This is a genomic window from Mesorhizobium sp. M0243, assembly GCF_040321775.1.
Taxonomy (GTDB): Bacteria; Pseudomonadota; Alphaproteobacteria; order Rhizobiales; family Rhizobiaceae; genus Mesorhizobium.
Map to the genome: position 1 here is coordinate 167,122 of NZ_JAMYSF010000008.1, position 55,108 is coordinate 222,229.

General features: G+C 63.3%; 56 protein-coding genes, 1 tRNA gene and 2 pseudogenes. 37 read left to right on the forward strand and 22 right to left on the reverse strand.

The window, feature by feature from the left end; translation table 11 throughout:
* Positions 1-14 precede the first annotated feature (14 nt).
* The 3 genes from NKJ11_RS13455 (at position 15) to NKJ11_RS13465 (ending at position 2,553) form a co-directional block, all read left to right on the forward strand.
* Complete coding sequence (locus NKJ11_RS13455) at positions 15-989, forward strand: adenosine deaminase (RefSeq protein WP_352793495.1); 975 nt, start codon at positions 15-17, stop codon at positions 987-989.
* 146 nt (positions 990-1,135) lie between these two features.
* Positions 1,136-1,765 (forward strand): uracil phosphoribosyltransferase, encoded by a 630-nt coding sequence (upp, locus tag NKJ11_RS13460; RefSeq protein WP_023812571.1) that lies wholly within the window; start codon positions 1,136-1,138, stop codon positions 1,763-1,765.
* 224 nt (positions 1,766-1,989) lie between these two features.
* Positions 1,990-2,553: a TIGR02281 family clan AA aspartic protease gene (locus tag NKJ11_RS13465; RefSeq protein WP_352793496.1), complete on the forward strand. Its 564-nt coding sequence runs from the start codon at positions 1,990-1,992 to the stop codon at positions 2,551-2,553.
* Between the two features lie 82 nt (positions 2,554-2,635).
* Here NKJ11_RS13465 and deoA read toward each other — a convergent pair whose 3' ends face one another.
* From deoA to NKJ11_RS13495, 6 genes are read right to left on the reverse strand one after another with little or no spacing between them, the layout of a single operon-like run.
* Complete coding sequence (deoA, locus tag NKJ11_RS13470) at positions 2,636-3,955, reverse strand: thymidine phosphorylase (protein WP_352610230.1); 1,320 nt, start codon at positions 3,953-3,955, stop codon at positions 2,636-2,638.
* Entirely contained in the window at positions 3,955-4,764 is an 810-nt protein-coding gene (locus NKJ11_RS13475; protein WP_352610232.1) for a purine-nucleoside phosphorylase, read from the reverse strand. The genes deoA and NKJ11_RS13475 overlap by 1 nt, the downstream gene beginning before the upstream one ends.
* 30 nt (positions 4,765-4,794) lie before the next feature.
* Entirely contained in the window at positions 4,795-5,187 is a 393-nt protein-coding gene (gene cdd, locus NKJ11_RS13480; protein WP_023812575.1) for a cytidine deaminase, read from the reverse strand.
* Positions 5,188-5,243: 56 nt separating this feature from the next.
* Positions 5,244-6,215: an ABC transporter permease gene (locus NKJ11_RS13485; protein WP_352610235.1), complete on the reverse strand. Its 972-nt coding sequence runs from the start codon at positions 6,213-6,215 to the stop codon at positions 5,244-5,246.
* A 1-nt stretch (position 6,216) separates the two neighbouring features.
* Positions 6,217-7,356, reverse strand: coding sequence for an ABC transporter permease (locus NKJ11_RS13490; RefSeq protein WP_352774413.1), 1,140 nt, complete (start codon positions 7,354-7,356; stop codon positions 6,217-6,219).
* The gene (locus NKJ11_RS13495; protein ID WP_352774414.1) at positions 7,353-8,885 is read right to left on the reverse strand and encodes an ABC transporter ATP-binding protein; all 1,533 of its coding nucleotides are present in this window, start codon (positions 8,883-8,885) and stop codon (positions 7,353-7,355) included. Before NKJ11_RS13495 ends, NKJ11_RS13490 begins: the two co-directional genes overlap by 4 nt.
* A gap of 229 nt (positions 8,886-9,114) precedes the next feature.
* On the opposite strand from NKJ11_RS13495, the gene NKJ11_RS13500 reads away from it, so the two are divergent.
* Both NKJ11_RS13500 and NKJ11_RS13505 read left to right on the forward strand, forming a co-directional pair.
* Positions 9,115-9,321 carry a SlyX family protein gene (locus NKJ11_RS13500; protein WP_206517192.1) on the forward strand — a complete coding sequence of 69 codons (207 nt, stop codon included), beginning with the start codon at positions 9,115-9,117 and terminating at the stop codon, positions 9,319-9,321.
* Between the two features lie 22 nt (positions 9,322-9,343).
* Positions 9,344-9,751, forward strand: a complete 408-nt coding sequence (locus NKJ11_RS13505) for a hypothetical protein (protein WP_352728355.1) — start codon at positions 9,344-9,346, stop codon at positions 9,749-9,751.
* Here NKJ11_RS13505 and NKJ11_RS13510 read toward each other — a convergent pair.
* The 5 genes from NKJ11_RS13510 to NKJ11_RS13530 form a co-directional block, all read right to left on the reverse strand.
* Positions 9,746-10,207 carry a GNAT family N-acetyltransferase gene (locus NKJ11_RS13510; protein WP_352760607.1) on the reverse strand — a complete coding sequence of 154 codons (462 nt, stop codon included), beginning with the start codon at positions 10,205-10,207 and terminating at the stop codon, positions 9,746-9,748. The genes NKJ11_RS13505 and NKJ11_RS13510 overlap by 6 nt on opposite strands.
* 115 nt (positions 10,208-10,322) lie before the next feature.
* Positions 10,323-11,312 carry a BMP family lipoprotein gene (locus tag NKJ11_RS13515; RefSeq protein WP_352774416.1) on the reverse strand — a complete coding sequence of 330 codons (990 nt, stop codon included), beginning with the start codon at positions 11,310-11,312 and terminating at the stop codon, positions 10,323-10,325.
* A 208-nt stretch (positions 11,313-11,520) separates the two neighbouring features.
* The gene (gene msrA, locus NKJ11_RS13520) at positions 11,521-12,186 is read right to left on the reverse strand and encodes a peptide-methionine (S)-S-oxide reductase MsrA (protein WP_352722317.1); all 666 of its coding nucleotides are present in this window, start codon (positions 12,184-12,186) and stop codon (positions 11,521-11,523) included.
* 101 nt (positions 12,187-12,287) lie between these two features.
* Positions 12,288-12,611: a hypothetical protein gene (locus tag NKJ11_RS13525; protein WP_127290698.1), complete on the reverse strand. Its 324-nt coding sequence runs from the start codon at positions 12,609-12,611 to the stop codon at positions 12,288-12,290.
* 309 nt (positions 12,612-12,920) lie between these two features.
* Positions 12,921-13,625 (reverse strand): hypothetical protein, encoded by a 705-nt coding sequence (locus NKJ11_RS13530; protein ID WP_352774418.1) that lies wholly within the window; start codon positions 13,623-13,625, stop codon positions 12,921-12,923.
* A 359-nt stretch (positions 13,626-13,984) separates the two neighbouring features.
* On the opposite strand from NKJ11_RS13530, the gene NKJ11_RS13535 reads away from it, so the two are divergent.
* Both NKJ11_RS13535 and NKJ11_RS13540 read left to right on the forward strand, forming a co-directional pair.
* A tRNA-Ser gene (locus NKJ11_RS13535) sits at positions 13,985-14,074 on the forward strand.
* A gap of 112 nt (positions 14,075-14,186) precedes the next feature.
* The gene (locus NKJ11_RS13540; RefSeq protein WP_352722296.1) at positions 14,187-14,471 is read left to right on the forward strand and encodes an alcohol dehydrogenase catalytic domain-containing protein; all 285 of its coding nucleotides are present in this window, start codon (positions 14,187-14,189) and stop codon (positions 14,469-14,471) included.
* 213 nt (positions 14,472-14,684) lie between these two features.
* Here the strand turns inward: NKJ11_RS13540 and NKJ11_RS13545 are convergent, their stop codons facing one another.
* Positions 14,685-15,575 (reverse strand): LysR family transcriptional regulator, encoded by an 891-nt coding sequence (locus NKJ11_RS13545; RefSeq protein WP_128303181.1) that lies wholly within the window; start codon positions 15,573-15,575, stop codon positions 14,685-14,687.
* Positions 15,576-15,723: 148 nt separating this feature from the next.
* On the opposite strand from NKJ11_RS13545, the gene NKJ11_RS13550 reads away from it, so the two are divergent.
* From NKJ11_RS13550 to NKJ11_RS13560, 3 genes and pseudogenes are all read left to right on the forward strand, one after another.
* Positions 15,724-16,107 carry a DUF1330 domain-containing protein gene (locus NKJ11_RS13550; protein ID WP_127290690.1) on the forward strand — a complete coding sequence of 128 codons (384 nt, stop codon included), beginning with the start codon at positions 15,724-15,726 and terminating at the stop codon, positions 16,105-16,107.
* A gap of 105 nt (positions 16,108-16,212) precedes the next feature.
* Positions 16,213-17,055, forward strand: coding sequence for an SDR family oxidoreductase (locus NKJ11_RS13555; protein ID WP_352793498.1), 843 nt, complete (start codon positions 16,213-16,215; stop codon positions 17,053-17,055).
* Positions 17,056-17,242: 187 nt separating this feature from the next.
* Positions 17,243-18,008, forward strand: a pseudogene (locus tag NKJ11_RS13560) (IS5 family transposase).
* On the opposite strand, the gene NKJ11_RS13565 reads toward NKJ11_RS13560, so the two are convergent.
* Complete coding sequence (locus NKJ11_RS13565) at positions 18,005-19,222, reverse strand: NAD(P)/FAD-dependent oxidoreductase (RefSeq protein WP_352793499.1); 1,218 nt, start codon at positions 19,220-19,222, stop codon at positions 18,005-18,007. The pseudogene NKJ11_RS13560 and the gene NKJ11_RS13565 overlap by 4 nt on opposite strands.
* 15 nt (positions 19,223-19,237) lie before the next feature.
* On the reverse strand, positions 19,238-20,002 hold the full coding sequence (locus tag NKJ11_RS13570) for an HpcH/HpaI aldolase family protein (protein WP_128303178.1): 765 nt from the start codon (positions 20,000-20,002) through the stop codon (positions 19,238-19,240).
* Between the two features lie 110 nt (positions 20,003-20,112).
* On the opposite strand from NKJ11_RS13570, the gene NKJ11_RS13575 reads away from it, so the two are divergent.
* The 5 genes from NKJ11_RS13575 to NKJ11_RS13595 are packed head-to-tail and all read left to right on the forward strand — an operon-like array spanning position 20,113 to position 23,838.
* Positions 20,113-21,003 carry a 2-hydroxy-3-oxopropionate reductase gene (locus NKJ11_RS13575; protein WP_352793500.1) on the forward strand — a complete coding sequence of 297 codons (891 nt, stop codon included), beginning with the start codon at positions 20,113-20,115 and terminating at the stop codon, positions 21,001-21,003.
* Between the two features lie 5 nt (positions 21,004-21,008).
* Positions 21,009-21,821: a shikimate dehydrogenase family protein gene (locus tag NKJ11_RS13580; RefSeq protein ID WP_352793501.1), complete on the forward strand. Its 813-nt coding sequence runs from the start codon at positions 21,009-21,011 to the stop codon at positions 21,819-21,821.
* On the forward strand, positions 21,814-22,620 hold the full coding sequence (locus tag NKJ11_RS13585) for an SDR family NAD(P)-dependent oxidoreductase (protein ID WP_128303177.1): 807 nt from the start codon (positions 21,814-21,816) through the stop codon (positions 22,618-22,620). Before NKJ11_RS13580 ends, NKJ11_RS13585 begins: the two co-directional genes overlap by 8 nt.
* A 13-nt stretch (positions 22,621-22,633) precedes the next feature.
* Positions 22,634-22,999 carry a RidA family protein gene (locus NKJ11_RS13590; protein ID WP_502905794.1) on the forward strand — a complete coding sequence of 122 codons (366 nt, stop codon included), beginning with the start codon at positions 22,634-22,636 and terminating at the stop codon, positions 22,997-22,999.
* Between the two features lie 50 nt (positions 23,000-23,049).
* Positions 23,050-23,838 carry a FadR/GntR family transcriptional regulator gene (locus NKJ11_RS13595; protein ID WP_032908872.1) on the forward strand — a complete coding sequence of 263 codons (789 nt, stop codon included), beginning with the start codon at positions 23,050-23,052 and terminating at the stop codon, positions 23,836-23,838.
* 43 nt (positions 23,839-23,881) lie between these two features.
* Here NKJ11_RS13595 and NKJ11_RS13600 read toward each other — a convergent pair whose 3' ends face one another.
* Positions 23,882-24,145, reverse strand: coding sequence for a hypothetical protein (locus NKJ11_RS13600; protein WP_128303176.1), 264 nt, complete (start codon positions 24,143-24,145; stop codon positions 23,882-23,884).
* Here NKJ11_RS13600 and NKJ11_RS13605 point away from each other — a divergent pair.
* From NKJ11_RS13605 to NKJ11_RS13710, 22 genes are all read left to right on the forward strand, one after another.
* The gene (locus NKJ11_RS13605) at positions 24,129-24,839 is read left to right on the forward strand and encodes an SDR family oxidoreductase (protein ID WP_352793502.1); all 711 of its coding nucleotides are present in this window, start codon (positions 24,129-24,131) and stop codon (positions 24,837-24,839) included. The two genes, NKJ11_RS13600 and NKJ11_RS13605, sit on opposite strands and share 17 nt — an antisense overlap.
* Before the next feature lie 11 nt (positions 24,840-24,850).
* A complete protein-coding gene (locus tag NKJ11_RS13610) occupies positions 24,851-25,600 on the forward strand; it encodes an SDR family NAD(P)-dependent oxidoreductase (RefSeq protein WP_127271850.1) in 750 nt (249 codons plus the stop codon).
* Between the two features lie 95 nt (positions 25,601-25,695).
* Complete coding sequence (locus NKJ11_RS13615; RefSeq protein ID WP_352793504.1) at positions 25,696-26,646, forward strand: LysR substrate-binding domain-containing protein; 951 nt, start codon at positions 25,696-25,698, stop codon at positions 26,644-26,646.
* Positions 26,647-26,732: 86 nt separating this feature from the next.
* Positions 26,733-27,767: an amino acid ABC transporter substrate-binding protein gene (locus NKJ11_RS13620; RefSeq protein ID WP_023810153.1), complete on the forward strand. Its 1,035-nt coding sequence runs from the start codon at positions 26,733-26,735 to the stop codon at positions 27,765-27,767.
* An 82-nt stretch (positions 27,768-27,849) separates the two neighbouring features.
* Entirely contained in the window at positions 27,850-29,013 is a 1,164-nt protein-coding gene (locus tag NKJ11_RS13625; RefSeq protein WP_352793505.1) for an ABC transporter permease subunit, read from the forward strand.
* 3 nt (positions 29,014-29,016) lie between these two features.
* Complete coding sequence (locus NKJ11_RS13630) at positions 29,017-30,096, forward strand: amino acid ABC transporter permease (protein WP_023810151.1); 1,080 nt, start codon at positions 29,017-29,019, stop codon at positions 30,094-30,096.
* An 11-nt stretch (positions 30,097-30,107) separates the two neighbouring features.
* On the forward strand, positions 30,108-30,872 hold the full coding sequence (locus NKJ11_RS13635; RefSeq protein ID WP_352793506.1) for an amino acid ABC transporter ATP-binding protein: 765 nt from the start codon (positions 30,108-30,110) through the stop codon (positions 30,870-30,872).
* 32 nt (positions 30,873-30,904) lie between these two features.
* The gene (locus NKJ11_RS13640) at positions 30,905-32,335 is read left to right on the forward strand and encodes an FAD-binding oxidoreductase (RefSeq protein ID WP_352793507.1); all 1,431 of its coding nucleotides are present in this window, start codon (positions 30,905-30,907) and stop codon (positions 32,333-32,335) included.
* A gap of 95 nt (positions 32,336-32,430) precedes the next feature.
* Positions 32,431-34,101: a thiamine pyrophosphate-binding protein gene (locus NKJ11_RS13645; RefSeq protein ID WP_128303173.1), complete on the forward strand. Its 1,671-nt coding sequence runs from the start codon at positions 32,431-32,433 to the stop codon at positions 34,099-34,101.
* Positions 34,098-36,191 carry a hydantoinase/oxoprolinase family protein gene (locus tag NKJ11_RS13650; protein WP_352793508.1) on the forward strand — a complete coding sequence of 698 codons (2,094 nt, stop codon included), beginning with the start codon at positions 34,098-34,100 and terminating at the stop codon, positions 36,189-36,191. The genes NKJ11_RS13645 and NKJ11_RS13650 overlap by 4 nt, the downstream gene beginning before the upstream one ends.
* Positions 36,188-37,807 (forward strand): hydantoinase B/oxoprolinase family protein, encoded by a 1,620-nt coding sequence (locus NKJ11_RS13655; RefSeq protein ID WP_352793510.1) that lies wholly within the window; start codon positions 36,188-36,190, stop codon positions 37,805-37,807. Before NKJ11_RS13650 ends, NKJ11_RS13655 begins: the two co-directional genes overlap by 4 nt.
* Positions 37,804-39,006 carry a pyridoxal phosphate-dependent aminotransferase gene (locus NKJ11_RS13660; protein WP_352793511.1) on the forward strand — a complete coding sequence of 401 codons (1,203 nt, stop codon included), beginning with the start codon at positions 37,804-37,806 and terminating at the stop codon, positions 39,004-39,006. Before NKJ11_RS13655 ends, NKJ11_RS13660 begins: the two co-directional genes overlap by 4 nt.
* 3 nt (positions 39,007-39,009) lie before the next feature.
* Positions 39,010-39,822 (forward strand): NAD-dependent epimerase/dehydratase family protein, encoded by an 813-nt coding sequence (locus NKJ11_RS13665; RefSeq protein WP_352793513.1) that lies wholly within the window; start codon positions 39,010-39,012, stop codon positions 39,820-39,822.
* A 163-nt stretch (positions 39,823-39,985) separates the two neighbouring features.
* Positions 39,986-40,210: an alkylphosphonate utilization protein gene (locus tag NKJ11_RS13670; protein ID WP_013529641.1), complete on the forward strand. Its 225-nt coding sequence runs from the start codon at positions 39,986-39,988 to the stop codon at positions 40,208-40,210.
* A gap of 257 nt (positions 40,211-40,467) precedes the next feature.
* Positions 40,468-40,770: a DUF982 domain-containing protein gene (locus tag NKJ11_RS13675; protein WP_023810142.1), complete on the forward strand. Its 303-nt coding sequence runs from the start codon at positions 40,468-40,470 to the stop codon at positions 40,768-40,770.
* Positions 40,771-41,221: 451 nt separating this feature from the next.
* Positions 41,222-41,311, forward strand: coding sequence for a K(+)-transporting ATPase subunit F (locus tag NKJ11_RS13680; protein ID WP_023810140.1), 90 nt, complete (start codon positions 41,222-41,224; stop codon positions 41,309-41,311).
* 21 nt (positions 41,312-41,332) lie between these two features.
* Positions 41,333-43,036, forward strand: a complete 1,704-nt coding sequence (gene kdpA, locus NKJ11_RS13685; protein ID WP_352629535.1) for a potassium-transporting ATPase subunit KdpA — start codon at positions 41,333-41,335, stop codon at positions 43,034-43,036.
* Between the two features lie 25 nt (positions 43,037-43,061).
* Positions 43,062-43,259 (forward strand): hypothetical protein, encoded by a 198-nt coding sequence (locus NKJ11_RS13690; RefSeq protein ID WP_352793514.1) that lies wholly within the window; start codon positions 43,062-43,064, stop codon positions 43,257-43,259.
* On the forward strand, positions 43,256-45,349 hold the full coding sequence (gene kdpB / locus NKJ11_RS13695; protein ID WP_352793516.1) for a potassium-transporting ATPase subunit KdpB: 2,094 nt from the start codon (positions 43,256-43,258) through the stop codon (positions 45,347-45,349). Before NKJ11_RS13690 ends, kdpB begins: the two co-directional genes overlap by 4 nt.
* Before the next feature lie 74 nt (positions 45,350-45,423).
* Entirely contained in the window at positions 45,424-45,990 is a 567-nt protein-coding gene (kdpC, locus tag NKJ11_RS13700; protein ID WP_352793518.1) for a potassium-transporting ATPase subunit KdpC, read from the forward strand.
* A 54-nt stretch (positions 45,991-46,044) separates the two neighbouring features.
* On the forward strand, positions 46,045-48,780 hold the full coding sequence (locus NKJ11_RS13705; protein ID WP_352554215.1) for a DUF4118 domain-containing protein: 2,736 nt from the start codon (positions 46,045-46,047) through the stop codon (positions 48,778-48,780).
* Positions 48,777-49,469, forward strand: coding sequence for a response regulator transcription factor (locus NKJ11_RS13710; RefSeq protein WP_023810134.1), 693 nt, complete (start codon positions 48,777-48,779; stop codon positions 49,467-49,469). The genes NKJ11_RS13705 and NKJ11_RS13710 overlap by 4 nt, the downstream gene beginning before the upstream one ends.
* 12 nt (positions 49,470-49,481) lie before the next feature.
* Here NKJ11_RS13710 and NKJ11_RS13715 read toward each other — a convergent pair whose 3' ends face one another.
* The 7 genes and pseudogenes from NKJ11_RS13715 to NKJ11_RS13745 form a co-directional block, all read right to left on the reverse strand.
* Positions 49,482-50,918, reverse strand: a complete 1,437-nt coding sequence (locus NKJ11_RS13715) for an MFS transporter (protein ID WP_023810133.1) — start codon at positions 50,916-50,918, stop codon at positions 49,482-49,484.
* Between the two features lie 210 nt (positions 50,919-51,128).
* Complete coding sequence (locus tag NKJ11_RS13720) at positions 51,129-51,608, reverse strand: DUF992 domain-containing protein (protein WP_023810132.1); 480 nt, start codon at positions 51,606-51,608, stop codon at positions 51,129-51,131.
* A 92-nt stretch (positions 51,609-51,700) separates the two neighbouring features.
* On the reverse strand, positions 51,701-52,177 hold the full coding sequence (locus NKJ11_RS13725) for a DUF992 domain-containing protein (RefSeq protein WP_027037654.1): 477 nt from the start codon (positions 52,175-52,177) through the stop codon (positions 51,701-51,703).
* A 202-nt stretch (positions 52,178-52,379) separates the two neighbouring features.
* A complete protein-coding gene (locus NKJ11_RS13730) occupies positions 52,380-53,222 on the reverse strand; it encodes a tetratricopeptide repeat protein (RefSeq protein WP_023810130.1) in 843 nt (280 codons plus the stop codon).
* A gap of 138 nt (positions 53,223-53,360) precedes the next feature.
* Entirely contained in the window at positions 53,361-53,639 is a 279-nt protein-coding gene (gene rpsU, locus NKJ11_RS13735; RefSeq protein WP_023810129.1) for a 30S ribosomal protein S21, read from the reverse strand.
* Positions 53,640-53,816: 177 nt separating this feature from the next.
* Positions 53,817-54,203 carry an SET domain-containing protein gene (locus NKJ11_RS13740; RefSeq protein WP_023810128.1) on the reverse strand — a complete coding sequence of 129 codons (387 nt, stop codon included), beginning with the start codon at positions 54,201-54,203 and terminating at the stop codon, positions 53,817-53,819.
* Between the two features lie 109 nt (positions 54,204-54,312).
* Positions 54,313-55,070, reverse strand: a pseudogene (locus tag NKJ11_RS13745) (SDR family oxidoreductase).
* Positions 55,071-55,108: the final 38 nt, after the last annotated feature.

Genomic DNA, 55,108 nt, shown 5'->3' on the forward strand with positions numbered 1-55,108 from the left:
GACGGGATGATTGAATGCCTTTGAAAGCGGAACTGCACTGCCACATCGAAGGGGCAGCGGCGCCCGAACTCGTCGTCCGCCAGGCGCAGAAATACGGCAAGGACACCTCGCCCTATATCCAGAACGGTTCCTTCGTCTGGCACGATTTCACCTCCTTCCTGGCGGCTTATGATTTTTCCGCCGATCTGTTCCGGACCGAGGAGGACTATGTGCGGCTGGCCGACCATTATCTGACCAGTCTCGCTCGCGATGGCGCCATCTATTCCGAAGTGTTCACCTCGCCGGACCACGCGAAAAAGGCCGGGCTGTCGCCGAAAGCCTATACCGATGCGCTCGGCGAAGGCATGGCCCGCGCCAAGGCCAAGACCGGCATCGAGGGCCGCATGATCGTTACCGGCGTGCGCCATGTCGGTGTCGAGTCGATCGAGCAGGCGGCGCGCTTCGCGGCGCGCTGCGGGCATCCGCTGGTCACCGGTTTCGGCGTTGCCGGCGATGAGCGCATCGGCGATATGGAGGACTATGTCAGGGCTTTCGAGATCGCCCGCGAAGCCGGGCTCGGCATCACCATCCATGCCGGCGAACTGACGGGCTGGGAGACCGTCCAGGCGGCGCTCGATCATATCCGTCCGTCCCGCATCGGCCATGGCGTGCGCGCCATCGAGAACCTGGACCTCGTCAGGCGCATCGCCGACGAGGGCGTCGTGCTGGAATGCTGCCCCGGTTCCAACATCGCGCTCAAGGTGTTCGACAGTTTTGCCGACCATCCGTTTCCGTCCCTGCAGGCGGCAGGCTGCAAGGTGACGCTCAATTCCGATGATCCGCCCTATTTCTGGACCTCGCTGAAGCGCGAATACGACATTGCCGCCGAGCATTTCTCGATGAACGAAAAGGCGCTGGCCGCCGTTACCCGTACAGCCATCGAAGCCGCTTTCGTCGACAGAAAGACAAAGACGGCACTTCTTGCCCGGTTGAGCAGCGCGGCACGCTGATTTCCGCCGACAAAGCTGTGGTCGGTGCGGGCCAAGCGGTTCCTTGGCCGGCGCATTGCCGCTAGGGTTCGCCCAGGCAGCTTGAAGCGCGGCGCGTCCGAAAGGGCCATGCGCGCATTTTCGGGCGCAGGCATCAGGAGAACACCATGAAGGGCGTCACCGTCGTCGACCACCCGCTTGTCCAGCACAAGCTGACCATCATGCGCAAGAAGGAAACCTCGACGGCCGGCTTTCGCCGGCTGCTGCGCGAAATCTCGCTGCTGCTCGGCTACGAGGTCACCCGCAACCTCGAACTGACGACGACGACCATCGAGACGCCGATGGAAACCATGGAAGCGCCGACGCTTGAGGGCAAGAAACTGGTCTTCGCCTCGGTGCTGCGCGCCGGCAACGGCTTGCTGGAAGGCCTGCTCGACCTGGTTCCGGCGGCCCGCGTCGCCCATGTCGGTCTCTACCGCGATCACGAAACGCTGGAAGCGGTCGAATATTTCTTCAAGGCGCCGAGCGACCTCGCCGACCGGCTGGTGATCGTCGTCGATCCGATGCTGGCGACCGCCAATTCGGCGATCGCGGCGATCGACAAGCTGAAAGAGCGTGGTGCCACCAACATCCGTTTCCTTTGCCTGCTGGCGGCGCCCGAAGGCATCGAGCGCTTCATCAAGGCGCATCCGGACGTTCCCGTCTTCACTGCTTCGATCGACCGCCAGCTCAACGAGAAGGGCTACATCATGCCCGGCCTTGGCGACGCCGGCGACCGCATGTACGGGACCAAGTAATATCAGGCGAAGTCGCCTGGTCCGATTTACCAAATATTTACGCAAAGGCGCGGTTTTGGCGCGCGTTAAAGCGTCAAACACCATCCGGGTCTAACGATCGGCTGTCACTACGGCGCCGCGCGTCCATTTCGGACGCGCAAAGGACGCTGTAGCACTTTGATTTTGCGCATGAGCCTTTCCGAAAATCGATCCCGATTTTCGGGGTCATGCGGCGAGGCCGATCCATGCTGCGCAAGCTTCTCATCCTTGCCGTTTTCGCCGGTTCATCGGCATCGATACCGATTGTGTATCAGTCCAATCCGCAACTCGTCGAAAACCCGCTGAGGTCGGCGGTGCCGGGCAAACAAGCGGTCGAAGCCCAACCAGACGTCAATCTGGCATCGGTGCCCAACAAGCCCGCGGTACCGCTGCCGATGGGCCGCAAGGTGGTCGTCGCGGCTGACGAGCGCGGACATTTCTCATCGGCTTTCAAGTTCAACGGACGCCAGGTCGACGGCATGATCGACACCGGTGCGACATTGGTCGCCATCAACATTTCGACGGCACGCAGGATCGGCTTGTCGCTGAATGCTTCGGACTTCAGCCACGAGGTCAACACGGCCAACGGCACCATCAAGGCGGCCGTGGCCATGATCGACCGCCTGCAGATCGGCAACATCACGGTCAATGACGTCCAGACCATTGTGCTCGACGACAGGGCGCTGCGCACCAATCTGATCGGCATGAGCTTTCTCAACCGGCTCGACAAATACCAGGTCGAGAACGGCACGCTGCTGCTCGTCCAGTAAGGCTGTTCGTTTCCGCAATTCCCAAGGGAAAGCGCTATGCGCTTTTCCCGGGAAGCCGTTTCACACTTTTCCTGAAATTGCTTTAGCCGCGCGGCAGAATCCGCCGGATGACCGACTTGTCGGCGGGCGGCTTCGAGGCGCCGACCGTATAGGCCGAAAGCACGGTTGCGGCAGCGCTCTCGGCATCGGCCGATGAGCGGGCATGGACCAGCGCCAGCGGCTCGCCGATCCCAACCTCCGCACCGACCGGCAACAGCCTGGTGATGCCGACCGCGGGGTCGATCTGGTCGTCCGGCCGCGTGCGCCCCCCTCCCAGGCCGACCACGGCGAGCCCGATATCGCGGGTGGCGATGCCGGTGACGAAGCCGTTTGCGGTTGCCTTGACGGCAAATTCGATCGCCGCCGCAGGCAGATATTTTTCCGGCTTCTCGATGAAATCGGCGGGGCCGCCAAGCGCGGCCACCATGCGTGCGAAAGTGGCGGCGGCGCGGCCGCCGGCGAGCGTTTCGGTGGCGCGCCGCATGCCATCCTGGTTGGACGACACCAGTCCCGCCGACTGCAGCATTTCGGCGGCCAGCGCCAGCGTCACATCCTCGAGCCGACGGTCACGATACCGGCCGGTGAGGAAATCAACGGCGTTGCGCACCTCGACGGCGTTGCCGGCGGCCGACGCCAGCGGCTCGTTCATGCCGGTGATCAACGCCGAAGCCTTCAGTCCGGCGCCGTTGGCGATCTCAACCAGGCTGTTGGCGAGTGCAGTGGCGTCGCGCGATTTTTCCATGAAGGCGCCGTTGCCGACCTTGACGTCGAGCACCAGCGATTGCAGCCCGGCCGCCAGCTTCTTCGACAGGATCGAAGCGGTGATCAGCGGCACTGATTCGACCGTGCCGGAGACGTCGCGGATCGCATAGAGCCGTCGATCGGCGGGCGCGAGGTCGGCGGTCTGGCCGATGATGGCACAGCCTGTTTCGAGCACCGCCTTGCGAAACAGCGCGACATCGGGCTGGCTGATGTAGCCGGGGATGGCATCCATCTTGTCCAGCGTGCCGCCGGTGTGGCCAAGGCCGCGCCCCGAGATCATCGGTACATAGGCGCCGCAGGCGGCGACGATCGGCGCCAGCATCAGCGAGACATTGTCGCCGACGCCGCCGGTCGAATGCTTGTCCGTGACCGGGCCGGGCAGGTCCGACCAGTCGAGCACATCGCCGGAATCGCGCATCGCCAGCGTGAGCGCCACGGCCTCGTCGCGGCTCATGCCGTTGAAGAACACCGCCATGGCGAAGGCGCCAGCCTGGCCATCGGTAACGGCGCCTGACGTCACGCCCTCGACGAAGCCGGCGATCTCCTCTTCCGACAGCCTGAGGCCATCGCGCTTGCGGCGGATGATTTCCTGGGGAAGCATCAGGTCTCCAGCAGTCCGTCGTGGAACACGCGCTGCAGGATCGTCGCCAGCCGCGCGCCGCCTACCGGCGCCATGTCCTTGGTCTCCTGGTGCGATAGCTCGGCCCCGGTCATGCCGGCCGCCAAATTGGTGATGACCGAACAGGCGGCGACGCGCAGTCCGAGGAAGCGGGCGAGAATGACCTCCGGTACGGTCGACATGCCGACCGCATTGGCGCCCATGATGCGCGCCATGCGGATCTCGGCCGGCGTTTCGAAGCATGGGCCGGAGAACCACATATAGACGCCCTTGTGCAGGGTGGTGCCGGTCGCATTTGCCGCCCGTTCGATGGCCTGGCGGATGCCGGCATCATAGGCTTCAGTCAGGCCGACGAAACGCCGGTCGCTTGGTTCGCCGATCAGCGGGTTGGTGCCCGAGAAATTGATATGGTCCGATATCAGCATCACCGAGCCCGGCGGCATGTCCGGATCGACCGAGCCGGCGGCATTGGTGAGGATCAGCTTCGTGATGCCGATGCCGGCAAGCACTTCCAGCACCGGCCGCATCGCCGCGGCAACGCCGTGCTCGTAGTAATGTGCGCGGCCCGACAGCATCAGCACCGGCACGCCGGCAAACAGCCCTGCCACCACTTCGCCGGCGTGCCCGGTGACACCGCTTCTGGGAAAACCCGGAAGGTCGGCATAGGAGACCCGGATCGGGTCCTCGATCTGGTCGACCAGACTGCCGAGGCCCGAACCGAGCACCAGTGCCGTGGCCGGCGCCAGGCCGTCCAGCCTTTCGACGAGATGATCCAGGGCTTTTTCCGTCATCGCTGCCAGCTGTTCATTTGAGCCCGTTGTTCACTTCAAAATATCGCCGCGGAAGCCGTAAGGCAGCATGTCGCCCATGGTCACGGTCTCGGCCACACCTGCATTGTCGCAGAGATAGAGCTTTGTTTCCGGCCGGCAGAATTCGGCCAGCCGCTGCCGGCAGCCGCCGCAAGGCGAGCATTTCGCCATGCGTTCGGCGATGACGGCGATCTCCACGATCTTGCCGCCGCCGCCCATGATGTAGTGGCCGAGCGCCGTGGTCTCGGCGCACCAGCCTTCCGGATAGGAGGCGACTTCGATGTTGGCGCCGGTAAAGACGCGCCCGTCTTCGGTTCGCAAGGCAGCGCCGACCGGAAACTTCGAATAGGGCGCGTAGGCCCTGGCCATGGCGGCCTTGGCGGCCTCGAACAGATCATGCGACATTCAGGTGTTCTCTCCGATGATCGTGTTCAAAACCCGGCGCAAAGCCGACCTGCCGCTCAACGTTCCTTGACATAAGGCACGCCGCCGGCGCGTGGCGGGATTGCCTTGCCGATGAAGCCGGCGAGCAGGATGACGGTGAGGATGTAGGGCAGCGCCTGCATGAACTGCGCCGGCACCTTGCCGATGATGGGCAGCGGTGATCCCTGCAGGCGGATCGACGCCGCGTCCAGAAAGCCGAACAGAAGGCAGGCGAACATGGCGTTGACCGGCTTCCACTTGGCGAAGATCAGGGCTGCCAGCGCGATGTAGCCCTTGCCGGCCGTCATGTCCTTCACGAAGCCGCCATTTTGCACCATCGACAGGTAGGCGCCGGCAATGCCGGTGAGGATGCCGGTGCAGATCAGCGCCCTGTAGCGCAGCCAGGCGACGGATATGCCGGCGGTGTCGACGGCGGCCGGGTTTTCGCCGACCGCGCGCAGGCGCAGGCCGAAGCGGGTGCGAAACAGCACCCACCAGGTGAACGGCACCATCAGGAAGGCAAGATAGACCAGGATCGAGTGGCCCGACAGCAGTTCGGCATAGATCGGTCCGATGATCGGCACGTCGCGGATGGCCTCGGCGCCCGGCAAGGTGATGGCCTCGAAGCGCTCGCCCGGTTGCAGCGCCGGCGTGCGCCCGCCCTGCTGGAACCAGGCCTGGCCGAGGATGATGGTCGAGCCGGCGGCGATGAAATTGATCGCCACGCCGGAGACGATCTGGTTGCCGCGATGGGTGATCGAGGCAAAGCCGTGGATCATGGCGAAGGCGACCGAGATCAGGATCGCCATGCCAAGGCCGACAAAGGCCGAATGGAACACGGAAGCGGCGGCCGCGCCGGCGAAGGCGCCGACCAGCATCTTGCCTTCGAGGCCGATGTCGAAGATGCCGGCGCGTTCCGAATAGAGCCCGGCGAGGCAGGCAAGCAGCAGCGGCACCGAGAGGCGGATGGTGGAGTCCAGTGTCTGGATGATCGCGTTGAACACATCCATCTCAGGCACCTTTCCCCTTGACCGCTTCCATGCCGACCGATCGCGGACTGAACGAGGCGAACAGCGCCTGGATGTAGGGCCGGAACATGTGCTCGAGAGCACCGGCAAACAGGATCACCAGGCCTTGAATGATGACGATCATGTCGCGGCTGATTGCCGGCATCTCGAAGGCGAGCTCGGCGCCGCCCTGGTAGAGCATGCCGAACAGGATCGCCGCCAGCACGATGCCAACAGGGTGCAGGCGGCCCATCAGCGCCACGGCGATGCCGACGAAGCCGGCGCCGGAAACGAAGTCGATGGCGACATTGTGCTGATCGCCCATCACCGGATTGAGCGCCATCATGCCGGCCAGCCCGCCCGAGATCATCATGGCGGTGATGATGATGCGGGTTTCGGAAATGCCGGCATAGCGTGCCGCTTTCGGGCTGTGACCGTAGGTGCGCATTTCATAGCCGAGCTTGGTGCGCCAGATCAGCAGCCAGACCAGGAAGGCCATGACCAGCGCCAGGAGGAAGGTGACGTTGAGCGGCGCCGAACGGATCTTGGCGCCGAACAGCTCGATGATCCAGTTGAGCTTGGGCAATTCCGCGCCGGCGAGGAAGTTACGCGTCTGCGGCGCTTGCGAGGCGGCTGGCTTCAACGGGCCGACCAGCACGTAAACCATGATCGAGGCGGCGATGAAGTTGAACATGATGGTGGTGATGACGATGTGCGAACCACGCTTGGCCTGCAGATAGGCCGGGATGAGCGCCCACAATGCGCCGACCGTCGCCGCAGCAATGATCGCCAGCGGGAAGGTCAGCCACCATGGCAGTGTGCTGTCGAAGCTCAGGCAGACGATGGCGATGCCGAGGCCGGCGATGTAGGCCTGCCCTTCAGTGCCGATGTTGAACAGGCCGCAATGCGCGGCCACCGCCACCGAAAGCCCGGTGAAGATGAAGGTGGTGGCATAAAAGAGGGTGAAGGCGATGCCGGTGCCTTTGCCGAAGGCGCCTTCGACCAGGATGACGGCTGCGCGCAACGGATTCTCGCCGACCAGAAGCACGACGAAGCCGGCGACGACGAAGGCGACGAACAGATTGATCAGCGGGATCAGGCCATAGTCGGCCCAGGCCGGCAGTTTGGCGTAAGGCGCGCTCATTCGGCGGCCTCCTGGTGCTCGATGCCGGCCATCAGCAGGCCGAGCTCGCCCTCGGTCGCTTCGGGGCCGCGTTCGCCGACGATGCGGCCCGCAAACATCACCAGGATACGGTCGGACAGCGAACGGATCTCGTCAAGCTCGACCGACACCACCAGCACCGCCTTGCCCTGGTCGCGCATGGCGATCAGGCGCTTGTGGATGAATTCGATGGCGCCGACATCGACGCCGCGTGTCGGCTGGCCAACGATCAGAACACCAGGGTCCTGTTCCATCTCCCGCGCCAGCACGATCTTCTGCTGGTTGCCGCCGGAAAAATTGGCGGTCTTCAGCCGGCAGTCGGCCGGGCGGATGTCGTATTTGGCGATCTTGTCCCTGGCATCGTTGCGGATGGCATCGATGTTGAGGAACGGCCCCTTTAAATACCGGGGATCACCGTGATAGCCGAGGATCGAATTCTCGTTCTCCTCGAAGGCCAGCACCAGCCCGACGTGATGGCGGTCCTCCGGCACATGCGCCAGCCCGCGGTCGCGCAGTTCGCCGGGGTCGGCGGCGCCGGTCAGGTCGATCGGCTTGCCGTCGAGCATGACCGAGCCGGACACTGCGCGCCTGATGCCGGAAATCGCCTCGAGCAGTTCGGATTGTCCGTTGCCGGCGACACCGGCGATGCCCACGATCTCGCCGGCCCTGATATCGAAGGAGATGTCGTCGACCATGGTGACGCCGCGCGTATCCTTCACCGTCAGGTTCTTGACCGCGAGCTTGACGGCGCCGGCCTCGGCCTCGCCCTTCTCGACCCGCAAGAGCACGCGCCGCCCGACCATCAGCTCGGCCAGTTCCTCGACCGTGGTCTTCCTGGTCTCGCGCGTCGCCACCATCGTGCCCTGGCGCATCACCGACACGGTGTCGGTGATGGCCATGATCTCGCGCAATTTGTGGGTGATCAGCACCACCGTCTTGCCCTGGTCTTTCAACTGCCCGAGGATGCGGAACAGATGGTCGGCCTCGGCCGGTGTCAGCACGCCCGTAGGCTCGTCGAGGATCAGGATCTCGGCGCCGCGATAGAGTGCTTTCAGGATCTCCACCCGCTGCTGCAGGCCGACCGGCAGTTCCTCGATGATTGCATCCGGATCGACTTCCAGCCCGTATTCACGCTCCAGCCGCTCCAGTTCGGAGCGCGCCTTGGCGATGCTCTTCTTCAGCAGCGCATCGCTTTCGGCGCCGAGGATGACGTTCTCCAGCACCGTGAAATTGTCGACCAGCATAAAGTGCTGATGCACCATGCCGATGCCGAGCGCGATGGCGTCATTGGGGGTTTTGATCGAGGCCGGCTGGCCGCCAACGCGGATCTCGCCGCTGTCGGCCTGGTAGAAGCCGTAGAGGATCGACATCAGCGTCGACTTGCCAGCTCCGTTCTCGCCGACAATGCCGTGGATCGTGCCGCGACCGATCTCAAGATTGATGTCCCGGTTGGCGCGCACCGCACCAAAACTCTTGTTGATGCCGATCAACTCGATTGCGGCTTGCGCCATGCAGCCTGTCCCACTCTTATTTTTTTATCGCTTGGTCAAAACGCCTAGCATGACGCTCCGCCCGTGCCAATTGCCGGAGCCGGTTCACTCTCGACAAATCCCGGTGCGCTTGTCAATTTGCAACGTGGCCGGGGCCTTCACATTCGCTAGTATGACGGCGCCGGAATTCGCATTACGGCGCAAGACATCGCGGTCAACGACATCGCGATGAGACTGGGGAATTCACATGATCACGCCCGCTGACCGGCTGACGACGCTGGAAATACGCGCCGCCGAGCAGGAGAAGATCATCGAGGAACTGTCCGGCCAGATCGCCGAGCAGTGGAAAGTGATCGAGCGCATGCAGCGCAAGCTCGACGCGCTGACGGATCGCTTCCTGGCGCTGGAGGAGCAGACAGGAGATGAAGTGCCGGTAACCAAGCCGCCGCACTGGTGAGGAAAAAGGGAAGGTGCACGCCGTGGTCAGTGAAAACGATCGCATCGCGCGGGCCGGCGAATATGTGCTCGGTCTTATGAACGACAAAGACCGCGAACGGGCCGAACGTGACCTGGAGGTCGATCCCGCCTTCCGCGACGCGGTCGTGCGACTTGCCGAGCAGATGTATTTCTTCGACCGTTACGGAAAACGCGGCCTGCTGCCTGGCAGGCATTGGGAACTGGTTACCCAACGCCTAGCCGAGTTACCTCAGATGCGCAGCGTCGAGCTCGGCGGCAATGAGGTCAAACCGCGCACGGTGATCCGAAGCCTGTCCCGGCCACCATACGGCATTGGCGTGCACGCGCTTGGCGGCCGGCGCGGAGTTGTCGTTGCCGCCGGGCTGATGGTGGCGTTCGCGCTGGGCTGTGTCGTCGCGAAGCTGCTATAGGCGAGGCCGGCGCGACATCAGCGCCATCGTCTCGCCGTCCGAGCCGCTTATCTCAACGGTATTCCAGCCGAGGGCCGCGTAGAAATCACGCGCATCCCATGAGTAGAGATAGAGCGTCTCGACGCCGCGTGACGCCGCATGGGCTTCCGTTGCCTTGACCAGCGCGGTGGCGATGCCTCGGCGTCGATATCTTGCATCGACAACCAACCCGGCCAGCCATGGCGTCAGATCATGTGCGGGCTCCAGCTCGTGGCGGACCAGCAGGCATGTCCCGACCGGGGTGTCGCCGATCCGGGCCACGAATGCCGCCTCGAAGCCGTCACCGGCGATCAAGCCACGAAGCCCTGCCGCATCTTCCCCGAGGGTCCTTCCGGTCCCCTCGAAAAAGGCAGCCAGGCGCAGTTGGGCTACCGCTGCTACGTCGTGCTCGCCCATGGGTCCGATCTTCGGCTGCATCTGTATCCCCAAACGGTGTCCGGCACGGAGCGAACGTTTCGCTCGATCCGGTAAAGACAAAACCGCCGGGCTGGCGCCCGGCGGTTTGCAGATCATGGCTGTGTGTTCGTGCCGCTCAATAGGGGCAAGCGTTGTCAGCCGTATAATCGTGTACTTCGACCTTGCCGGCAATGATGTCGGCCTTGGCCTTTTCGACGGCCGCCTTCATCTCGTCCGTCACCAGCGCCTTGTTGTTGTCGTCCATGGCGTAGTCGACGCCGCCTTCCTTGAGGCCCAGATTCTCGACTCCGCCCTTGAAGGTGCCGTTCTTGCCGTCCATGAAGGCGGTGTAGACGGCGACGTCGACGCGCTTCAGCATCGAGGTCAGCACCTTGCCCGGCTGCAGGCCGTTCTGGTTGGAATCGACGCCGATGCCGAGCTTGCCGGCATCTGCCGCCGCCTGCAACACGCCGACGCCGGTGCCGCCTGCCGCGGCGTAGATCACGTCGGAGCCCTGGTCGATCTGCGTCTTGGCGATCTCGCCGCCCTTGGCCGGATCGTTCCAGGCAGCTGGCGTGTCGCCGGTCATGTTCTGGATGACATCAGTCGCACCAGCCGACTTGGCGCCGCCGACATAGCCGCATTCGAACTTGCGGATCAGCGGGATATCCATGCCGCCAACGAAGGAGACCTTCTTGGACTTAGAGGCCATCGCCGCCAGGATGCCGACGAGGTAGGAGCCCTCCTGTTCCTTGAACTTCAGCGACCGCACGTTCGGCAGATCGACCTGGTCGTCGATGATGGCGAAGTTCAGGTCGGGATATTCGGCGGCGACCTTGGCCAGCGCGTCCGTCCAGGCAAAGCCGGCCATGACGATCGGGTTGCGGCCGTCCTCGGCGAAGCGGCGCAGCGCCTGCTCACGCTGCGAGGCATTGGAGACCTCGAATTCGACGTAGGCCGTACCGGTTTCCGTCTTGAATTTTTCGGCGCCGTTGTAGGCAGCCTCGTTGAAGGATTTGTCGAACTTGCCGCCGAGATCATAGAGGATGGCCGGCTGGACATCCGCGGCGAAAGCCGGAAGAACCATTGCGGTTGCGGCCAGGAGGCCGAGAACGATACGTTTCATGTGATCCACACCCTGTCGGTTATTTTTTCCGTTACGCGCCGCATGCCGGCCCGGTTCTCCGGCAGGCATACGACGTCAGCCAGGAGTGTACTCCCTCCCGCTCGGCGGCAATCTGGCATGGCCCGAAACAAAATTCACGCGGAATTTTGACCTTTTGGAAAAGCTTGGTGCGGGCAAGCCGCACCGCAGCTTGTCCTTGCGCCAAGTGTCAGGCGGAGGCGGCGGCAGGGATGGCGCAAGCGACGCCAGTGCCTTTGAGGTTGCACGTGCCGTAAGGATTCTTCGCCAGATATTGCTGGTGATCGGATTCTGCGAAGTAGAATTCGGCCGCCGGCGCGATCTCGGTGGTGATCCTGCCGTGGCCGGCACCGCGCAGCGAGGTCTCATACGCATCGCGCGAGGCGCTCGCCGCCGACAATTGCGCCTCGTCGCTCGTGTAGATCGCGGAGCGATAGGCGGTGCCGACATCATTGCCCTGGCGCATGCCTTGCGTGGGGTCGTGGCTTTCCCAGAACAGCTTCAGAAGCCCAGCATAGGAGACGATCTCGGGGTCATGGACCACCAGCACCACTTCGGCATGACCGGTAAGCCCGGTGCAGGTCTCCTGATAGGTCGGATTGGGGGTGAAGCCGCCGGCATAGCCAGCCGCGGTGACCCAGACGCCTTCGATCTGCCAGAACAGCCGCTCCGCACCCCAGAAGCAGCCCAGTCCGAACATCGCCGTCTCCAGCCTCTCGGGATAAGGACCCTTGAGCGGTCTTTTCAAGACCTTGTGTCTGGATGCGGTCGGGATCGCCCTGGCGCGGCCCGGCAGGGCCTCGGAGGGCTTCGGCATATTGAGCTTCTTGTTCAGCATGTCGCTGAGAAAGAACATGCGCGGCTCCTCTCCGGGTGAAACGCAAGAAGCCGCATGACGGCGGCTTTGTTTGAGCATCGGATTTCCCAAAACCGGCAACCGCTTTTGGGTCCGATGCTCTAGGTGGCGGCGAACTGCCCAGCACGCGGTGGCCGCCTGTAGCCTATCGCATAGAGCAGGAAAGCCAGCACCGCGAATACGGCGAAGCCCGGCTGGTTCAGCACCCAGGCGATGGCGCCGTCCCACAGCAGCGGGCTGGCCTTGGTTCGGATGAAGGTTTCGAAGGCGGCCCGCGTGTCAGGGGAGACCGCCAGCCAACTGGTGTTGAGCGGGGTCAGCACCAGAACGGAGGCCGCCACGGTGCGTGTCGCGTCGAGCACCGCCATGATGACGGAAATCGACAGCGCGATCATTGCGGCAAGACGAAAGACGAAGCGAAACATCAGAACCCTCCTCCGGGCTGGTCCCCCTCCCGAGGGGCCTTTCAGAGATAGAATGCGCATGGCTGGATCGCAATCGCCATACGCGAATTTGCAGACTCCAAACTCAGGTCAACAGAAGCCCACACAACCGTCGGCCGGGTGGCTTTTCATTGACATGTGAGGGCAGCTATGCTAACAATTTCGGTATGGTGCTGACTTGCGCCGACGACCCGCCGCACAGGCGGGTTTTTGCGTTTGGTGCCTTGCAAACCGACGTGCCGGCGAAGTCTCTAAAGCCCGGGTGAACCCGGATTCGTTGCCCTGCGCGAACTATACGGCCGGCTTCCTTTTGCGCCGATGGACAAGCCAGACGGCGAAAATGCCGCCGCCAATGGCGCCGATCACGAGGCCGGCCAGGCCGGTGAACACGGCAAAATAGCCGCAGGCGCCCTCGAAACAGCTCATCTCGGTGGCATCAGCGATCACCGAGCCGATGGCGAATCCGCCCACGGCGCCGATGACCGCGCCCAGGACGATGCCGAGCAGCGCGGCGACGACCGAGACGAAGACAGGCGGGCTTTCGGTTTCCGGATTGACATAAACGGCATCGGCTTCGGATCCACGGCGCAGCAGATAGATGCAGAGAACGCCGATGGCGATTTGAGCAGCCATGATGGCAAGCGCCTGGCCCGAAAAGACGAAATCCGAAATCGTCAGTGCACAGGCCTGCCAGGTCACCAGCCAGACGATTGTGGCGACCTGCCAGATGATGAACCGTCGCGGGAAGCGGGCCGAGCGGCCGAAGGCGAGGCCGAGCAGGTAAAGCCCCCACAGGATGGTGACGATATCGATGACGAGCCCGCCATAGATAAGGTAAAACACGCTGTCTGGCAGGCCGGTGGCGCCGACCGCGGGCCAGACGGAGATCAGGCCGTAGACCGACCACGCCATGACGAAGACAAGCCAGCCCACCGGCACGAAGGACAGCCCGCTGTCCGGCCGCCTGACTGGCGTCTGTCCATTGCTCGATGTCATGTCCGCACAATGCCCCCGCAAAGCCTCGGCACCCGACAGGCAACTCCGGGGGAAGTCAAGGGCGGCCGGCCCCGCGGTCCTGCCTGTGCACACCATTGCAGCGGCGGCGCCTGTAAAAACGGGCATGCCGGCCGCCTTGTGAAACACTGTGTGGCCGGCAAAGCGAATAGACTGCCGTTATGGCTTGGCATTCGGCGCCGGATCGACTAGATGAGCCCCGCGCCTGTTGCTTCGGCTCAGGTGCGGGGAAGGGCGTTCGCTGGTTGGCGGCGCCGGCGCGGATTTCCACGCCTCAGCCCCAAGGGAGGTGCATCTCCCCAACCCGCACGGCGAAACCGGCCGACGCGACATGCATGGACGGAGAGGTGGCCGAGTGGTTGAAGGCGCACGCCTGGAAAGTGTGTTTACGGGAGACCGTAACGCGGGTTCGAATCCCGCTCTCTCCGCCAATTTGCACCCCAGCCGGAGTTGCCTGGAGCCGGCGCCCAGGGCACACGGACCAAGGCAATCCTCGTCGAGCGCCACGGAGGCCCCGACGTTCTGCAGCTTGCGGAGATCGGCTTGGCGCCGCCATCGCGTAGCGAGGTCCAGATCCGTCACACAATCATTGGGGTCAATTTCATCGACGTCTATTGCAGGACCGGCTATTTCGACCTCCTGCAGCCGCCAGGCGTTCCGGGCATGGAAGCCGCCGGTCTCATCGCAGCGGCCGGCCCGGAGGTTTCAGGCTTTTCAGTCGGCGACCGCATTGCCTATGCATGCCCGCCGGTCGGCGCCTACTGGCGCAGGCTGCCGACGCTCATCGCGATCTCGAGGCCAGGAGGACAACCAGGGCGCTTGTGCTGAAGGTGTGATAGTGTTGCCCCGGTGCTGTCATATTCTGAACAGGGCCGAATACCGGAGAATGGCAGCAAAACGGTCGATCATCTCGCCCTAGGCCGTGAACTCATAAATTGGGGAGACCGGGATCGGTGGGAAACGGACGCCGACTTCCTGTACCGAGCTGCTTGGATAGGCGCCATGGTCGCCAAGGTCTGACGATCCTTATTTCAACCGTACTCAGTCGCGGTAGCGCAGCGTTTCCAGCACGAGTGCGAAAGCCGGCGAGGGTTGGCGCCGGCTTGGATAGTACAGGTGATATCCCGGCCGGAGTGGGCACCAGTCCTCAAGAACACGCACCAGGCGACCCTCTTCAAGGGGGGAGGTCACTAGGTCCTCGGGCAGGTAGGCGAGCCCGAATCCCTCAAGGCTGGCCTGACGGATCATCGCGAGGGTGTTGAACGCTGCGTGTCCTTGAACGCGCACCTTTAACTCCCGCCCCTCCTGGCGAAACTCCCACGGTGCGAGCCCGCCTGTGGGCAGTCGCAGGGGTATGCACGCGTGATCGGCAAGGTCTTCAGGCGTGACCGGACGGGAGCGGCTTACGAAGTATGAAGGCGCTGCCACAACCGCCATGCGGAAGTCTGGTCCGATGCGCGCCGAGATCATGTCCTTGTCCACCTGTTCGCCAAGCCGCACACCCGCGTCGAAGCGATCGGCCGCAATGTCTGCCAAGCCGTAGTCATGGATGATCTCGACCCTGATGTCGGGATAGTCGCGCATGAGCCCGACCATGGCAGGCCAGATGATAGTCTCGCCGGCATGCTCCACGGTGGTGATCCGGACTGTGCCGGCCGGCTTGTCGCGCAGGGCGCTGAGGGCGGCAATTTCGCTTGCGATCTCATCGAACTTGGGAGCGATGCTTCGGAACAGACGATCCCCCGCTTCGGTGAGCGAGACGCTGCGGGTCGTGCGGGTCAGCAGCCTAACGCCGAGGCGCTCTTCCAGCGTCCGGATCGAATAGCTCAGAGCCGACTGCGACACCCCGAGCTTGGCGGCCGCCTTGGTGAAGCTGCGCTCGCGGGCGACGGCGATGAAGGTCAGGAAGTCATCCAGACTGTCGCGACGCATTCATCAACCCCACTTCTAAGCCCATGCAGATTATACCATCTAATTGCATGCCGCTAAAGGAGCTAACTTCCTGACCTCAAGGCCAGACGGTCCGGAGCAACTCTCCGCGCAATGCCTACCGTCCAACTGGCCACCGAAGGAGAACAAAATGAAGAAGGTAATCGTGGGCGCGCTCGCCGCCCTCACCATGATCGTGAGCCCTGCCGCCTTTGCTCAGGAAGCGACGGGCGCCGTCCCCCGCGCCTACATGATCGGCAGCTATGACATCAAGGATAAGGCGGTGTTTCAGCAGTACATCGAAGCCGCCTCGCCGCTCGTCACCAAGTATGGCGGCCGGGTGATCGTCTACAACCCCAATGTCACTGCCATCGAAGGAAGCTCGAGATCGGTGATAGCCATCGCCGAGTTCCCGAGCCTTGCTGACGCCCAGCGCTACTACAACTCGCCGGAATACACGGCGGCCCGGCAGTTTTTCACCAAATCGACCGAAGGATTTCGCATCATCACCGAAGGCGCCGGCCTTCCGCAGTGACGCAGTCCGCTGGCGGATGGATACCGGCATGGGCGGCGTCAGCCCCTGCTGGCCATCGCGTCCGAATTCGAGGCCGAGCTGCGGCCTGGAGAACAGGAGCCCAATATGAGTGTTTGGTTCATCACCGGCGCAGGCCGGGGCCTCGGTCTGGATATCGCCAAGGCCGCATTGGCGGCGGGCCACAAGGTGGTGGCAACCGGCCGCAACACGGAAAAGGTCGCAAGGGCCGTCGGAAAGTCCGAGAACGTCCTTATCGTCAAGCTGGACGTGACGAGCGCGGCCGACGCCGAAGCCGCTGCCCAGGCAACGCTTGACCGGTTTGGCCGCATCGACGTGCTGGTCAACAATGCGGCGAGTTTCTTTGCCGGGTATTTCGAAGAGCTGACCGCCGAACAGATGCAACTGCAGCTCAGCACCAGCCTCGTCGGTCCCATGAACGTGACGCGGGCCTTTCTGCCAGCGATGCGCAAGCAGCGGTCCGGCAGGGTCATTTCGATCTCTTCGACGGCCGGGCTAATGGGCTTCGAGTTCTGCACGGCCTATTCAGCCTCGAAGTTCGGCCTCGACGGCTGGATGGAGGCGCTGCAGACCGAAGTCGTGCCGTTCGGCATCGAGACGATGATCGTGAACCCGGGCTTTTTCCGCACCGAGCTTCTCACGGAAGAGTCGACCAACTATGCCGCGCCCTCCGTCGAGGACTACCATGAGCGGCGGACGGCGCAGATCGCCTTCTGGCGTTCTCAGAACGGCAAGCAGGGGGGTGATCCCGCCAAGCTTGCGAGCGCCCTAATCACGCTCACGGCTGAGGACGTGCTGCCCCAGCGTTTTCTTGCCGGTGCCGATGCCATTGCCACGGCAGAGCAGAAGATTGCCATTCTGCAGCAGCAGATCGATGCCTATCGCGAGCTCTCGAGTTCCCTCGCCGTCGACGAGAACGGTCGCAACTAACGACCCCTGCGGAACATCCGGACTTGCGGTGCTGGTGGCTGAACACAACTGCAATTCCGAGGTGAAGACTTCGTGGCTGCGGCAGCCCCAAAACCGCCACCTGTGGATTGATCAAATACGTCCGCTAAGAGGTCGATCGTCGACTGGCGGCTTTCCTATTGCAGCGGAATCTGATTCCAGACTCTGCATGAGCCGATATGACCTGACCGACTCCGAATGGCACGTGATCGAGCCACTTTTGCCCAAAAGGCCACGAAGGGTGCCGCGTGTCGATGATCGGCGCGTGCTAAACGGCATCTTCTGGTGCTGCGATCCGGTGCGCCTTGGCGGGATCTACCAGAGCGGTATGGTCCACGCACCACCTGTTACAATCCCTTCGTCCGATGGCGGAAAGCAGGCGTGTGGGACCGCCTCATGGAGGCTATCATCAAAGTCCATGACGGCAAGGTGCAGATGATCGACACCTCTATTGCTCGCGTCCACCAGCAGGGCGCGACGGCAAAAAAGGGGGATCGAGATCATTGTCTCGGTCGTTCCCGAGGCGGGCTGACAACCAAAATCCATGCTCTTGTCGACGCCAAAGGCATGCCGATCAAATTGATGCTCACGGCAGGTCAGATGAGTGATATTGCCTCGGCAGCGGACCTGATCACGGATCTGCCGGAGGGTGCCATGCTACTCGCCGACAAGGGCTATGATGCCAACGCCTTGCGTAATGCGGTCAGCAAGCGAAAAGCATGGGCCAACATCCCGCCCAAGGCCAACCGCAAGGACCCAATCTGCTTCAGCCCCTTCTTGTATAAGGCCGCAACTTGGTTGAGCGCTTCTTCAACAAAGCCAAGCAGTTCCGCCGCATCGCAACCCGCTACGACAAGTTGGCTGAGAACTATCTTACCGCGCTCAAACTCGTCGCAATCCGCATCTGGCTACGCGGTAATGAGTCTACGTCCTAGATCACCGCTTCCTCGAGGAACGGCTCGTTGCGCTCTATGCGCTCGTAACAGAACGGCGACAGATCGAGCGTCTGGAAAGCCCCGTGAACGATGAGTTCTGAAACTCCCCGGCCCACGGCTGGCGACTGTTGCAGCCCGTGCCCCGAGAAGCCGTTGGCAAACATGAAATTGGTCACCTGCGGGTGGAAGCCGACGATGCCATTGTGGTCGAGCATGTTGTACTCGTAGTGGCCGGTCCAACTGGTCTGGACCTTGAGGGCATCGAAGGCCGGGACGCGATGCCAGAGCGCCGGCCAGATATATTCGTCGAACTCTTCATACTGCATTTCGAAGTCGTCGTAGCCGGCCGGCCCGTCGCCCTGCGGGGTGTTGCCGGTGAGAAAAAGCTCGCCTTCCGGGCGCACGAATGTACCGGAAAGGTCGATGACGTTGGGCATCCGGCCAGGGATCGGATTGGCACTGGCGAAGACGAAGCTGTAGCGCTTGTACGGCGCGACCGGGATCGACAGGCCGGCCATGGCTGCGACCTGTTGCGCGCGCGGACCCGCGGCGTTGACCAATGTTCCGCAGGCGATCGTCTGGCCGGTCGCGAGGCGCACTGAGACGACCCGCCCGTTGGCGATGCCAAGCTCCGTCACGGCATTGTCGATATACTCGACACCGCTGGCGCGGGCGGCTCGGCGGAAACCGTTCATCAGCCCCATGGAATCGAACCAGCCCTCTTCCCGGGCCCCCCAGGAACCGCCGCCGAGATCATCCACGTTGAGCCAGGGAAAGCGATCCTTCAGCGGGCCCGGCTCGAGGAAGACAGTGTGAGCCCCGAGACTTCGCTGCAGGTCGACGCGCTCGCGGGCCGCTTCGACGCCGTCCGGGGAGCAGCAGTAGAGATAGCCGTGCTCACGAAAGCCGAGATCGGGCGCCGGCTCGTCCTTGTAGAAGGGTGCCATGCGCTCATGGAAGGTGCGGATGACCTCAATGCCGAACTGGCTGATCTTCACATTGATCGGATTGGAATATTGCTGCCGGATCGCGCTGGTGGACAGCGCTGTCGATGAAAACTCGTAACTGCTATCGCGCTCGACCACGAGGATCGAGGCACCGCTGCCCAGCGCCTGGCTCAGCCAGTAGGCCGTGGACGAGCCGACAACCGCTCCGCCGACGATGACGATGTCGTAGGCGTTGCGCGATGGCGCTTTGTAAGGCGGGATCGCCATGGCTCCGACTCCAAGCTACTGGTTGAACAAAGCGATCAGGGCATCCGAGCCCCGCGCAAGAAGGCCAAGGTCCGAACCGACGGCAACCATGGTGAAGCCTTCGGCAAGGTAGCGGTCGGCATCGGCCCTCGCCGGCGCCAGGATGCCGCTTGCCTTGCCTGCCGCCGTTGCGGCCTGACGCACGGACGAGATTGCCTCCTGGACATGTGCCGCGCCGGGATTGCCCATCGCGCCCATATTGGTGGAAAGATCGCCGGGACCGACGAAGAGAACGTCGACGCCGTCGACCGCCGCGATCTCGGCGGCATTCGCCACGCCCAATTCATCCTCAATCTGCACGGCGAGAAGCTGCTGCTCACGCGCCTTGGCGTGGTAGCCGGCGATGCGGCCGAAGGCGTTGGCGCGGTGACCGACCGAGAAGCCGCGAAATCCGCCGGGCGCATAGGTCATTGCCGCGACGATGGCGCGGGCCTGATCGGCGGTCCGTACATTGGGGATCATCAGGCTGCGTGCGCCGATATCCAGCGCCTGCTTGATCAGATTGGGATCGTCGGAGGGCAGCCTGACGACAGCCTCGCTGTCGAAGCCGCCCATCACCTGAAGCTGCGCCATGATGCTGCGCAGATGGTTGGGGCTGTGCTCGCCGTCGATCAGCACCCAATCGGCTCCGGAGCCGGCGACGATCTCCGTGGTGAGCGCCGAAGCCAGCGAGCACCAGATGCCGATGTGAGCCTGGCCAGCCGCTGTGGCAGCTTTCAGCGTGTTGAGGCGTTCTTGCATCTTGCCATCATCTCCAATCATCTGGATTGAAATTTGTATGATGTCCTATATCATATGGCTACAAAACGCTGCAAGATGCGATGTACGGACTTTTGAATGGGAGCTGGAGAATGAGGATCGGGTTCATCGGGCTTGGCGTCATGGGAGCACCGATGGCGCGCCACCTGGCCGATGCCGGGCATGAGATCGTCACCGTTCTCAATCGCTCCCCTCTACCGCAGGGCCTGACCGCATCGGTCGTCGCGTCCGCCGCCGAAGTGGCACGGCGGTCCGAGATCATCGTCACCATGCTGCCCGACACGCCTGACGTCGAACGCGTCCTGTTGGGCGAGGACGGCGTCCTGGAAGGACTGTCAGCCGGCAAGCTGGTCGTCGACATGAGCTCGATCAGCCCCATCGCCACGGCGGCGTTCGCGGCGAAACTGCGAGATAAGGGAGCCGGCTACCTCGACGCCCCGGTCTCGGGTGGCGAGGTCGGCGCCAAGGCGGCAAGCCTCACCATCATGGTCGGCGGCCCGGCCGCCGAGTTCGAGCGGGCGCTGCCGATCTTTGAGACACTCGGCAAGAACGTCACTTTGATCGGCGAGCAGAATGGCGCCGGGCAGACCTGCAAGATCGCCAACCAGATCATCGTCGCGCTCAACATCGAGGCCGTGGCCGAAGCGCTTGTCTTCGCCAGCAAGGCCGGGTGCGACCCGACGAAGGTGCGCGGCGCCCTGATGGGTGGCTTCGCCGCTTCCCGCGTCCTGGAAGTGCATGGCCAGCGCATGATCGACCGGACCTTCGCCCCAGGCTTCCGCATCAAGCTCCACCAGAAGGATCTCAACCTGGCGCTTGACAGCGCCCGCGTCCTTGGCGTGGCGCTGCCGAACACCGCCATGGCGCAGCAACTGATGAATGCCTGTTCAGGCCATCCAGGCGGCGCCGAGGCCAATCACTCGTCTCTCGTCCGGGCGCTGGAGATCCTCAGCGGCCACGAACTGTCAAAAGAAAAGGAGTAAAACCGATGCGCGGAACCGGCAAGGCCGAGATCTTCGTGATGCTGGCCCATCCCGTGGCCCATGCCAAGAGCCCCGGCATATTCAACGAGATCTTCGAGCAGAAGGGCCTCGACAGCCTCATGGTGCCCTTGAGCTGCCGCCCGGAGGATTTCGAGACCTTCTGGGCCGGCATCACGGCAGCCGAGAATATCAGGGGCGTGATCATTTCGGTGCCGTACAAGGTTGCGGTCTACCACAAATGCTCCGCCGCGCATGACCGCGCCGCGCGGGTGGAAAGCGCCAACTCGGTGCGACGGCTGCCGGATGGCAGCTGGTATGCCGACAATTTCGACGGCGTCGGCTTCATCGATGCGCTCAAGGCAAACGGACATCAGATCGCCGGCCGCCGCATTCTTCAAGTCGGTGCCGGTGGCGCCGGTGCCTCGCTCGCCTATTGTCTCGCGGAAGCCGGCGCCCACGAAATCCGCCTTACCGACATCGATACGGCGCGTGCCGAGAAACTGGCGGCGCTGGTTGGCCGCGCGTTCCCGAAATGCCGCATCCAGGTCGGAGAGGCCGAGCCTTCCGGCATGCATATGGCGATCAACGCCACACCTGTCGGCATGCATGCCGGCGATCCGCTGCCGCTTGACGTCAGCCGGCTGACCCCGGATATGACGGTCGTGGACATCATCATGGAGCCTGCGGAAACCGCTCTGCTGCGGGCGGCCAAGGGGGTCGGCTGCCGCGTTCAACCGGGACGCCCGATGATGGATTTCCAGGTCCGGGCGATGTCCGAATTCTTCGACATCGAAGGCAAGGACCGCGGCCATGGCTGAGACACCGACTGCCGTCGTCATCGGCGGCACGTCCGGCATCGGACGCGCTATCGCGCAGCGCTTCGCCGAAGACGGTTATCATGTGGTCGTCTCCGGCCGGGATGCGACGAGGGGCAATGAGGCGGCCGGCTCCTGCCAGGCGGCAGGCGCGCCGCGTGCGCTGTTTGTCCAGACAGATGTAGCAGATAGCGGCTCAGTCGAGGCTCTGGCACGGATTGTCAGCGACGGGTTCGGCACGCCTCACGTCGTCGTCAACTGCGCCGGCATCTTGCAGAGCGGCAAGTACGTCCTTGATCAGGATCTGGACGAGGACGAGAAGATGTGGCGGGTGAATTATCGCGGCACGCTGTTGGGGTGCCAGGTGTTTGGCCGGCTGATGTCGGCCGCCCGGCGAGGCGCGATCCTGAATGTCGGCTCGCTCGCCTCTTTCGCGCCGCTGTCGCTGCCGGCCTACACGCCGGGAAAGCATGCGGTCCTGGCCCTGACCCAGATCCTCGCCGCCGAACTCGGCCCGCATGGCGTTCGCGTCAATGCGGTCGCGCCCGGCTATACACTTTCCGATGGTTTGAAGACCAAGATCGCCAAGGGTGAACGCAACCCCGAAGCCATACAGGCCACCACGGCACTGCGACGCTTCGTCGAGCCGCGCGATGTCGCCGAGGCGGCATTGTTCCTCTGCTCGGAGCGCGCCGCTTCGATTACCGGCGTCACCTTGCCGGTCGACGCCGGCTGGCTGGTTCAGGCGCCTTACGCACAATATCTGCAGGGAAATCCCATCCGGCAAACGCCGGCTATCTGACAAGGATAATCCAGTGAGCAATATCCGGCCAGTGAGCGACATCCAGCGCTTCGACTTCGATACCCGCATCCACCACGGCGTCATCCATAACGGCACGCTCTACCTCACCGGCCAGGTCGCGAGGCCCGGCCAGTCCGCGGCCGACCAGATGCGCGAGGTGCTCGGCAAGATCGATGCGCTGCTTGGCAAGGAGGACACGGACAAGACCCGCATCCTTCATGTGCAGATGTGGCTGGACGACATCAGGGATTTCGACGAAGTCAACGCGGTGTGGGACGCCTGGATGCCCGGGGAGCACGCACCGGCGCGCTCATCGGGCGAAGGACGGATGGCGAAGCCCGGAATGCTGGTCGAACTGATCGTCACCGCGGCGGTTTGAATGGTCCTGCCGGTTCGGGCATCATCCCGAATCTGGCGAGAGGGAGACTGATGACGAAGCGCAAGCCGCTTTCCACCGTCGTGGCGGAGAGCCTGTCCGAGAAGATCCGTTCCGGACAGCTGCTGCCCGGCGCGCAATTGCCGACAGAGGCGGAGCTTTGCGCCGAGTACGATGTCAGCCGCACGGTGGTGCGGGAAGCTGTGGCGCGACTACGTTCCGAAGGCCTGGTGGTGCCGCAGCAGGGGCGCGGCATGTTCGTCAGCGAGACGCCGGCGCCGCGCAACTTCTCGATACCGGACGAAGCGCTCAGGACCTTGCCGGAAACCATTGCGCTGCTCGAGCTGAGGTTGAGCGTCGAGGTGGAGTCGGCGGGATTGTGCGCGGAACGGCGCACCGATGCGGAAGCCAGCGTGATCCGCACCTTGATGGAACAGGTCGACGCCCAGCAGGCCGATCCCGCCGTCGTCCAGATCCACTACGACTATGATTTCCACCTGGCGATCGCCAAGGCGGCACGAAATGAATTCATCCACGGTTTCCTAGGCTATCTCGGGCCGATGATCGTGCCGCGCTTCCAGCTCGGCTATCTGGTCACGCCCGAACTCAAGGACAGCTACTACGCGCGCATACACAGCGAACATAAGACGATCGTCGACGCCATCGAAAGGCAGGATGGCCGCGCCGCCCGCCAGGCCATGCGCAAGCACCTGCACAACAGCCTCGGGCGGGTGCGCGCCCTGGCCCGAGCCTCTGGCGTGGAGGCAATCGAAGCCGAGCAGAAGGCGGCGGCGGCCTCACTTTTCACCGACATGAAAAGGCCTGTCTCGACAGGCGGATGAGGCCTCGGCGAATTCGATCGCATCGGCGCGCCTGAGCCGAAAATTAGACATCCGTTGCGAAAGCCGTGTTTTTTGTTCCGTCACCGGCTGCGCGGGTTTCCCAAGGGTTGAAGGCGCCAGCTTGCCAGCGTTTCCCTGGGTTTTCGGCTGCTGCGGTTAAACCAACACCCCAAGGGATTTTGGAGGCGTTCGAAATTTTCGAAAGTTTATCTTTCCTTTTTGCTGGTTTTCTTGGTTTCGCGGCATCGGCCCGGGCCGCAAACTGAAAACAGACAATCAGGAAAGTCCACGTGACGACAGCCTTCATCACCGGTGCGACGAGCGGCATAGGGCGGGCCATAGCGATCGCGCTGAGCGACGCCGGCTACGACGTCTATGCGGTCGGGCGCAGCCAGGCCGCGCTCAAGGAGCTGCAGGCACAGCGGTCCGGCATCGTGCCGATTGCCGTCGACGTCACCGACCGCGAGGCCCTGGAAGCGGCCCTGGCGGATCTCACCATCGACGTGCTGATCAACAATGCCGGGGTCATGCCGCCGCTCGGCAACTTCGCCGATATGAAGATCGCTGACATCGACACCACGCTCGAGGTGAACCTCAGCGCGGCAATCCTGCTCACGCGCCTCGTCGTCCCGCAAATGCGCGAGCGGCAGTCCGGGCATATATTGTTCACCGGCTCCACAGCGGGCCACGCGGCATACTCCAACATTGCCGTCTATTCAGCGACCAAGGCGGCGATATCAGGCTTTGCAGCAGCGCTGCGCGCCGACCTCTCCCCATCAGGCGTACGCGTCACCGAGATCGTTGCCGGCCGTGTCGAGACGCAGCTCTACCAGGACATCCTCGACGCCAACGCGCGCGCAGCCATGTACGCCAGCAAAGTGGTGCAACCGGATGACGTGGCCAGGATGGTCGTCGCTGTGCTTGGGCTCCCCGCATGGGCCGACGTTACCCGTTTCGACATCATGCCGACTTGGCCAACCTCGCCAAGCGGTACCAAGTAAGGAAAACCGGGATGAAAGATCTTTCCGTTCTGATCGTTGGCGGTGGTGCCGGCCTCGGTGCCCTCTTAGCCGAGATGGCTGTCGAGGCCGGGGCGGCAAAGATCGGCATCATCGACATCAACCAGGAAGCCGCCGAGTCCGCGCTGGCGACCGCGAAGGCCAGCGGACTGCCTACCGCGACCGCCCTTTGCGACATCCAGGTAGGCCCACAGTGCCACGCCGCATTCGAGGCGATCGTTTCGAAACTCGGGCGCGTCGACACGCTGATCAATTGTGCCGCGATCTACCCTCGCCGCCCGCTCCTCGAAATCACCGACGCCGACTGGGATGCCTCCAACGGCATCAACATCAAGGGCACCTACCACATGATGGTGGCGGCGGTTCGCCACATGCAATCGCAGGAGCCGAAGAGCCACGTCCGCGGGCGGATCGTGAACCTGACCTCGGTCGACGCCTTCAAGGCGCATCCGCAGAACGCTCATTATGCGGCGACCAAGGCCGCCGTCGTCAGCCTTACCCGATCCTTTGCCCATCACGTGGCGAAGGACGGCATTCTGGTGAATTCGGTGGCGCCGGCCGGCATGGCGACGGAGAAGGCAAAAGCGCTCGGCTTCCTGGAGGAACTGGCCAAGGCGAGCCCGCTCGGCCGCGGTGCCGAGCCAAAGGAAATTGCCGAATGGGTGCTGATGACGGGCAGCCCCAAGAACACTTACATGACCGGTGAAAACGTAATTGTTTCAGGTGGTTACATATACGCCTGAGCCTGTTTCGCCGCAGGCGACTGAACTCTGGCAGTGCATGACCGAGGCAGTGCATGACCGACCGGCCACAAGCAGGGAAAGGAACGGGATTTTCGATGACCGGCAAGCTGCGCCTTCCCTCGCTGAATGCTCTGCGCGTGTTCCACGCGGTCGCGCAGCACAAGAGCTTTCGGCAGGCGGCGGATGAATTGCTGGTCACGCCGCAGGCCGTCGGACAGCAGATCAAGCTTCTGGAGGATACGCTCCAGGTAACGCTGTTCGAGCGTAAGGGCCGGTCGATCGAACTGACCGAGTCGGCCATTCTTCTGTCGCACTATGTCAAGGCCGGCTTCAACGAGTTTGCCGAAGGCGTTCGCCGCGTCACCAAGTCGAACTATCGGGACCGCATCAACCTGAATGCGAGCCCATACTTCGCCACGCACTATCTCCTGCCGCGGCTTTCGTTGTTCCGGGAAATCGTGCCGGGCGCGGATCTGCGCCTGACGACGATGGTCGACCTGCCCGATTTCGGGCGCGACGATATCGATATGACGGTCCAGTGGGGCTACGGCAACTGGTCCGACTATGAAACCACGTTGCTGGTGCCGGACCCGAAGATCATCTGCTGCACGCCGGCGATCGGCGAAAGGATCAAGTCGGCGCATGATCTGACACAGTTCACGTTGCTCGACACCGTCAAGTCGAAGCGTCTGTGGCCGGACATATTGCGCCACCTTGGCGTGGAACTGACGGATGGCGACCGCAGCATCAGCTTCGACGACGCCGCGACCATGCGCCGGGCGACCTTGCAAGGCATAGGTGTGGGCTTGGTTTCCGTCATCGACGCCGAGGAAGATTTCCGGGCGGGCACGCTGGTCGCGCCGATCGGCCGCGACGCCATTGCTGATATGAAGCCAGAGGAAGTCCCGGGCTTCTATCTTGTCGTCCCGCGCGGACATCTGCGTGTGAAGGCGGTCGCCGCACTTCACCGATGGCTGGCTCAGCAGGACTGGCGCGGCGACCTCACGATTTCCTCGTTACCGAAACCGGCCCCGCTTTCCGACTAGAAGCGGCTTCGAGACCGAGGCCTGAAAGACGCTTTTCGGGCCTCCAACAACAAGAAACCAAACAACCTCAACAGTGGAGACGGAACATGAAAATGATGAAATGGGGGGCTTCGGCCCTGGCCCTTGGCCTCGTGCATTTTGCGGCGCCGGCGGAAGCCGCCGGCGGCAAGACGCTCGAAACCGTCAAGGCACGCGGCATGCTGAACTGCACCGGCCATGACGGCTCCTATCTCGGCTTCGCCGAGGTGGACGACAAGGGCAACTGGAAGGGCATGGACATCGATCTCTGCAAGGCGGTAGCCGCGGCCGTGTTCGGCGACCCGGCGAAGCTGAAGGTCGTTCCGATCAGCTGGGCCCAGCGCTGGCCGGCCTTGCAGTCCGGCGATGTCGACATCATCATCAAGGCCTCGGGCGGCACGCTCAGCCGCGACACCGAACTTGGGCTGCAGTTCTCCATGTCCTACTATCTCGGGACCACCAAGGTGATGGCGCACAAGGAGCTGAACCTCAAGTCGCTCAAGGATGCCGCAGGCGGCACGATCTGCATTCCCGCCGGCACCTCGCAGGAACAGCAGGTCGCTGCCTATACGGCCAAGCTCGGCATCAAGCTCGAACCGGTGCTCATCGAGAAGACCGAGGAGCTCGAGCAGGCCTATTTCTCGGGACGCTGCGATCTTTATGCGCAGTGGGGTCCGACACTGGCCATTGCGCGCATCGCCAAGAGCAAGGTCGACGACCACGTCATTCTGCCCGACGTGCTCGCCGTCGAGCCTGAAGTCATGATCATGCGGCAAGGCGACGACAACTGGGTCGACATCGCCAACTGGACGCTGAGCACGCTGATCTTTGCCGAGCAGGAAGGTATTACCTCGAAGAACGTCGACGAGATAAAGGCCAAGCCGACCTCACCGCAGGTCGCCAAATTCCTCGGCGTCACGCCAGGCATGGGCAAAGGTCTCGGGCTCTCCGACGACTGGGCCTACAAGGTGATCAAGAACGTCGGCAACTACGGCGAAATCTTCGATCGCGATCTCGGCAAGGACTCGCCCTACAAGATGGATCGCGAACTGACCAATTTGTGGAACAATGGCGGTGTCCTGTTCCCGCTGGTTGTCGATTGATCCGTTCTGAACGCATCCCACTCCAGGTCCCGCCCGGCTCCCACCGGGCGGGACCGCGCGGCAATTCGGGAAGGATTTCTGAATGGTCAGCCTGCTGAGAAATCAAAAAGTCCGCAACGCACTGTTGCAGGTCCTGTATGTCGGCTCGATCGTCGCGATGGTGCTTGCCGGCATTGCGATCGCCAGACAGAACCTGGCGGCGCAGGGGATCACCTCCGGATTCGACTTCCTGTTCAAGTCGACGGGCTGGGACCTGAACTTCTCGCTGCTGCCCGCCACGGCGAACGATCCTTATTGGTGGTACTTCCTCATCGGGATCATCAATACGCTGTTTCTGGGAACCGTCGGCCTGACGCTGGCGACGATCGTGGGAACGATCGTCGGCCTGGCGCGGACATCCTCGAACGAATTGGCCCGGCTGCTCGGCCGCACCTATGTGGACATCTTCCGAAACATCCCGCTGATCCTCCAGGTTTTTTTTTGGTATGCCGTCATCACCCATCTGCCGACGCCGCGCGCCGCGCATGAGGGATGGGGCTTTCTCCTCACCAGCAGGGGGCTTTACATTCCGTTCCCCAATGTCAGCAGCGCCGCGCTCGCTGCGGCGACATTGGCTGTGATTGCCGCCATCGCGCTGCCGATCTGGCTGGGCAGGACATCGCGCCTCAGCCTGCCGGTCGGCCAGCGTGGCGGCATCCAGCTTGCCGGCGCGGCGGCGGCACTTGCCTGCGCGGCCGTCGTTCTGGTGGCCGGCCGCCTGGCCGACTTGCCGCTGCTCGATTTCCCGGCGCTGCAAGGTCTCAATCTGAGAGGCGGCCTGCGCATTCCGCCGGAATTTGCGACACTGGCCATCGCGATCGCCATCTATGGCGGCTCCTACATCGCCGAGATCGTGCGCGGCGGGTTCAAGGCTGTCGGCAAGGGCCAGGTCGAGGCGGCTCTTTCCCTGGGCCTCGGCCCGTGGCGGGTCTTCATGCTGGTGCGGCTGCCGCTGGCACTACGCGCCATGCTGCCAATCCTCGCCAACCAGTATGTCTGGCTGATGAAGGCGACCACAATGGGCATCGCGGTGGGCTTCACGGATTTCTTCATGATCGTGGCGCTGACGATCAACCATTCCGGCCAGACAATCGAAGCGATCGGCATCCTGATGGCTGGCTTCCTCGCCATCAACCTCAGCCTCGCCGCCATCTTCAACCGCATCAACAAAGCAATCGCCCTCAAGGGCAACCAGTTGAGGGGGTGAGGGATGGAAATGGTCGTTGTCGCCCCTCCTGCCCTTGGAAAGATCGAGGATCTGAGGCGGCGCTTCTTTGCGACACCCCTGCAGGCATTGCTGTCGCTGGCTTCCCTGGCGATCATGGTCTTCCTGGTCTGGAAGCTCCTGAATTGGGCGGTTTTCTCGGCCGTCTTCACGACGAGCGGCGGACCCGAAGCCTGTCAGGCGGCGGCGGGAGCCTGCTGGTCGGTCATTGCCGCGCGATGGCGCATCATCCTGTTCGGCCTCTATCCCTATGACGAGCAGTGGCGGTCGGCCCTGGCTTGCCTGACCGTCGTGGTCATGACGGTGCTAAGTTGCATTCCGGCCTTCTGGACGGGTCGCCGCATCGCACTCGTATGGGGAGCCGGAACGGCGCTTTTCTACGTGCTGATGAAGGGCGGCGTGCTTGGTCTGCCCTATGTCGGCGAGGAGGCCTGGGGCGGACTGGCGCTGACCCTGTTCATCTTCGTGACCACCTGCCTGATCGGCTTCCCGCTGGCAATCTGCCTGGCGCTGCTGCGCCGCTCCGGCCTGCCATGGATTTCCCGCACCACCGGCCTCATCATCGACGGGGTGCGTTCATTGCCTCTGATCTCGATCCTGTTCACCTTCGCCATCGTGCTGCCGTTCGCACTGCCGCAATGGCTGGTGGGCGACAAGCTGTACCGGGTGATCCTGGGCTCGGCCCTGTTTTTTTCCGCCTATCAGGCGGAGATCGTCAGAGGTGGGATGCAGGGCGTTCCCAGTGGGCAAGAAGAGGCAGCCAAGGCGCTTGGCATGCGCTACTGGCAGCGCGTCGGCCGCATTCTTCTACCGCAGGCCATGCGCAATGCGCTGCCGGCGACGATCAACCAGTTCGTGATCTCGTTCAAGGAAACCTCGCTGGTGATCATCGTCGGCTTCTTCGAGATCCTGGCCTCCGGCAATGCCGCCTACGGCACCGGCGAGTGGCGCTTCGCCTATGTCGAGGTCTATGCCTTCATCGCCTTCATCTACTTCATCTTCGTGTTCAGCCTGTCCCGCTATGGCGCTTTTCTCGAGCGCCGTATGTCGGTCGGCGAACGATAGGGGGCGTTTACGTGATTTCAGGAAACTCGCCCCGATCCAGCGGCCCCGCGGTGCTGATCGAAAATCTCGACAAATATTACGGGACATTCCAGGCGCTGCGAAAGGTGAGCTTGTCCGTGGATCGCGGCGAGAGGATCGTCGTCTGCGGCCCGTCCGGCTCCGGCAAGTCCACCATGATCCGCTGCATCAACCGTCTGGAGCAGCACAATGGCGGCCGGATCACCGTGCTCGGCACCGAGCTCAACGACGATGTCGGCAACATCGACGGGATCAGGCGGGAAGTCGGCATGGTGTTCCAGCACTTCAACCTGTTTCCACACATGACGGTGCTGGAGAACTGCATGCTCGCGCCCATGATCGTGCGCAAGGTGCCGCGCGCGGATGCCGAGGCGACCGCCCGGCGCTATCTGGAGAAGGTACGCATTCCCGAACAGGCGATGAAGTATCCCGCTCAGTTGTCCGGCGGCCAGCAACAGCGGGTCGCGATAGCGCGTGCCCTTTGCATGCAGCCCGAGATCATGCTGTTCGATGAGCCGACCTCTGCGCTCGACCCGGAAATGATCGCGGAAGTGCTCGACGTCATAGTCACGCTCGCCTCCGAAGGCATGACAATGATCTGCGTCACGCATGAGATGGGTTTTGCGCGCCGGGTTGCCGACCGGGTGATTTTCATGGATCGAGGCGAGATCGTCGAACAGGCGCCTCCCGATGAATTCTTCACCTCCTCCCGCAACGAGCGCACGCGGCAGTTCCTGTCGCAAGTGCTTGGTCACTGATCGATGCAACGATCCCGTGTCAGGCCGCAGCCATGTCCGTGACTGATCCCGTCACCGCCTTGCGCGAGATACTCGGACCGAAAGGCTGGCTTTCGGGCAGCGATGCCAGGCCCTATCAGCGCGATTGGCTCGATCGCTACGGCGTCGCGGCTCTGGGCGTGGCCAGGCCTGCGGACACCTCCGAAGTGGCCAGTGTCGTAAAGGCATGCCACGCGGCCGGACTGGCGGTCGTGCCGCAAGGCGGCAACACCGGGCTTTGCGGCGGCGCCGTCGCGGATCGGCCAGATGCGGTGATCGTTTCGCTTTCGCGCATGACGGCGATCGGCAAACCGGACTTGGACAGCGGCTCGATCCTCATCGAGGCGGGGGCCGTGCTTGCCGCGCTGCACGAGGCGCTGGAACCGCACGGCCTGATGTTTCCGATGCATCTCGGCGCGGAAGGCAGCGCCAGGATCGGCGGCCTGGTCGGCACCAATGCCGGCGGCAGCCAGGCATTCCGATATGGCATGATGCAAGACCTCGTGCTTGGCCTGGAGGTCGTGACCCCTGACGGGGCGATATGGAACGGGCTGCGCGCGGTGCAGAAGGACAATGCCGGCTACCAGTTGCGCAAGCTCTATTGCGGCGCGGAAGGAACGCTTGGCATCGTGACGCGCGCAATCCTGCGGCTCTACCCGATGCCGCGGCGGCAGGCGAGCGCGCTTGTCGTCATGCCCGGTTTCGCTGCCGCGGTTTCGTTTGGCACCTTTCTGCGGGGCGAGGCGGGGGAATTCCTGACCGGCCTCGAGTTCTTCTCCGACATCGGGCTGGGACTGGCCCTCAAACACCTGCCCGACCTAGCCTACCAGTTGGAGGCACGCGGCGAGGTCTATGTGCTGGTCGAACTGGCATCGGGCGCCCCCCGCGTTCCACTCGACGAGATACTGGCTTCGGCGCTGGAGTGGGGGATGGAGCAAGGCCTGGTGCTGGACGGAGCATTGGCGGCGACGGGCGCGCATCGCGCACAATTCTGGCGGCTGCGAGAGGAGCAACCGGAAGGACAGAGGCTGGAAGGCGAGCAGCTGAAGCACGACATCTCGGTGCCTCCGGGCGCTATCGCCCGTTTCGTCGAGGCCGGCGCAGAGATCTGCGACGACATTCTTCCCGGCGTGCGGATAAACCCATTCGGGCATCTCGGCGACGGCAACATCCACTACAACCTGTCGCCGCCGGAAGGCCGCGCCGGCTTTGACGGCAAGGCCGAGCGGTTCGCCGAGGCGCTATCGTCGCTTGCCACGGAAATGGGCGGCAGTTTCGCGGCCGAGCATGGACTTGGCCGCGCCAAGGTCGCCACGGCCGACCGAAACCGCGGTCCGTTGGAGCGCGAACTCATGGCGCGGCTCAAGGATGCATTCGATCCACGGGGAACGATGAATCCGGGCGTGCTGGTGCACGCTGCTCGGCAAAGAAAAACTTTCGAATAGGCGGCATTTCTTGATTTCGCCCCGAACCGCCTGCGTGCACCTATGAACCGAAGGCAGGCTCGATCGACCTGCCGCCAAAGTGAGGATGTCGAAGCATGATCCGCAATGGCGGCCGCCTTCTCGTCGAGTGCCTGATCGGGCTTGGCGCGACCAGGAGCTTCGGCGTGCCCGGAGAAAGTTATCTGGCCGTCCTGGACGCGCTGCACGACACGCAGGGAAAGCTGGACTACACGCTTTGCCGCAATGAAGGCGGCGCGGCGTTCATGGCCTCGGCCTACGGCAAGCTTACCGGCTCGCCAGGCATCTGTTTCGTGACGCGCGGCCCAGGCGCCACCAACGCCAGCATCGGCGTTCACACGGCCATGCAGGACAGTTCGCCGATGATCCTGTTCGTCGGCCAGGTCGGCACCGACATGAAGGGCCGCGAAGCGTTTCAGGAAATCGACTACCGGGCGGTGTTCGGCACGGTCGCCAAATGGGCGGTCGAGATCGACGATGTCGCGCGCCTGCCCGAGATTGTGGCGCGGGCATGGACGACCGCATTGACCGGACGACCTGGTCCCGTCGTGGTCGCGCTGCCCGAGGACATGCTGACCACCATGACCGAAGCGGCTCCGCTCAGCGCACCGGTGGCCATTTTCGAGCCGGCGCCGGCGCCGGAAGCGATCGCTTCGGCCTTCAGGCTGCTGGCCAAGGCCGAGAGGCCGGTCCTGCTCATGGGCGGCGCCAACTGGACCGTGGACGGACGCGCGGCGCTACAGGCTTTCGCAGAGGTTTCCGACATCCCTGTCGTGGCGGCCTTTCGCTATCAGGACCAGTTCGACAACCATTCGCCGGTCTTTGTCGGCGAGGCCGGCGTCGGCATGGTGGCGCATGTCAAAGCCCTGCTCCGCGACGCCGACGTGATCCTGGCCGTCAATGTGCGTTTCGGCGAGATGACCACGGACGGCTATACGCTGCTGTCCGTGCCGTTGCCGCGCCAGAAACTGATCCATGCCCATGGCTCCGATCGCGAGATCGGCAAGATCTATGTGCCGGCCATCGGTATCCATGCCGGGCCGAACGCTTTCGCCCGGGCGTTGACGCCCGTCAAAGGCGGCTGGGCGGACTGGCGCGCGACGGCCCGCAAAGCCTATGAAGGGACATTCGGCGCGCCCGTCCAGCCCGGCCCGGTGGACATGGTGGAGGTCAGCGCCTGGCTGCGCGAAAACCTGCCTGCCGACGTCATTCTCACCAACGGCGCCGGCAATTTCACCGTCTGGCCGAACAAGTTCTTCAAGTTCGGGCCGGACGCACGGCTGCTCGCCCCGCAGTCTGGCGCCATGGGCTACGGCCTGCCGGCGGCAATTGCCGCCAAGGTTGCGTTTCCAGAACGCACGGTCGTCTGCTTTGCCGGCGACGGCGACTTCCAGATGAATTGCCAGGAACTCGGAACCGCCATGCAGGCTGGCGCGCAGCCGATCGTGCTGATCCTCAACAACGGCATCTACGGCACGATCCGCGCCCATCAGGAGCGCCACTATCCGGCGCGCGTTTCGGGCACGTCGCTCGAAAACCCTGATTTCGTGACACTGGCAAAGGCCTATGGCTTCCATGCCGAGCGGATCGAGGCGACGCGCGATTTCGCGGCGGCGTTCGATCGGGCGCTCGGATCCGTGACGGGAGCGGTCCTCGACATCGCCATATCTCCCGAAGCGCTGACGCCCCGACAGACCCTTTCCCAGATGCGTGACGCCGCGCTCGCTTCCCAGAAGGCCAAGGCATGACCTCCAAAGACGACATCCGTCTCGGCGCGGACATCGGCGGCACGTTCACCGACGTCGCGCTCGACCTCAGGGGAACGATCTTCTCCACCAAGGTGTTGACCAATTATGCGGCGCCCGAGCAGGCGATCCTGGACGGCATTGCCGTCGTCACGCGCGATGCCGGTATCGCGCTTGCCGAGATCGGCATCATCATCCACGGCACGACGCTGGCGACGAATGCGCTCATCGAACGCCGTGGCGCCAGGACCGCGCTGGTCACCACCGAAGGGTTCCGCGATGTCATCGAGATGCGTACGGAAAACCGCTTCGAGCAGTATGACCTCGACCTGCAGCTGCCGGCGCCGCTAATCCCGCGCGAGCACCGTTTCACGGTAAAGGGCCGGATCGGCGCGGAAGGCCAGGAGCTTCAGCCGCTCGACGAAGCCGCCCTGGAAGGCATTGCCGACCGGATCGGGGCCGGCGGCTTCGGCTCCGTGGCGATCGGCTTCATCCATGCCTACACCAACCCTGATCATGAGCGCCGGGCACGCGCTATCCTGTCCCGCAAGCTTGCCATCCCGATTTCGATCAGCGCCGAAGTCTCGCCGCAGATGCGCGAGTTCGAACGCTTCAACACGGTCTGCGCCAACGCCTATGTGCGGCCGCAGATGGCGGACTATCTCGCGCGTTTCCAGACGCGCTTGAAGGAGATGGGCGCCGAGTGCCCGGTCTTCATGATCCATTCGGGCGGCGGTCTGATCTCGGTGGAGACGGCCTCGGAATTTCCCGTGCGCCTCGTCGAGTCCGGCCCGGCCGGCGGCGCCATCTTCGCCGCCGACATCGCCAGGCGATTCGGCCTGGAAAAGGTCGTCTCCTATGACATGGGCGGCACCACTGCAAAGATCTGCCTGATCGAGGATTATGCGCCGCGCACCGCCAGAACCTTCGAAGTGGCGCGTACCTATCGCTTCTGCAAAGGTTCCGGCATGCCGATCTCCATTCCCGTGATCGAGATGATCGAGATCGGCGCCGGCGGCGGCTCGATCGCCTGGGTCGACGCCATGGGCCGCATCCAGACCGGTCCCGAAAGTGCCGGATCGGAACCTGGCCCGGCCTGCTACGGCCGCGGCGGCAGGCGCCCGGCCATCACAGATGCCGACCTGGTGCTCGGCAAGCTCGATCCCGACAATTTCGCCGGCGGCGCCATCAGGCTGGACACGTCCGCATCCGAACAGGCGATCCTGCGCGATGTCGGCGAACGCCTGTCGCTCGATGCCATGGCGACGGCCTTCGGCATCTGCGAGGTGGTGGACGAGAACATGGCCAATGCCGCCCGCGTCCATGCCGTCGAAAACGGCAAAAACATTTCCGACAACGTGATGATCGCCTTCGGTGGCGCGGCCCCGCTTCACGCCGCGAGGCTTTGCGAGAAACTCGGCATCGACCAGTGCATCGTCCCCAAGGGCGCGGGCGTCGGATCGGCGATCGGCTTCCTCAAGGCTCCGTTCGGCTACGAAGCCCTGGCATCCCGGCTGACGCGGCTGTCGCAGTTCAAGCCGGCCGAGGCCAATGCTTTGCTCGACGACCTCAAAGTGTCAGCCGAAAGCTTCGTGCGGGCAGGGGCCAACGGTACGATCACATGCGAAATCACCGCCTTCATGCGCTACGCCGGCCAGGGCTGGGAAATCCCCGTGCCGCTGCCGGACAAGCCGTTCGGCAACGATGCCGCAACCACGCTCGAGGATTTGTTCCAGGCGAATTACCAACGCTTCTTCGGCCGCGCCATCGAAGGACTTGGCGGCCTGGAAATCGAGATCGTCACCTGGTCCGTGAAGGCGACGGATGTCCGGCCTGCTGTCGCCAGGCACGAGCTGATCACCGGCAAGCGGACCACTCAGCCGGCAACAAGCCGCGCGGTGTTCGATCCGGCCAGCGGTGCGCCACGGACCTATGGCATCGTCGAACGGGAGGGGCTGTGCACCGGCGATCGGGTGGCGGGCCCGGTCATCATCGTCGAACGCGAGACGTCCACCGTCGTCACCACGAGCTTCGACGCCGTCATCCAGAGCGACGGCGCAATCCTTCTGATCCGCAAAGGCAGCCAGGCATGAGCGACATCAGTGAAATCCGCATGCAGGTTATGTGGAACCGGTTGATCTCGGTGGTCGAGGAGCAGGCCCTCACCTTGCTGCGCACGGCTTTCTCGACATCGGTGCGCGAATCCGGCGACCTGTCGGCGGGCGTGTTCGATCCCCGCGGCCAGATGCTGGCACAGGCGGTGACGGGAACGCCCGGCCATGTCAACACCATGGCCGAGGCGGTGCTGCATTTCATGAATGAAATCCCGCGCGAAACCATGTTCGAGGGCGACACCTACGTCACCAATGACCCCTGGTTGGGCACGGGCCACCTGCACGACATCACCATGGTGTCGCCGTCGTTCCTGAACGGCGAATTGGTTGCGTTCTTCGCCTGCACTGCGCATGTGGTCGATGTCGGTGGGCGCGGCTTCGGCGCTGACGGCAAGTCGGTCTACGAGGAAGGTATCCAGATCCCGATCATGAAGTTCGCGGAGAAGGGCAAGGTCAATTTCGATCTCGTCAGGATCCTGCGCGCCAACGTCCGCGAGCCGAACCAGGTCGTCGGCGATTTCTATTCGCTCGCCGCCTGCAACGAAGTCGGCCACCGACGCCTCGTCGACATGATGAAGGAGATCGGCCTGGCATCGCTGGACGGGCTTGGCGAGTTCGTCTTCTCGCGCACCCGCGACGCCATGGTCGAACGCATCAAGGCGATGCCCAAAGGCAGCTGGTCGAACGCGCTGGTGACCGACGGCTACGACAAGCCGGTGAAGCTCGCGGCGACCGTCACGGTTCGGGACGCCGGCGTCGAGGTCGATTTCACCGGTACCGACCCGACGAGCCGATGGGGCATCAACTGCCCGATCATCTACAGCAAGGCCTATGCCTGCTACGCGTTGAAATGCGTGGTGGCGCCCGATATTCCTAACAATGCCGCGTCGCTCGCCTTCTTCACCGTGTCGTCTCCGGTCAACATCCTGAACGCCGTGCGGCCGGCGCCGGTGGCGCTCAGGCACATCTTCGGCCACATGGTTCCCGATCTGGTGCTCGGCGCGATCGCCAAGGCGATGCCCGGCAAGATCCTTGCCGAGGGCGCCGGCGCACTGTGGAACATCCATATCTCGGTTCGGCCGGTCTCCGGCGGTTCGGGCCGCCGCGCCGAGGTGCTGATGTTCAATTCCGGCGGCATGGGCGCGCGCCCCGGCCTCGACGGATTGTCGGCGACGGCCTTCCCCTCCGGCGTCCATACGATGCCGATCGAGGCAACGGAGCACACCGGCCCGATCGTCATCTGGCGCAAGGAGCTGCGGCCCGATTCCGGCGGCGACGGCGAGTTCCGCGGCGGGCTCGGGCAGGTTATCGAAATCGAGGCGATCGAGGGCCATGAATTCGACTTTTCGGCCATGTTCGACCGCGTCAATCATCCCGCCCACGGACGCAACGGCGGCGGGCCTGGAGTGGCCGGCGTGGTCAGGCTGGACGATGGCACGCAGATGCGACCCAAAGGTTGGCAGCATGTTCCGGCCGGCCGTCGGCTGATCCTCCAATTGCCGGGCGGCGGCGGCTATGGCGATCCGTCCAAGCGCAGCACCGAGGCGCGGGCGAACGACCGCTCCAAGGAATACATTTCGGAGAACGGCAAATGAGCTACATTGCCTCGCGCCTGTCTGCGGTGAAGCCTTCGGCGTCCATGGCTGCTTCGCAAGCAGCCAAGGCCCTGCGCGCCAAGGGCGTCGACGTGATCGATCTTGGCTTGGGCGAGCCGGATTTCCCGACACCGAGCCACATCATCGAAGCGGCGCATTTTGCCGCGAAGGCTGGCCAGACGCTATACACGGGTGCCGCCGGCACGGCCGAGGTGCGCGAAGCCGTGGCCGGCAAATTCCGCCGCGAAAACGGACTGGACTACACGGCGGACGACGTCGTCGTGGCCAATGGCGCCAAGCAGATCATCTTCAACGCGCTGATGGCGACGCTGGAGTCTGGTGACGAAGCGATCCTGCCGGCGCCCTACTTCGTCTCCTACCCCGAGATGGTGAAGCTGCTCGGCGGCACGCCTGTCGTTATCGAGTGCCCGGAAACTTCGGGCTTCCGGCTGACGCCGGAGCTGCTCGAAAAAGCCATCACGCCAAGGACGAAATGGCTGTTCCTCAACATGCCCGGCAACCCCTCCGGCGCCATATATTCGCAATCGGACCTGCGGGCACTCGGAGCGGTTTTGGCAAGGCATCCGCAGGTGCTGGTGCTTTCCGACGAGATTTACGAGCACATCCTGTTCGACGGACGCGACTTCGTCTCCTTCGGCAAGGCTTGCCCGGAACTCAGGGACCGCACCCTGATCGTCAACGGCGTCTCCAAATCCTATGCGATGACCGGGTGGCGTGTCGGCTATGCCGCCGGGCCGGCGCCGCTCACCAGGGCGATGGCGACCATCCAGAGCCAGTCCTGCACGTCCGTCTGCTCGATCGCGCAAGCGGCGACGGTGGCCGCGCTCAACGGCCCCCAGGACGAGGTGGCGCGCTTTCGGCAGGCGTTCGAGGCGCGCCGCGACCTTGTCGTCGACGGCATCAGGCGAATCAACGGTCTTACGCTCTCGCCACCGGAAGGCGCCTTCTATGCCTATATTGGCTGCGCCAGCCTGATCGGCCGCAGGACCCCAAAAGGCGTCGTGCTCGAGGACGACACGGCAGTGGCGAATTATCTCCTGAACGAAGGGCGCGTGGCCTCGGTGCCGGGCGCCGCCTATGGACTTTCACCCTATTTCCGCATCTCGACCGCGACCGGCGAAGAGGTGCTGACCGAAGCGATCGCGCGCATCAACGCCGCCGTCGCGCAAGTGGAGTAGATCATGCCGCATTACGAACGCATCCTGATCACCGGCGCGGCCGGCCGCCTCGGTTCGGAACTGCGAAAGGGGCTGGTGCCGCTGGCAAAAACGATCCGCCTGGCAGGCCGCGAACCGTTCGGCGATCTTGCTCCACACGAGGAAGAAGCGGTCTTCGACCTCGCCGATATGGAGGCGACGATTGCCGCCACCAAGGATTGCGACGCGATCGTGCATTTCGGCGGCGCACCGCTCGAATGCGAATGGCAAACCATCCTGGATTCCAGCATCCGCGGCTCCTATCACATCTACGAGGGCGCCCGGAAACATGGCGTGAAACGAGTCATCTATGCCTCCTCCGTACATGCCGTCGGCTATCACGAGGTCGAGGCGCATATCGGCGTCGACGCGCCGGTCCGTCCCGACAGCCTCTATGGCGTGTCGAAGAACTTCGTCGAGAGCCTGAGCCGGCTTTACTGGGACAAGTTCGGCATTGAGACGGCGTGCCTGCGCATCTTTTCATCCTTCCCCGAACCGGCGGACCGTCGCATGCTGTGGTCATACCTCTCCTTCACCGACTGTGTGCGTCTGGTCGAGGCAGCTCTCACCGCGCCGCGCGTCGGCCATACGATCTCCTTCGGCCTTTCCGACAACAAGGTGAAAACGGTCGACAACAGCGGCGCCAACCATCTGGGGTTTTCTCCGCAGGATAGTGCCGAGCCGTTCCGCGCAGCGGTCGAGGCGAAGACGCAGATTCCGGATCCCAAGGCGCCATCGGTGAAGTATCTGGGCGGGTGGTTCTGCGAGCTTGGCCATCCGGACGACAAGCGGGCGTAGCTATCGAAATACCCATCCGCTAGATGGCGCAGACCGGAAGCCGAGATGCGGCAGGCGATGGATTCACGCATGGTGGCGGAGATCGAGCAGGTTGTCGGCGGTCGTCATCGGTTTTGGGATTCTCACCTGATCTGGTAGTGGGATCCAAATCACAGGAGATGGCATGCCGAACGATGTAATCGTGCGCGACAGCAATGGCGCTCAATTGAATGACGGCGATTCCGTCACGCTGATCAAAGACCTCAAAGTCAAAGGCACTTCGGAGACGATCAAGCGCGGCACGTTGGTGAAGGCCATCCGGCTGAACGGCAATCCCGGCGAGATCGAATGCAACACCAAGCAAGTGAAAGGCCTGGTGCTCAAGACCGAGTTCGTGAAGAAGGCGTAAGCCTCAAGGCGGCAAGCGATCTCGATGGTTCCTTCGGGATTTTGGAAAGCCTGCCGTCGCCAAGCGGGCTGCGGAGCCGTTGAGCGTCCGGCACCCGACAGTTGCGCTGTAAAATTGATGATTTCGCCGACCAGGCACAAAAAACCGCCAAGACCTAAGTCTGGAACCTCCTGCCGCTCCGCGCGTTTCACGGCGTCCCGTTCGCGGACCCGCCCGGATATCTCTCCAAGCGCGCGAAAAAACCAGGAGCCCGCTTCATGCACGACAAGCTGTTTCATTCACCGGTCGCACTGTCGGTCGGCCTCGGCTTCAAGCGCGAGATTGCCTCGCTGGCCGAAATGCACGATTTCCTCACCAATTGGACCACCTCCCGCCGCGGCCCGCTCTACCGAAATGCGGTGAAGGCATGTGATCTGGCCGTTCCAGGTTATGTGAGCGTCGAGCAGGCGCGCCGGGCGTTGCTCGAATTCGCGCAAGCCGCGGGCATCCTGTGGCCGGACCTCGAGCCGGTGGCGGGCGTGCACGCCGTTGCGCGTGGTTATGGCGGCTACGCCGCCTGAAGATTGATGTTCCCCGTGGCGGCTGAAGCCACACCACCATAGAAAGCCCGGCTGGCCCCCAGCCGGGCTTTCCCGTTTCCGGCAGCTCGCAAGGAAATCGCAATCCTGTGGTTGGCCGTGTGCCTTGGGCGAAAATCCCTGGGTGGAGTGTTGGGAAGAGCCCGCGCAAAAATCTTTATGACATTCCTATTTCTTTCCACTGCGCCCTGTCTCGAACCTTTATGGCGATCGGGTCCATATTCCTTTCAGAAACACAACCGGTTCCGTCGCCAAAGATGCGACGGGCCACTTCCGATATATTGCGAACTCTCCTGTCAAATTCGCAAAGTGCAAAAGAACAAAAGGAATAAACACAATGGATATAGCTGTTATCGGGATCGGAATTTTGTTCTTCGCCTTTTGTTTCGCCTACATCAAAGCTTGTGACGCGCTCTAGAGCGAGGCTGAAAAAATGATCATCGACTATATTCTCGGTGGCGGCGTTACGCTGTTCCTGCTCGCCTATCTGACATACGCCCTCGTTCGTCCAGAACGCTTCTGAAGGCACGGAAAGCCCACAGCCATGACACTGAACGGTTGGATACAGATCCTGGTCTATTGCGGGATCGTCATATTGCTGGTGAAGCCGCTCGGCGGCTACATGTACCGCGTCTTCAACGGCGACCGCACGCTGCTTTCGCCGGTCCTTCGCCCGCTTGAGCGCGGGCTTTATCGTATCTGCGGAACCAGCGAACGCGAGGAACAGCACTGGACCACCTACGCGGTCGCCCTGCTGCTCTTCAACCTCGCCGGCTTCCTGGTGCTTTATGCCCTGCAGCGTCTGCAGGGCAGCCTGCCTTACAATCCTGCCGGCATGACAGCGGTTGAACCAGGGCTGGCCTTCAACACCGCCGCCAGCTTCATGACCAACACCAACTGGCAGAACTATGGTGGCGAGAGCACGATGTCCTATCTCGTGCAGATGGCCGGGCTGACGGTGCAGAACTTCGTTTCGGCGGCCACCGGCATTGCCATCGCCATCGCGCTGATCCGCGGCTTTGCGCGGGCCTCCGGCAAGTCGATCGGCAATTTCTGGGTCGATATGACCCGCTCCACACTCTATCTGCTTCTGCCGTTCTGCATCGTGCTGACGCTGGTCTATGTCTGGCTCGGCATGCCGCAGACGCTCGGCGCCTACGTCAACGCCACGACGCTGGAAGGCGCGCAGCAGACCATCGCCGTCGGCCCGGTCGCTTCGCAGGTGGCCATCAAGATGCTCGGCACTAATGGCGGCGGTTTCTTCAACGCCAATGCCGCGCACCCGTTCGAGAACCCCGACGCGATCTCCAACCTGATCCAGATGGTGTCGATCTTCGCCATCGGCGCCGCCTTGACCAACGTCTTCGGCCGCATGATCGGCAACCAGCGTCAGGGCTGGGCGATCCTCTCGGCCATGGGCGTCATGTTCATCGCCGGTGTCGCCATCTGCTATTGGGCGGAAGCCGCCGGCAATCCGCTGGTGCATGCGCTGGGCATCGACGGCGGCAACATGGAGGGCAAGGAGACGCGTTTCGGCACCGCCCTGTCGGCGCTGTTTGCCGTCATCACCACGGCCGCTTCCTGCGGCGCGGTGAACGCCATGCACGGCTCGTTCACCGCGCTCGGCGGCATGATCCCGATCATCAACATGCAGCTTGGCGAAGTTATCGTCGGCGGTGTCGGCGCGGGTCTCTACGGCATCCTGATGTACATCGTCGTTGCCGTCTTCGTTGCCGGCCTGATGGTCGGCCGCACGCCCGAATATCTCGGCAAGAAGATCGAGGCCAAGGAGGTCAAGATGGCTATGCTGGCCATACTATGCCTGCCGCTGGCGATGCTGATCTTCACGGCCATCGCCGTCGTGCTGCCGACCGGCGTGGCGTCGATGGGCAATGCCGGCCCGCACGGCTTCTCCGAGGTTCTGTATGCCTACACTTCGGCGGCGGCCAACAACGGTTCGGCCTTTGGCGGCCTCAGCGGCAACACGCCCTGGTACAACATCACGATCGGCATCGGCATGCTGATGGGCCGCTTCCTGGTCATCATCCCGGCGCTGGCCATTGCCGGCTCGCTGGTGGCGAAGAAAACGGTTCCGGCTTCCGCCGGCACCTTCCCGACCGATGGCCCGCTGTTCGTCGGGCTGCTGGTCGGCGTCATCCTGATCGTCGGTGGCCTCACCTTCTTCCCGGCGCTCGCCGTCGGGCCGATCATCGAGCACCTGGCGATGGCTCACGGGCAGACCTTCTGAGACCGTCATGTCCTGGTTCAATGCCATGCGCCGCAAGGTCGGCCACAGGGACGATCCCGGAAAGGAGGAGAGACCTCCTCCTTTCCCGACCCTGTCGACGTTTCTCGGCCTTGCGGCAGTCATGCTCGTCCTCTGGCTGCTGGCCTACGGGCCGCCGCATTTCCTTTCGGCATCCGATCATCCGGTGCCGTCCAACAACACCGAAGCCGGAGCTCCAAAATGAGCAACTCGAAATCAGCCAGCATCATGGATGCCAGCATCCTGCTTCCCGCCATTGGCGGCGCCTTCCGCAAGCTCGACCCGCGCACGCTGGCCAGGAACCCGGTGATGTTCGTCGTTGCCGTCGTCTCGGCGCTCACCACGGTGCTGTTCGTCAAGGACCTGGTCACCGGAGGCGGCAATCTCGGCTTCACGCTGCAGATCATCATCTGGCTTTGGTTTACCGTGCTGTTCGCCAACTTCGCCGAAGCGGTCGCAGAAGGCCGCGGCAAAGCGCAGGCGGATTCGCTGCGCAAGGCACGCACAGAGACCCAGGCCAAGCTTTTGACCGGTGAAGACCGCACCAAATACAAACTCGTGCCCGGCACCAGCCTCAAGGTCGGCGATGCCGTGCTGGTCGAGGCCGGCGACATCATCCCGTCCGACGGCGAAGTGATCGAAGGCGTTGCTTCGGTCAACGAGGCTGCGATCACGGGCGAATCCGCGCCGGTCATTCGCGAATCCGGTGGCGACCGTTCGGCGGTCACCGGTGGCACCCAGGTGCTGTCCGACTGGGTCCGCGTCCGCATCACCGCCGCCTCCGGCCATACCTTTCTCGACCGCATGATCTCACTGGTCGAAGGTGCCGAGCGCCAGAAGACGCCGAACGAGATCGCGCTCAACATCCTGCTCGTCGGCATGACGCTGATCTTCGTGCTGGCCACCGCGACGATCCCGAGTTTTGCCTCCTACTCGGGCGGCTATATCTCGGTGACCGTTCTGGTGGCGCTGTTCGTCACCTTGATCCCGACCACGATCGGCGCGCTGCTTTCGGCCATCGGCATCGCCGGTATGGACCGTCTGGTGCGATTCAACGTGCTGGCCATGTCGGGCCGCGCCGTGGAAGCCGCAGGCGACGTCGACACGCTGCTGCTCGACAAGACCGGCACGATCACACTAGGCAACCGCCAGGCGACGCAGTTTCGCCCGGTCAAGGGCGTCACCGAACAGGAACTGGCCGACGCGGCCCAGCTTGCCTCGCTCGCTGACGAGACGCCGGAAGGCCGCTCCATCGTCGTGCTGGCCAAGGAGAAATACGCCATCCGCGCCCGCGACATGGCAACGCTGCACGCCACTTTCGTGCCCTTCACAGCGCAGACCCGTATGAGCGGCGTCGACATCGATGGTTCATCGGTGCGCAAGGGCGCCGTCGATTCCGTGCTTGCCCATGTCAACCAGTCGGCAGCCGCCGCCCATGGCACGCGCCCAAGCAGCGAATCCATCCGCGATCTCCAGTCCATCGCCGACGAGATCGCCAAGTCCGGCGGCACGCCGCTGGCGGTCGAACGCGACGGGCGCCTGCTCGGCGTCGTCCACCTCAAGGACATCGTCAAGGGCGGCATCAGCGAGCGTTTCACCGAACTGCGCCGCATGGGCATCCGCACGGTGATGATCACCGGCGACAATCCGATGACGGCGGCGGCGATCGCCGCGGAAGCCGGCGTCGACGACTTCCTCGCGCAGGCCACACCGGAGGACAAGCTGAAGCTGATCCGCGACGAACAGGCCAAGGGCAAGCTGGTGGCCATGTGCGGCGACGGCACCAACGATGCACCCGCCCTTGCACAAGCCGATGTCGGCGTCGCCATGAACACCGGCACGGTTGCCGCCCGCGAGGCCGGCAACATGATCGATCTCGACAGCGATCCGACCAAGCTCATCGAGATCGTCGAGATCGGCAAGGCGCTCTTGATGACGCGAGGTTCGCTGACGACCTTCTCGATCGCCAACGACGTGGCCAAGTATTTCGCCATCATTCCGGCGATGTTCGCCGTCTTCTACGTCGCACCGGGACAGACGACCGGCCCGCTGCAGGCACTCAACGTCATGCATCTGGCGACGCCGCAAAGCGCCATCCTGTCGGCCATCATCTTCAACGCACTGATCATCATCGCGCTGATCCCGCTGTCGCTGAAGGGCGTCAAATACCGCGCCATTGGCGCCGGCGCGCTGCTCAGCCGCAATCTTCTCGTCTACGGCCTCGGCGGCCTCATCGTGCCGTTCGTCGGCATCAAGGCGATCGACATGATCGTCACCGCGCTTGGCCTCGCTTAACTCTTTGTTTTAACGCAATTCCGGACGGAAAACCGCTTCACACTTTTCCTGGAATTGCTTTGAGGAACATCTCCATGCTCACCCAGCTAAGACCCGCGATCATCATGATCGTCTTCTTCACGGTCCTGACCGGCCTGATCTATCCGATCGGCATGACCGGCATCGCCCAGGCGATCTTCCCGCGCCAGGCCAATGGCAGCCTGATCGAGAAGGATGGCAAGGCTATCGGCTCCGAACTGATCGGCCAGGGCTTTGCCAGCGACAAGTATTTCCATGGCCGCCCCTCGGCCGCCGGCGACGGCTACAACGCCGCCGCCTCGAGCGGCAGCAATCTCGGCCCGACCAATCCCAAGCTGATCGACCGCATCAAGGGCGATGCGGAAAGACTGAAGGCGGAGAATCCGAACCAGCCCGTCCCGATGGACCTGGTGACGACGTCCGGCAGTGGCCTCGATCCCGATATCAGTCCCAAAGCAGCCTACTTCCAGGTCGCCAGGGTGGCCAAGGCCAGGGGGATCGATGAAGCCAAGGTCAAGGCGCTTGTCGACAGTCAGGTCGAGGGCAGGGAACTCGGCTTCATGGGCGAACCGGTGGTCAATGTGCTCGGTCTCAACCTTGCGCTGGACGCCGCGAAACAGTGAATGGTGCGGGCTGGGGATCGACAGTATCTCCGGCGCCATCCATGATCGGTCCCGATGCCGGACGACAGAAACAACGACGCCAGACCTTCTCCCGACGCACTGCTTGACCATGCCGAGCGGGAAGGTCGCGGCCGGCTGCGGATATTCCTGGGTGCCGCTCCCGGCGTAGGCAAGACCTATGAGATGCTGATGTCGGGCCGCGCCAGGCTGACCGACGGCGTGGATGTGGTGATCGGTGTCGTCGAGACGCATGGGCGCAAGGAGACACTGGCCCTGGTCGAGGGTTATGAGGTCATTGCCCGCCGCAAGGTCGACTACAAGGGGCGCATCCTCGACGAGATGGACATCGACGCCATCCTCGCCCGGCGCCCGGCGCTGGTTCTTGTCGACGAACTCGCCCACACCAATGCGCCCGGCAGCCGCCATCCCAAGCGCTATCTCGACGTCCAGGAAATCCTGACGCACGGCATCGACGTCTACACGACGCTCAACATCCAGCATGTCGAAAGCCTGAACGACGTTGTCGCCCAGATCACCAAGGTCAGGGTTCGCGAGACGGTTCCCGATTCCATCATCGACCAGGCCGACGATGTCGAGATCATCGATCTCACTCCCGACGACCTGATCAAGCGGCTCGAGGAAGGCAAGGTCTATTTCCCCAACACCGCGCAGCGCGCGATCGAGAACTATTTCTCGCCGGGCAATCTGACGGCGCTCAGGGAGCTGGCGCTGCGCCGCACCGCGCAGCGCGTCGACGACCAGTTGCTGATCCATATGCAGGCCCACGCCATTCCTGGACCGTGGGCTGCGGGGGAAAGGGTACTCGTCTGCGTCGACGCGCGTCCGGGCGGGGCGGCGCGTATTCGCTACGCGCGCAGGTTGGCCGACCGGCTCCGTGCCCCGTGGACGGCGCTGCATGTCGACAGCCCTCGCTCGGCCAGCATGCCCGAAGCGGACAAGGATCGGCTCGCTACGAACCTGCGGCTTGCCGAACAGCTCGGCGCCGAGGTGACCACCATTCCCGGTCAGAACATCGCGCAGGACATTGTTCGCCATGCGACGGCGAACAATTTCACCCATATCGTGGTCGGCAGGCCGACCCGGTCGCGCTGGCGGGAATTGATCGAAGGCTCGCTCACCTACGATCTCATCCGCAACGCCGGTGACATCAGCGTCCATGTCATTTCAGGAACCGAACGCAACGCCGAGGTGACGTCGAGGAGTGTCAAGGCGGCGGACGAGCAGTGGCAGTTCGAGATCTGGCCCTATCTCAAGGCCACGGCCTTTGTCATCGGTTCGCTCGCCTTCGCCGTCGTTCTCGACCAGTTTCTCGACGTTCGCAACCTGGCGATCATTCTTCTCATCGGCGTACTGGCATCGGCGGTAACCGGCGGTCTGTGGCCGGCTCTGTACGCTTGTTTCGCCAGCGCCCTTGCTTTCAATTATTTCTTCCTGGAGCCTCGTTATACGCTGACGATCCGGGATCCGGAGAGCATCGTCGCGCTTGGCGTCTTTCTCGTCGTTGCGGTCATCGCCAGCAATCTGACGGCGCGCGTGCAGCGCCAGGCGGTCGCCGCCCGCTCGCGGGCGCGGGCCACGGAAGACATCTACCTCTTTTCAAAGAAGCTCGCCGGCGCCGGCACGCTCGACGACGTCCTTTGGGCCACGGCCTTCCAGATCGCCTCGATGCTGAAGCTGCGGGTGGTGCTGCTTTTGCCGGAAGACGGGACCATCACCGTCAAGGCCGGCTATCCGCCCGACGACACGCTGGCCGAAGCCGACATCGCCGCCGCCCGCTGGGCCTGGGAGCACAATCGTGCCGCGGGTCGCGGCGCCGACACGCTTCCGGGCGCCAAGCGCCTCTATTTGCCCTTGCGGACGGGGCGCACGGCCATCGGGGTCGTCGGCCTCGACAACGACAAGCAGGGTCCGCTGCTGACGCCCGAGCAGCAGCGGCTGCTTGACGCACTGGCCGACCAGGCGGCGGTCGCCATCGAGCGTATTCAATTGGTTGCCGACGTCGACCGTGCCAAGCTCGCGGCCGAGGCGGACAGGCTGCGCTCGGCGCTGCTCACCTCCATTTCCCATGATCTGAAAACGCCGCTCGCTGCCATCATGGGCGCGGCTGGCACGCTGCGGGATTTTTCAGGCGCGCTTCCCGAACCGGACCGGGCCGAACTGCTGTCGACGGTGCTGGACGAATCCGAGCGGTTGAACCGCTTCATCGCCAATCTGCTCGACATGACCAAGATCGAGTCCGGCGCGATGGAGCCGAACTACGCCTTTCACTATGTCGGCGACATCGTCGGCTCCGCCTTGCAAAGGGCCAGGAAAATCATTGGCGAGCACAAGATCGAGACCGACATCCCCAAGGATTTGCCGATGTTGAAGGTCGACCCGGTGCTGTTCGAGCAAGCGTTGTTCAATCTTCTCGACAATGCGGCGAAATATGCCCCGGCAGGCTCGACGATTCGCATGCAGGGTTGGACCGACAATGGCTCCGTCCTGCTGCAAATCATGGATGAAGGGCCAGGCATTCCTCCCGGCGATCTGGAACGGATTTTCGACACGTTCTATCGAGTGCGCAAGGGCGACCAGATCCGCGCCGGTACGGGGCTCGGCCTGTCGATCTGCCGCGGCTTCGTCGAAGCGATGGGTGGCACGATCATGGCGGCAAACCGGACCGACGGTTCGGGCGCGGTGTTCACCATCAAAATGCCCAGGCCGGCAAATCCGCCCAATTTCGACGCTTCGAATACCGACGACCACGATGTGGGTGACCTGGCATGACAAACTCGAACGTCAGAATATTGGTCGTCGATGACGAGCCGCCGATCCGCAAGCTGCTGCGCGTCGGGCTCGGCAGCCAAGGTTATGCGGTCAGCGAGGCGCCGAACGCGAAGGTGGCGATCGAGCTGATGGAGGCGGAGAAGCCGGACCTCGTCCTGCTCGACCTTGGGCTGCCCGGCATGAGCGGCCATGAACTGCTGCGCAAATGGCGCGACGATGGTCTCGACATTCCAGTGGTCATCCTGTCCAGCCGGACCGACGAGGCCGGCATCGTCCAGGCCCTGGAACTCGGCGCCGACGACTATGTCACCAAGCCTTTCGGCATGAATGAGCTGGTGGCGCGCATTCGCGTGGCGCTCCGCCACAAGTTCCAGCAGCAGGGCGAGAAGCCGATTTTCCAGACCGGCGATCTCAGCGTCGATCTGGTCAAGCGCATCGTCAAGGTCGAGGGCAAGGAGGTAAAGCTCTCGCCGAAGGAATACGACATCCTGCGCATGCTGGTGCAGCACGCCGGCAAGGTGCTGACCCATCATTTCCTGTTGAAGCAGGTCTGGGGCGACTCGACCGACGTGCAGTATCTCAGGGTCTATGTGCGGCAGCTCAGGCAGAAGATCGAGAAGAGCCCCGACCAGCCGCGCTACATCACCACCGAGACCGGCGTTGGCTACCGCCTGCGCGAGGTCGAGTGAGCAGGCCAGGTTTTAGCCGATAGCTTCCCGTGGCTGGCCAAGCGGTCTGGAAACTCGCAAGGCCGCGAGGCAGCCGACAATGCCGAGCGGCACGAAGGCAAGAAACAACCACGACGCGACATTCGCCGCCGCGTCGTGGTTCAGACCTTGCGAAAAGCCGCTGGCGTTGGCGACGATGCCGGCGAGTGCGGCGCCCACGGCATAGCCGATGCGCTGCATGGTCGGCACCGCCGCCGAGGCGATGGTCTGCTCGCCCTCCGGCGCGGAGGCCACGATGACGCGCGTGAGGAAGGGCCAGGCCACGCCGAAGCCGCCGCCTTGCAGCAGGGCGCAGATCAGGATCAGCGGAATGGAGCCCAGCGGTATCGCATACGCAAAGCCTGCGATGCCGGCCGCGATCATCACCGCGCCGCCGACGATGATCAGCCGCTCGCGCTGCGGCGGCGCGTTGGCGACCAGGATCGACAGGATCGACCAGGCGATCGATTCGGCGGCGATGATGTAGCCGGTGGTCAGCAGCGGAATGTCGTGAAGACTGGTCAGCAACAGCGGCCCGTAGACGCCGAAGGAACAGGTCGCCACCGAAAAGGCGGCAACCATGGTCATGCCGGCGCCGACCGGCGTGCGCCACGAGAACAGCCGCGCCGGAAACAGCCGCGAACGCGGCTTCAGCGCGTCGATGGTGAAGAACAGCACCAGGCCTATCAGGCCGAAGGCCATCAGCAGCGAAGAGCGCAGCAAGGCGATGTCGACGCCGGCCGAGGCAATCAACACCACGGCGACGGCAAGGCAGCCAAGGGCCGCGAACGGGAAGGGCGGCGCCTTGCCCGTGCTCGTCTTGGGTTTCGTCGCCTGCGGCGTGTCGAGCACGATGAAGCTTGCCAGCGCCATGGCAGTGCCGCCGAGAGTAAAGATGCCGAAGGCCCAGCGCCATGACAACAGCTCGGTCATGATCGCGCCGAGCAATGGTCCGCTGAAGGCGGCGACGCCCCAGATCGCCGACATGATGCCGAAAAGCTGCGGCCAGATGGCGCGCGAGAACAGTCGTTCGACCGAGACGAAGGCCAGCGACACCAGCGCACCGCCGCCAAGTCCTTCGATCAGGCGGCCGGCGAGGAACAGTGGCATGGAAGGCGAGGTGGCGCATATCAGCGCGCCTGCTGCGTAGAGCAGCGCGGCGACCACCATGTTGGTGCGCAAGGGGACATAACTCACCAGTCGTCCGGCGGCTGCGCCGGCAACGATGGCGCCGAGTTCGTAGATCGCCAGCGACCAGCCGACGAGCTGTACGCCCGCCAGTTCGCCGACCATGGCCGGCATCACCGTTGCCACCATCGTCTCGTTGGTGGCGTGCAGCAGGATGCCGAGGCTGATGAAGCAGAAGCGCGCCAGGTCGCCGCTTGCCCACAATAAGCGCCAGTCGACCCTGTTCGTGCTGATCTCGGTCATTTCCACCCCTGTCTTGCATATCTCGACGCCAGCGCAGCACGCCAGAAGCCAGTACGGGTTTCCGGCAGGACCATGCGAATCGACAGCGCCGGATCGAGGCGTTGTGGCGTTCGGGGCAGGCTTGTAAAACCTCAACCGGGGTTGAGCTCAAGCGGTTTTTTTGAAGATCGTTCGCGCGGCAGCCTTTCCGGTTGCGGGTTCGTTGCGCGATCAGTTCTCGGTGCTGCGCAGCTGGAATTGGCTGACGCCGATCGCGAGGTTCATGCCGGTCTGCGTCTGCAAGCTGAGCGGCTGCAAGGTGAAGGCCTGAGAGGAGCCGCCGACCAGCAGATTGGCGCCGGCGCCGACGGCGGCCGTCACCTCCGCGCTGGCGCCGATGTAGTCGCCGGCCAGCGCACCCGGCGCATAGATGTTCTTCAGCGGCGTCAGCACGATCCACTGCATGACCGTCTGCTTCGTCGTGCCGATGTCGAGGCCGTATTTGTTGACAGCGCCGAAATAGGCTTCCGGCGCGAAGCTTTTGTCGGCGGGGTTAAAGGTGCAGCTCAGATCCTTGCTCGAGCCGAAGATGAAGCCGGTGCCGCCGCCTATGGCGCAGTCAAGCGTACCGACTTCCATGCCTCGGTCCTGCGCCTGCACCGCTCCGGATAGCGTGGTGAACATGGCGGCAGCTATGGCTGTCTTCAGCATGATGGTTCCCCTCCAAAATCAAACGGCGCGGAACCATCCTATCTGGTTCCGCGCCGCGGAGTGAGGGGCATGGAGCGCACGGCTCCATGCAATCACTTGAATGAATGGATCAACTGGAGCGAGGTCACGGCCACGGCAAGGTTGACGCCGGTCTGCGCCTGGACGCTGAGCGGCTCCAGCATGAAGGCGCTGTCCAGGCCGCCAACCAGCAGATTGGCGCCGCCGCCGGTCACCACGCTCGCTTCGGCGTTGACACCGTAGTAGCTGCCGGCGAGATCGCCTCCGTCACTGTCCCGGGTCGCAGCCAGCACGGCCCAGACGAGCTGGCCCTGATGCGTCTGGCCGACATCGAGGCCGATCTTGGAAATGACGCCTGTGTAAACCTCGGACGGCCCGTGATGATGAGGCCGGAAGACACAGGATACGCCCTTGTTGGAAGCGACGATATAAGCGGTGCCGCCGTCGATGGTGCAATCGAGCGTGCCGAGTTGCAGCTTGCCGGCGCTGGCCGGAGCCACCGCGAACATCGTCGTGGCGAGGGCAGCGGCGCAGGCGAGTTTCTTGATCATGGGAGGGTCCTTTCGCAAAATACTTTCAACAACGGCTTGGGTGGGTAGACCGTTCCGCCGAAAACTTGGCGCGATCAAGGCAGGGGCCGAAAGCCTCCTGCCGGGGTTAATGCGCGGTTGCGAAGTGCGTCCTTTCGGACACGCAAAGAATCCCGCGGCACTTGGATGTCATGCGGATTTGTATGGGAAGCCGAAACCGAGATCAGCTGACGCGGGCGAGGCCATCCTTGGCCGGCTGGTAGGTAGGGTCGAGGCGAACGGCTTCCTTATAGGATTTCGCGGCCTTCGCCTTGTCGCCGCGCCGCTCATAGATCAGCGCCTGGTTGGACCAGGCCTCGGCATTCCTGCCGTCGAGCTTGATCGCCATGTTGAAATCGGAGAAGGCATTGTCTTCGTCGTTGGTCGCCAGATAGGAGAGGCCGCGGCCATTGTAGGGTTCGGCGGCGTCCGGCGCCAGCGAGATGGCGGTCGAGAAGTCCTCGATGGCGAATTTGTGCTGGCCCTGGCTCTGATAGATCAGGCCTCGATTGTGGTAGGCGCGCGCGTCGGTCGTATCGAGCTGGATCGCCTTCTGAAAGTCGTTGAAGGCGTCCTGGGTGCGACCCGCCTTGCGGTAGAGATTGCCGCGGCCGATATAGGCGGCGTCATAGTTCGAGTTGATCTGGATCGAACGGTTGTAGTCCGCCAGCGCGGCTTCCTGGTTGCCGAGGAAACGCTGGATGAGCGCGCGATTCGAATAGGCCTGGAAGAAATTCGGATTGAGCTGGATGGCTTGATTGAAATCCTTGAGCGCCGCCTGGTACTGACCGCCACGGCCATAGGCCGAGCCGCGCACATTGTAGCCTTCGGGATCCTGGGGATTGCGCTGGATGACCGCCGACAGCGAGGAAATGTTCTCGCTCGACCCTTGCGCCTTGTCGATGTTGTTGAATTCACCGGTCGGGCCCGCCGTTTGGCAGCCGGCAAGCGCCAGTCCGGAGAGCAGGGCTGCTGTCAGGGCGAAACCACGCAATGCGGTCCCGCGCTCCACGCTCGTTGCGTTCATGTCTGCCCTGTCCTCACTTCAAGCCGCGTCGTTCAGGTCCGGCTCCCCCTCCGGACCGGTCACATCAAAACAAAAAGGTGGCGGCGATTCCACATCGCGCCACCTCTGATATCCTTCGAAAAGGACGAAAAATTGGCGTTAGAACCGCGGCGGACGCGGAGCGCCACCTGCACCGCCGGCGGCGCCAGCAGCGACCGGGCGCGGCGTCATCGGCAGCAGGCCTTCGCGCTGGGCGCGCTTGCGGGCCAGCTTGCGGGCGCGGCGAACGGCTTCAGCCTTTTCGCGGGCGCGCTTCTCGGACGGCTTCTCGTAGTGACCGCGCATCTTCATTTCACGGAAAATGCCTTCGCGCTGCATCTTCTTCTTGAGAGCGCGAAGCGCCTGATCAACGTTATTGTCGCGGACGAGTACCTGCACGGGCAATCCTGTCTTTCGGGTTTGATATCAACAGGCAAGCGGCCATAGCCACTAGCCTCCGCGGCGGTTTACACCACGAATTGTGGCGGCTGATAGCAGAATCATGCCGCGCTGTCCACAGCGGAAATGAATTTGCGGGGCCAGCCGCCGTCTGTTTGCCTTGATATAAGGAGCCGACTAGGCCGTCGCGAGGTGCAGCAACTCGAAATTTTCGAAGAACTCGCCGTAGTCGCAGGTGATCTCCTCGCCGACGCCGATGTCGCGGGTCGCGGTGGCCCCGCCATATTGCGAAAAATCCGTATTCGGATTGCTGGAATGGTTCATGAAGCGGCCATTGTCGACTTCATAGACCAGGAAACCTGGCCGGTCCGGGCTCGGATAGGCATAGCGGTCGAGCAGCTCCCTGAGATGCGGGGGTGCCGTCTCGTATTTGTCCATGGGGATCAGCCGGTCGAAATCCGGATCGAGCCGCCAGATCGAAGCGCCTTTCCTGATCGGCTCCGCGGCGAACACGCCGACACCTTCGATCGCACTCGCAGTCACATAGGTTCTGATCAGCATCATGGTTCCAGACCCCGCTTTTGGACATAAACGGAATCGCCAAATCGCGGCGAAAAATCAAGAGCGGCCGTTTGCCTGGCGGCTATGAACATGCGTCCCGCCGCTGGAATCTTCACGTCCGGTTGATCGACACGCCGCCATCGGCAAACAGAGCCGCTCCGGTGGTGAAGCTCGAGGCGTCGGAGGCGAGATAGAGTGCCGAGCGGGCGATCTCCTCCGGCATCGCGATACGCTTCAAAGCATGCAGGCCTTCGACGAAAACCCGTGATTCCGGGGTCTTGAAGGTTGCCGCCGGTGTGTCGGTGCCGCCGGGCAGCAGCGCGTTGACCCGCACGCCTTTCGGGCCGTATTCGGCGGCCAGCACCTGTGTCAGTCCGATCAGGCCGGCCTTGCTCGCGGCATAACTAGTCATGCCGGGCATGCCGACTGTGTGACCAACGAAGGTGGAGGTGAAGATCAGCGAACCGCCGCCGCGCTCGATCATTGCCGGCACCTGGTATTTGGCGCCGAGAAACGCGCTGGTGAGGTTGGTGTCGAGCGTCTCGCGCCATCCTCCAGCGGCAGGTCCGAAATCGGCCCCATCCGGCCAACGGCGCCGGCATTGTTGAAGGCGATGTCGAGCCCGCCGAACTTTTCGACCGCCAGATCGACAAGGGCCTTTGCATAGGCTTCGTCCCTGACATCGCCGGCAAGCGCGATGGCCGCGCCATCATTGTCTTCTATCTCGGCGACGAGCGTATCGAGCTCGGCCTGACGGCGGGCGGCGACGATGACCTTGGCGCCTTCCTCGGCAAAGAGTTTTGCCGAGGCCCGGCCGATGCCGGAACTGGCGCCGGTGACGATGGCGATCTTGTTTGCGAGTGCGAACATTTTTGCATCCTTTTCTTCGCGCCGGCCTGACCGGCAGT

What these genes read in the sequence shown, in the direction of transcription:
- NKJ11_RS13625 (WP_352793505.1), top strand. Translation starts at nt 27,850, where the DNA reads ATGGTCAGCCTGCTGAGAAATCAAAAAGTCCGCAACGCACTGTTGCAG.
- NKJ11_RS13670 (WP_013529641.1), top strand. Translation starts at nt 39,986, where the DNA reads ATGCCGAACGATGTAATCGTGCGCGACAGCAATGGCGCTCAATTGAAT.
- NKJ11_RS13545 (WP_128303181.1), bottom strand. Translation starts at nt 15,575, where the DNA reads ATGCGTCGCGACAGTCTGGATGACTTCCTGACCTTCATCGCCGTCGCC.
- NKJ11_RS13730 (WP_023810130.1), bottom strand. Translation starts at nt 53,222, where the DNA reads ATGAACGCAACGAGCGTGGAGCGCGGGACCGCATTGCGTGGTTTCGCC.
- NKJ11_RS13550 (WP_127290690.1), top strand. Translation starts at nt 15,724, where the DNA reads ATGAAGAAGGTAATCGTGGGCGCGCTCGCCGCCCTCACCATGATCGTG.
- kdpB (WP_352793516.1), top strand. Translation starts at nt 43,256, where the DNA reads ATGAGCAACTCGAAATCAGCCAGCATCATGGATGCCAGCATCCTGCTT.
- NKJ11_RS13640 (WP_352793507.1), top strand. Translation starts at nt 30,905, where the DNA reads ATGTCCGTGACTGATCCCGTCACCGCCTTGCGCGAGATACTCGGACCG.
- NKJ11_RS13530 (WP_352774418.1), bottom strand. Translation starts at nt 13,625, where the DNA reads ATGACATCGAGCAATGGACAGACGCCAGTCAGGCGGCCGGACAGCGGG.
- NKJ11_RS13705 (WP_352554215.1), top strand. Translation starts at nt 46,045, where the DNA reads ATGCCGGACGACAGAAACAACGACGCCAGACCTTCTCCCGACGCACTG.
- upp (WP_023812571.1), top strand. Translation starts at nt 1,136, where the DNA reads ATGAAGGGCGTCACCGTCGTCGACCACCCGCTTGTCCAGCACAAGCTG.
- NKJ11_RS13645 (WP_128303173.1), top strand. Translation starts at nt 32,431, where the DNA reads ATGATCCGCAATGGCGGCCGCCTTCTCGTCGAGTGCCTGATCGGGCTT.
- NKJ11_RS13720 (WP_023810132.1), bottom strand. Translation starts at nt 51,608, where the DNA reads ATGCTGAAGACAGCCATAGCTGCCGCCATGTTCACCACGCTATCCGGA.
- NKJ11_RS13525 (WP_127290698.1), bottom strand. Translation starts at nt 12,611, where the DNA reads ATGTTTCGCTTCGTCTTTCGTCTTGCCGCAATGATCGCGCTGTCGATT.
- NKJ11_RS13725 (WP_027037654.1), bottom strand. Translation starts at nt 52,177, where the DNA reads ATGATCAAGAAACTCGCCTGCGCCGCTGCCCTCGCCACGACGATGTTC.
- kdpC (WP_352793518.1), top strand. Translation starts at nt 45,424, where the DNA reads ATGCTCACCCAGCTAAGACCCGCGATCATCATGATCGTCTTCTTCACG.
- NKJ11_RS13585 (WP_128303177.1), top strand. Translation starts at nt 21,814, where the DNA reads ATGGCTGAGACACCGACTGCCGTCGTCATCGGCGGCACGTCCGGCATC.
- msrA (WP_352722317.1), bottom strand. Translation starts at nt 12,186, where the DNA reads ATGTTCTTTCTCAGCGACATGCTGAACAAGAAGCTCAATATGCCGAAG.
- NKJ11_RS13680 (WP_023810140.1), top strand. Translation starts at nt 41,222, where the DNA reads ATGATCATCGACTATATTCTCGGTGGCGGCGTTACGCTGTTCCTGCTC.
- NKJ11_RS13650 (WP_352793508.1), top strand. Translation starts at nt 34,098, where the DNA reads ATGACCTCCAAAGACGACATCCGTCTCGGCGCGGACATCGGCGGCACG.
- NKJ11_RS13510 (WP_352760607.1), bottom strand. Translation starts at nt 10,207, where the DNA reads ATGCAGCCGAAGATCGGACCCATGGGCGAGCACGACGTAGCAGCGGTA.
- NKJ11_RS13710 (WP_023810134.1), top strand. Translation starts at nt 48,777, where the DNA reads ATGACAAACTCGAACGTCAGAATATTGGTCGTCGATGACGAGCCGCCG.
- NKJ11_RS13630 (WP_023810151.1), top strand. Translation starts at nt 29,017, where the DNA reads ATGGAAATGGTCGTTGTCGCCCCTCCTGCCCTTGGAAAGATCGAGGAT.
- NKJ11_RS13475 (WP_352610232.1), bottom strand. Translation starts at nt 4,764, where the DNA reads ATGACGGAAAAAGCCCTGGATCATCTCGTCGAAAGGCTGGACGGCCTG.
- NKJ11_RS13490 (WP_352774413.1), bottom strand. Translation starts at nt 7,356, where the DNA reads ATGAGCGCGCCTTACGCCAAACTGCCGGCCTGGGCCGACTATGGCCTG.
- NKJ11_RS13740 (WP_023810128.1), bottom strand. Translation starts at nt 54,203, where the DNA reads ATGATGCTGATCAGAACCTATGTGACTGCGAGTGCGATCGAAGGTGTC.
- NKJ11_RS13655 (WP_352793510.1), top strand. Translation starts at nt 36,188, where the DNA reads ATGAGCGACATCAGTGAAATCCGCATGCAGGTTATGTGGAACCGGTTG.
- kdpA (WP_352629535.1), top strand. Translation starts at nt 41,333, where the DNA reads ATGACACTGAACGGTTGGATACAGATCCTGGTCTATTGCGGGATCGTC.
- NKJ11_RS13690 (WP_352793514.1), top strand. Translation starts at nt 43,062, where the DNA reads ATGCGCCGCAAGGTCGGCCACAGGGACGATCCCGGAAAGGAGGAGAGA.
- NKJ11_RS13675 (WP_023810142.1), top strand. Translation starts at nt 40,468, where the DNA reads ATGCACGACAAGCTGTTTCATTCACCGGTCGCACTGTCGGTCGGCCTC.
- NKJ11_RS13660 (WP_352793511.1), top strand. Translation starts at nt 37,804, where the DNA reads ATGAGCTACATTGCCTCGCGCCTGTCTGCGGTGAAGCCTTCGGCGTCC.
- NKJ11_RS13715 (WP_023810133.1), bottom strand. Translation starts at nt 50,918, where the DNA reads ATGACCGAGATCAGCACGAACAGGGTCGACTGGCGCTTATTGTGGGCA.
- NKJ11_RS13485 (WP_352610235.1), bottom strand. Translation starts at nt 6,215, where the DNA reads ATGGATGTGTTCAACGCGATCATCCAGACACTGGACTCCACCATCCGC.
- NKJ11_RS13620 (WP_023810153.1), top strand. Translation starts at nt 26,733, where the DNA reads ATGAAAATGATGAAATGGGGGGCTTCGGCCCTGGCCCTTGGCCTCGTG.
- NKJ11_RS13600 (WP_128303176.1), bottom strand. Translation starts at nt 24,145, where the DNA reads ATGAAGGCTGTCGTCACGTGGACTTTCCTGATTGTCTGTTTTCAGTTT.
- NKJ11_RS13465 (WP_352793496.1), top strand. Translation starts at nt 1,990, where the DNA reads ATGCTGCGCAAGCTTCTCATCCTTGCCGTTTTCGCCGGTTCATCGGCA.
- NKJ11_RS13570 (WP_128303178.1), bottom strand. Translation starts at nt 20,002, where the DNA reads ATGCAAGAACGCCTCAACACGCTGAAAGCTGCCACAGCGGCTGGCCAG.
- NKJ11_RS13495 (WP_352774414.1), bottom strand. Translation starts at nt 8,885, where the DNA reads ATGGCGCAAGCCGCAATCGAGTTGATCGGCATCAACAAGAGTTTTGGT.
- NKJ11_RS13615 (WP_352793504.1), top strand. Translation starts at nt 25,696, where the DNA reads ATGACCGGCAAGCTGCGCCTTCCCTCGCTGAATGCTCTGCGCGTGTTC.
- NKJ11_RS13455 (WP_352793495.1), top strand. Translation starts at nt 15, where the DNA reads ATGCCTTTGAAAGCGGAACTGCACTGCCACATCGAAGGGGCAGCGGCG.
- NKJ11_RS13515 (WP_352774416.1), bottom strand. Translation starts at nt 11,312, where the DNA reads ATGAAACGTATCGTTCTCGGCCTCCTGGCCGCAACCGCAATGGTTCTT.
- NKJ11_RS13555 (WP_352793498.1), top strand. Translation starts at nt 16,213, where the DNA reads ATGAGTGTTTGGTTCATCACCGGCGCAGGCCGGGGCCTCGGTCTGGAT.
- NKJ11_RS13565 (WP_352793499.1), bottom strand. Translation starts at nt 19,222, where the DNA reads ATGGCGATCCCGCCTTACAAAGCGCCATCGCGCAACGCCTACGACATC.
- NKJ11_RS13665 (WP_352793513.1), top strand. Translation starts at nt 39,010, where the DNA reads ATGCCGCATTACGAACGCATCCTGATCACCGGCGCGGCCGGCCGCCTC.
- NKJ11_RS13595 (WP_032908872.1), top strand. Translation starts at nt 23,050, where the DNA reads ATGACGAAGCGCAAGCCGCTTTCCACCGTCGTGGCGGAGAGCCTGTCC.
- NKJ11_RS13610 (WP_127271850.1), top strand. Translation starts at nt 24,851, where the DNA reads ATGAAAGATCTTTCCGTTCTGATCGTTGGCGGTGGTGCCGGCCTCGGT.
- deoA (WP_352610230.1), bottom strand. Translation starts at nt 3,955, where the DNA reads ATGCTTCCCCAGGAAATCATCCGCCGCAAGCGCGATGGCCTCAGGCTG.
- NKJ11_RS13580 (WP_352793501.1), top strand. Translation starts at nt 21,009, where the DNA reads ATGCGCGGAACCGGCAAGGCCGAGATCTTCGTGATGCTGGCCCATCCC.
- cdd (WP_023812575.1), bottom strand. Translation starts at nt 5,187, where the DNA reads ATGTCGCATGATCTGTTCGAGGCCGCCAAGGCCGCCATGGCCAGGGCC.
- NKJ11_RS13575 (WP_352793500.1), top strand. Translation starts at nt 20,113, where the DNA reads ATGAGGATCGGGTTCATCGGGCTTGGCGTCATGGGAGCACCGATGGCG.